The 57,487-nt window shown below is 72.9% G+C and carries 51 protein-coding genes and 1 riboswitch (2 of these 52 only partly in view); of the genes, 34 read left to right on the top strand and 17 right to left on the bottom strand.

The window, feature by feature from the left end; all coding sequences use genetic code 11:
- Positions 1-237 carry the beginning of an MFS transporter gene (locus AB0I49_RS30625; RefSeq protein ID WP_363230381.1) on the bottom strand. It extends 1,224 nt beyond the left edge of the window, so 237 of the gene's 1,461 nt are visible here — the first part of the coding sequence; its start codon is at positions 235-237; its stop codon lies beyond the left edge, outside the window.
- Between the two features lie 351 nt (positions 238-588).
- Between AB0I49_RS30625 and AB0I49_RS30630 the strand changes: the two genes are divergently transcribed.
- The 8 genes from AB0I49_RS30630 to AB0I49_RS30665 all read left to right on the top strand — a co-directional run bounded on the left by AB0I49_RS30630 (position 589) and on the right by AB0I49_RS30665 (position 6,215).
- Entirely contained in the window at positions 589-1,446 is an 858-nt protein-coding gene (locus AB0I49_RS30630; protein ID WP_363230382.1) for a heparin lyase I family protein, read from the top strand.
- 117 nt (positions 1,447-1,563) lie between these two features.
- Positions 1,564-2,139: a TerD family protein gene (locus AB0I49_RS30635; RefSeq protein ID WP_363230383.1), complete on the top strand. Its 576-nt coding sequence runs from the start codon at positions 1,564-1,566 to the stop codon at positions 2,137-2,139.
- A gap of 142 nt (positions 2,140-2,281) precedes the next feature.
- Positions 2,282-2,548: a GlsB/YeaQ/YmgE family stress response membrane protein gene (locus tag AB0I49_RS30640; RefSeq protein ID WP_363230384.1), complete on the top strand. Its 267-nt coding sequence runs from the start codon at positions 2,282-2,284 to the stop codon at positions 2,546-2,548.
- A gap of 120 nt (positions 2,549-2,668) precedes the next feature.
- Entirely contained in the window at positions 2,669-3,238 is a 570-nt protein-coding gene (locus AB0I49_RS30645) for a DoxX family membrane protein (RefSeq protein WP_363230386.1), read from the top strand.
- A gap of 178 nt (positions 3,239-3,416) precedes the next feature.
- Positions 3,417-3,605, top strand: coding sequence for a hypothetical protein (locus AB0I49_RS30650; protein ID WP_363230387.1), 189 nt, complete (start codon positions 3,417-3,419; stop codon positions 3,603-3,605).
- A 106-nt stretch (positions 3,606-3,711) separates the two neighbouring features.
- The gene (locus AB0I49_RS30655; protein WP_363230388.1) at positions 3,712-4,458 is read left to right on the top strand and encodes an SDR family oxidoreductase; all 747 of its coding nucleotides are present in this window, start codon (positions 3,712-3,714) and stop codon (positions 4,456-4,458) included.
- A 63-nt stretch (positions 4,459-4,521) separates the two neighbouring features.
- On the top strand, positions 4,522-5,430 hold the full coding sequence (locus AB0I49_RS30660; protein WP_363230389.1) for an SDR family NAD(P)-dependent oxidoreductase: 909 nt from the start codon (positions 4,522-4,524) through the stop codon (positions 5,428-5,430).
- Between the two features lie 47 nt (positions 5,431-5,477).
- Positions 5,478-6,215, top strand: coding sequence for a TetR/AcrR family transcriptional regulator (locus AB0I49_RS30665; RefSeq protein WP_363230390.1), 738 nt, complete (start codon positions 5,478-5,480; stop codon positions 6,213-6,215).
- Between the two features lie 162 nt (positions 6,216-6,377).
- Here the strand turns inward: AB0I49_RS30665 and AB0I49_RS30670 are convergent, their stop codons facing one another.
- Together AB0I49_RS30670 and AB0I49_RS30675 are read right to left on the bottom strand one after the other, a co-directional pair.
- The gene (locus AB0I49_RS30670) at positions 6,378-6,920 is read right to left on the bottom strand and encodes a cupin domain-containing protein (protein WP_363230391.1); all 543 of its coding nucleotides are present in this window, start codon (positions 6,918-6,920) and stop codon (positions 6,378-6,380) included.
- A 49-nt stretch (positions 6,921-6,969) separates the two neighbouring features.
- Positions 6,970-7,896, bottom strand: coding sequence for an alpha/beta hydrolase (locus tag AB0I49_RS30675; protein ID WP_363230392.1), 927 nt, complete (start codon positions 7,894-7,896; stop codon positions 6,970-6,972).
- Between the two features lie 193 nt (positions 7,897-8,089).
- On the opposite strand from AB0I49_RS30675, the gene AB0I49_RS30680 reads away from it, so the two are divergent.
- Positions 8,090-8,722: a TetR/AcrR family transcriptional regulator gene (locus tag AB0I49_RS30680; protein WP_363230393.1), complete on the top strand. Its 633-nt coding sequence runs from the start codon at positions 8,090-8,092 to the stop codon at positions 8,720-8,722.
- Positions 8,723-8,901: 179 nt separating this feature from the next.
- Here AB0I49_RS30680 and AB0I49_RS30685 read toward each other — a convergent pair whose 3' ends face one another.
- From AB0I49_RS30685 to AB0I49_RS30695, 3 genes are read right to left on the bottom strand one after another with little or no spacing between them, the layout of a single operon-like run.
- A complete protein-coding gene (locus AB0I49_RS30685; protein ID WP_363230394.1) occupies positions 8,902-10,347 on the bottom strand; it encodes a lipase maturation factor family protein in 1,446 nt (481 codons plus the stop codon).
- Positions 10,348-10,389: 42 nt separating this feature from the next.
- Entirely contained in the window at positions 10,390-11,127 is a 738-nt protein-coding gene (gene pepE / locus AB0I49_RS30690; RefSeq protein WP_363230395.1) for a dipeptidase PepE, read from the bottom strand.
- 37 nt (positions 11,128-11,164) lie between these two features.
- On the bottom strand, positions 11,165-11,980 hold the full coding sequence (locus AB0I49_RS30695; protein ID WP_363230396.1) for an IclR family transcriptional regulator: 816 nt from the start codon (positions 11,978-11,980) through the stop codon (positions 11,165-11,167).
- A 133-nt stretch (positions 11,981-12,113) separates the two neighbouring features.
- On the opposite strand from AB0I49_RS30695, the gene AB0I49_RS30700 reads away from it, so the two are divergent.
- The 3 genes from AB0I49_RS30700 to AB0I49_RS30710 are packed head-to-tail and all read left to right on the top strand — an operon-like array spanning position 12,114 to position 15,735.
- Positions 12,114-13,064, top strand: a complete 951-nt coding sequence (locus tag AB0I49_RS30700; protein ID WP_363230397.1) for a DUF1177 domain-containing protein — start codon at positions 12,114-12,116, stop codon at positions 13,062-13,064.
- Entirely contained in the window at positions 13,064-14,428 is a 1,365-nt protein-coding gene (locus tag AB0I49_RS30705) for a cytosine permease (protein WP_363230398.1), read from the top strand. Before AB0I49_RS30700 ends, AB0I49_RS30705 begins: the two co-directional genes overlap by 1 nt.
- Positions 14,425-15,735 carry a M20/M25/M40 family metallo-hydrolase gene (locus AB0I49_RS30710; protein ID WP_363230399.1) on the top strand — a complete coding sequence of 437 codons (1,311 nt, stop codon included), beginning with the start codon at positions 14,425-14,427 and terminating at the stop codon, positions 15,733-15,735. Before AB0I49_RS30705 ends, AB0I49_RS30710 begins: the two co-directional genes overlap by 4 nt.
- 105 nt (positions 15,736-15,840) lie before the next feature.
- Here the strand turns inward: AB0I49_RS30710 and AB0I49_RS30715 are convergent, their stop codons facing one another.
- Complete coding sequence (locus AB0I49_RS30715) at positions 15,841-16,548, bottom strand: FadR/GntR family transcriptional regulator (protein WP_363230400.1); 708 nt, start codon at positions 16,546-16,548, stop codon at positions 15,841-15,843.
- A gap of 188 nt (positions 16,549-16,736) precedes the next feature.
- Here AB0I49_RS30715 and AB0I49_RS30720 point away from each other — a divergent pair, with 188 nt between their 5' ends.
- The 11 genes from AB0I49_RS30720 to AB0I49_RS30770 all read left to right on the top strand — a co-directional run bounded on the left by AB0I49_RS30720 (position 16,737) and on the right by AB0I49_RS30770 (position 28,152).
- Positions 16,737-17,810: a sugar ABC transporter substrate-binding protein gene (locus AB0I49_RS30720; RefSeq protein WP_363230401.1), complete on the top strand. Its 1,074-nt coding sequence runs from the start codon at positions 16,737-16,739 to the stop codon at positions 17,808-17,810.
- Positions 17,807-19,315, top strand: a complete 1,509-nt coding sequence (locus tag AB0I49_RS30725; protein ID WP_363230402.1) for a sugar ABC transporter ATP-binding protein — start codon at positions 17,807-17,809, stop codon at positions 19,313-19,315. Before AB0I49_RS30720 ends, AB0I49_RS30725 begins: the two co-directional genes overlap by 4 nt.
- 79 nt (positions 19,316-19,394) lie before the next feature.
- A complete protein-coding gene (locus AB0I49_RS30730; RefSeq protein ID WP_363230440.1) occupies positions 19,395-20,351 on the top strand; it encodes an ABC transporter permease in 957 nt (318 codons plus the stop codon).
- A gap of 85 nt (positions 20,352-20,436) precedes the next feature.
- Positions 20,437-21,801 (top strand): L-fuconate dehydratase, encoded by a 1,365-nt coding sequence (locus AB0I49_RS30735; RefSeq protein WP_363230403.1) that lies wholly within the window; start codon positions 20,437-20,439, stop codon positions 21,799-21,801.
- Positions 21,798-22,553, top strand: a complete 756-nt coding sequence (locus AB0I49_RS30740) for an SDR family oxidoreductase (protein ID WP_363230404.1) — start codon at positions 21,798-21,800, stop codon at positions 22,551-22,553. Before AB0I49_RS30735 ends, AB0I49_RS30740 begins: the two co-directional genes overlap by 4 nt.
- On the top strand, positions 22,550-23,539 hold the full coding sequence (locus AB0I49_RS30745; RefSeq protein ID WP_363230405.1) for an aldo/keto reductase: 990 nt from the start codon (positions 22,550-22,552) through the stop codon (positions 23,537-23,539). Before AB0I49_RS30740 ends, AB0I49_RS30745 begins: the two co-directional genes overlap by 4 nt.
- 100 nt (positions 23,540-23,639) lie before the next feature.
- Positions 23,640-23,951, top strand: coding sequence for an L-rhamnose mutarotase (locus AB0I49_RS30750; protein ID WP_363230406.1), 312 nt, complete (start codon positions 23,640-23,642; stop codon positions 23,949-23,951).
- Between the two features lie 4 nt (positions 23,952-23,955).
- The gene (locus AB0I49_RS30755) at positions 23,956-24,843 is read left to right on the top strand and encodes an amidohydrolase family protein (RefSeq protein WP_363230407.1); all 888 of its coding nucleotides are present in this window, start codon (positions 23,956-23,958) and stop codon (positions 24,841-24,843) included.
- Positions 24,844-25,194: 351 nt separating this feature from the next.
- Positions 25,195-26,604 carry an SDR family NAD(P)-dependent oxidoreductase gene (locus tag AB0I49_RS30760; RefSeq protein ID WP_363230441.1) on the top strand — a complete coding sequence of 470 codons (1,410 nt, stop codon included), beginning with the start codon at positions 25,195-25,197 and terminating at the stop codon, positions 26,602-26,604.
- A 147-nt stretch (positions 26,605-26,751) separates the two neighbouring features.
- Positions 26,752-27,396 (top strand): helix-turn-helix domain-containing protein, encoded by a 645-nt coding sequence (locus AB0I49_RS30765; RefSeq protein WP_363230408.1) that lies wholly within the window; start codon positions 26,752-26,754, stop codon positions 27,394-27,396.
- 27 nt (positions 27,397-27,423) lie between these two features.
- On the top strand, positions 27,424-28,152 hold the full coding sequence (locus tag AB0I49_RS30770; RefSeq protein WP_363230409.1) for an SRPBCC domain-containing protein: 729 nt from the start codon (positions 27,424-27,426) through the stop codon (positions 28,150-28,152).
- Positions 28,153-28,179: 27 nt separating this feature from the next.
- Here the strand turns inward: AB0I49_RS30770 and AB0I49_RS30775 are convergent, their stop codons facing one another.
- Positions 28,180-29,769, bottom strand: coding sequence for a SulP family inorganic anion transporter (locus tag AB0I49_RS30775; protein ID WP_363230410.1), 1,590 nt, complete (start codon positions 29,767-29,769; stop codon positions 28,180-28,182).
- Between the two features lie 107 nt (positions 29,770-29,876).
- Between AB0I49_RS30775 and AB0I49_RS30780 the strand changes: the two genes are divergently transcribed.
- The gene (locus AB0I49_RS30780) at positions 29,877-30,281 is read left to right on the top strand and encodes a MerR family transcriptional regulator (RefSeq protein ID WP_363230411.1); all 405 of its coding nucleotides are present in this window, start codon (positions 29,877-29,879) and stop codon (positions 30,279-30,281) included.
- A gap of 639 nt (positions 30,282-30,920) precedes the next feature.
- Here AB0I49_RS30780 and alaS read toward each other — a convergent pair.
- Positions 30,921-33,575, bottom strand: a complete 2,655-nt coding sequence (gene alaS, locus AB0I49_RS30785) for an alanine--tRNA ligase (RefSeq protein ID WP_363230412.1) — start codon at positions 33,573-33,575, stop codon at positions 30,921-30,923.
- 29 nt (positions 33,576-33,604) lie between these two features.
- On the bottom strand, positions 33,605-34,720 hold the full coding sequence (tsaD, locus tag AB0I49_RS30790) for a tRNA (adenosine(37)-N6)-threonylcarbamoyltransferase complex transferase subunit TsaD (protein WP_363230413.1): 1,116 nt from the start codon (positions 34,718-34,720) through the stop codon (positions 33,605-33,607).
- Between the two features lie 389 nt (positions 34,721-35,109).
- On the opposite strand from tsaD, the gene cbiE reads away from it, so the two are divergent.
- Both cbiE and cobM read left to right on the top strand, forming a co-directional pair.
- Complete coding sequence (gene cbiE / locus AB0I49_RS30795; RefSeq protein WP_363230442.1) at positions 35,110-36,399, top strand: precorrin-6y C5,15-methyltransferase (decarboxylating) subunit CbiE; 1,290 nt, start codon at positions 35,110-35,112, stop codon at positions 36,397-36,399.
- Positions 36,396-37,181 (top strand): precorrin-4 C(11)-methyltransferase, encoded by a 786-nt coding sequence (gene cobM / locus AB0I49_RS30800; protein WP_363230414.1) that lies wholly within the window; start codon positions 36,396-36,398, stop codon positions 37,179-37,181. The genes cbiE and cobM overlap by 4 nt, the downstream gene beginning before the upstream one ends.
- 88 nt (positions 37,182-37,269) lie before the next feature.
- On the opposite strand, the gene AB0I49_RS30805 is transcribed toward cobM, so the two are convergent.
- Positions 37,270-38,097 carry a helix-turn-helix transcriptional regulator gene (locus AB0I49_RS30805; RefSeq protein ID WP_363230415.1) on the bottom strand — a complete coding sequence of 276 codons (828 nt, stop codon included), beginning with the start codon at positions 38,095-38,097 and terminating at the stop codon, positions 37,270-37,272.
- Between the two features lie 165 nt (positions 38,098-38,262).
- Here AB0I49_RS30805 and AB0I49_RS30810 point away from each other — a divergent pair, with 165 nt between their 5' ends.
- On the top strand, positions 38,263-39,042 hold the full coding sequence (locus tag AB0I49_RS30810; RefSeq protein ID WP_363230416.1) for an alpha/beta hydrolase: 780 nt from the start codon (positions 38,263-38,265) through the stop codon (positions 39,040-39,042).
- 232 nt (positions 39,043-39,274) lie between these two features.
- On the opposite strand, the gene AB0I49_RS30815 is transcribed toward AB0I49_RS30810, so the two are convergent.
- Positions 39,275-40,465, bottom strand: coding sequence for a TetR/AcrR family transcriptional regulator (locus AB0I49_RS30815; RefSeq protein ID WP_363230417.1), 1,191 nt, complete (start codon positions 40,463-40,465; stop codon positions 39,275-39,277).
- A gap of 111 nt (positions 40,466-40,576) precedes the next feature.
- On the opposite strand from AB0I49_RS30815, the gene AB0I49_RS30820 reads away from it, so the two are divergent.
- Positions 40,577-41,788, top strand: a complete 1,212-nt coding sequence (locus AB0I49_RS30820) for a cytochrome P450 (protein ID WP_363230418.1) — start codon at positions 40,577-40,579, stop codon at positions 41,786-41,788.
- 22 nt (positions 41,789-41,810) lie between these two features.
- On the opposite strand, the gene AB0I49_RS30825 is transcribed toward AB0I49_RS30820, so the two are convergent.
- The gene (locus tag AB0I49_RS30825) at positions 41,811-42,764 is read right to left on the bottom strand and encodes a TetR/AcrR family transcriptional regulator C-terminal domain-containing protein (protein WP_363230419.1); all 954 of its coding nucleotides are present in this window, start codon (positions 42,762-42,764) and stop codon (positions 41,811-41,813) included.
- Positions 42,765-42,906: 142 nt separating this feature from the next.
- On the opposite strand from AB0I49_RS30825, the gene AB0I49_RS30830 reads away from it, so the two are divergent.
- Positions 42,907-44,019, top strand: coding sequence for an FAD-dependent monooxygenase (locus AB0I49_RS30830; protein WP_363230420.1), 1,113 nt, complete (start codon positions 42,907-42,909; stop codon positions 44,017-44,019).
- A 27-nt stretch (positions 44,020-44,046) separates the two neighbouring features.
- Here AB0I49_RS30830 and AB0I49_RS30835 read toward each other — a convergent pair whose 3' ends face one another.
- Positions 44,047-45,189 (bottom strand): cobalt-precorrin-5B (C(1))-methyltransferase, encoded by a 1,143-nt coding sequence (locus AB0I49_RS30835; protein ID WP_363230443.1) that lies wholly within the window; start codon positions 45,187-45,189, stop codon positions 44,047-44,049.
- A gap of 77 nt (positions 45,190-45,266) precedes the next feature.
- On the opposite strand from AB0I49_RS30835, the gene AB0I49_RS30840 reads away from it, so the two are divergent.
- Entirely contained in the window at positions 45,267-46,028 is a 762-nt protein-coding gene (locus AB0I49_RS30840) for a cobalt-precorrin-6A reductase (protein WP_363230421.1), read from the top strand.
- A gap of 274 nt (positions 46,029-46,302) precedes the next feature.
- Here the strand turns inward: AB0I49_RS30840 and AB0I49_RS30845 are convergent, their stop codons facing one another.
- From AB0I49_RS30845 to cobG, 3 genes are all read right to left on the bottom strand, one after another.
- Positions 46,303-47,802, bottom strand: coding sequence for a precorrin-2 C(20)-methyltransferase (locus AB0I49_RS30845; protein WP_363230422.1), 1,500 nt, complete (start codon positions 47,800-47,802; stop codon positions 46,303-46,305).
- Positions 47,799-48,437 carry a precorrin-8X methylmutase gene (locus tag AB0I49_RS30850; protein WP_363230423.1) on the bottom strand — a complete coding sequence of 213 codons (639 nt, stop codon included), beginning with the start codon at positions 48,435-48,437 and terminating at the stop codon, positions 47,799-47,801. The genes AB0I49_RS30845 and AB0I49_RS30850 overlap by 4 nt, the downstream gene beginning before the upstream one ends.
- A gap of 92 nt (positions 48,438-48,529) precedes the next feature.
- Entirely contained in the window at positions 48,530-49,855 is a 1,326-nt protein-coding gene (cobG, locus tag AB0I49_RS30855) for a precorrin-3B synthase (RefSeq protein WP_363230424.1), read from the bottom strand.
- Positions 49,856-50,234: 379 nt separating this feature from the next.
- A riboswitch (cobalamin riboswitch) is annotated at positions 50,235-50,371 on the top strand.
- A 165-nt stretch (positions 50,372-50,536) separates the two neighbouring features.
- On the opposite strand from cobG, the gene cobN reads away from it, so the two are divergent.
- The 4 genes from cobN to trpS all read left to right on the top strand — a co-directional run.
- Positions 50,537-54,148, top strand: coding sequence for a cobaltochelatase subunit CobN (gene cobN / locus AB0I49_RS30860; RefSeq protein ID WP_363230425.1), 3,612 nt, complete (start codon positions 50,537-50,539; stop codon positions 54,146-54,148).
- A gap of 75 nt (positions 54,149-54,223) precedes the next feature.
- The gene (locus AB0I49_RS30865; RefSeq protein WP_363230426.1) at positions 54,224-55,498 is read left to right on the top strand and encodes a VWA domain-containing protein; all 1,275 of its coding nucleotides are present in this window, start codon (positions 54,224-54,226) and stop codon (positions 55,496-55,498) included.
- The gene (locus tag AB0I49_RS30870) at positions 55,498-56,340 is read left to right on the top strand and encodes a hypothetical protein (protein ID WP_363230427.1); all 843 of its coding nucleotides are present in this window, start codon (positions 55,498-55,500) and stop codon (positions 56,338-56,340) included. Before AB0I49_RS30865 ends, AB0I49_RS30870 begins: the two co-directional genes overlap by 1 nt.
- A gap of 221 nt (positions 56,341-56,561) precedes the next feature.
- On the top strand, positions 56,562-57,487 hold the 5' portion of the coding sequence (trpS, locus tag AB0I49_RS30875; RefSeq protein ID WP_363230428.1) for a tryptophan--tRNA ligase. 106 nt of this gene lie beyond the right edge of the window; the window shows 926 of its 1,032 coding nt (coding positions 1-926); it begins with the start codon at positions 56,562-56,564; the stop codon falls past the right edge of the window.

Here is a 57,487-nt window from a genome sequence, read left to right on the forward strand (position 1 = left end):
GATGATGGCCAGGGCGGGGGCCGTGGCGGTGAGCACCGACACCTGTGTGCTGCTCAGCGACATCTGCTCGGTCATCGGGGCGAGACCCGCGCTGAGCGCCGCATTGGAGTAGGCGTCGAGGAAGAGGCCCCCGAACACGAGGAACCAGATGAATTGCGCCCGGCCGGTGAGTTTCCCGAGGCCGTCGATCAGCGCTACGACGTCAGCGACGCCATTGACGCTCTGCCGTTGTGCCATGTGCCCGTCCTTCGAAGGACCGGTCGATGGCAGAACAGTGAGCATAGGCACGGCGAAGCCACCGACAGGTGGTCTGCGTCTGTGCCTGCCTAAAGAACTAGGGCGACATTAAGAAGATTGTCTCGGCCGCGTCAAGAGTTTCCGGAGAAAACACCTGGGCGCAATGGTTCTGTGCTGGGACGCTCGTCGTGCGGGCACTGGGCGGGGCCCCTTCGCGGGATGGTTCCTTTACCCAACTCGCCTCAGGTAAGAGCTACTTGACGCCTTCTGGTGAGGACCCTAGCTTTCGCACGTCGAGGGCGCCCTTCTGCTCACCACCTGTCATGGGCACCTCACTCTCAGGAGGTCGTGATGGACGTGCACACCGGGAAGAAGCGAAGGCGGTGGGGCGTCGGGCTGGCCGCCGCCGCGGCCGTAGCGGCGGCCGGAGCCTGGACGGCGGCGGCGAGCGAGGGGCCGGGCGCGGGGGAGGGGCGTGCCGTGCACCCGCGCGCGGCCGCTCCGCTGTGGACGGCGGACCCGGGCCGCGGAGTGAAGTCGTTCGAGGGCATCGAGACCAAGCCCGGCTCGGTGAAGGTCGTGAACGACCCCACGGGCCGGTACGGGAAGTCGTACGAGCTCCACACCTCGGGCAAGAAGGAGGACGCCGACACCCGGGTCCGGGTCGAGACACGCGGGCATCGCACCGCCGACGGGTCGCCGCTGCGCTTCTCCAAGGAGGGCGACGTCTTCTATGTCCACTGGCGCTCGATGTGGGGCCCGCTGCCCGTCGAGCGCGGGAAGTGGGTGGTGCTCTGGCAGCTCAAGGACTACGGACCCGGCGCCGCCACCCCGCCGCTCTCCCTGCGGGCCCGCGGCGACGGCACCGTGGACCTGGAGTACTGCGACCCGAAGCTGAAGACCACGAAGCTGTGGCACACCGCCCTGAAACTCGATGAGTGGAACGACTTCGTGGTCGGCGTCCGGATCTCGAAGAACCCGGCCGAAGGCTGGGTGAAGCTCTGGCACGACGGCACGGCGCAGGAGCTCGCCGGGGGCGGACAGCAGTACGCGGCGGCGACGCTGCGCGGGGACTGGGTGCTGGACAAGTGGGGCGTCTACCGCGCCGACGGGATCACGGGCCCGGCGACCGCCTATCTCAATGGGGCGGCGGTCGGCAGGTCGTACGAGGACGTCACCTCCGCTTCACCGGGACGCGCCCCGAAGTAGTCTCGCGGGGGCGTCCGAAGCCGCCCCGCCGGGTTGGGGAATTGGCCATGTCGTGACCTATGCTTCACCACTTGCGCAATAAATGAAATCTAGCTACGGCGCACTGGGAGGCATTTCGTGGGAGTCACTCTGTCCAAGGGCGGCAACGTCTCGCTCAGCAAGGAGGCGCCCGGCCTGACCGCGGTCATCGTCGGCCTCGGCTGGGACGTCCGCACCACGACCGGCGCCGACTACGACCTCGACGCCTCCGCGCTGCTGTGCGGCGCCGGCGGCAAGGTCCTCAGCGACCAGCACTTCGTGTTCTTCAACAACCTCGCCAGCCCCGACGGCTCGGTGCAGCACAGCGGCGACAACCTCACCGGCGGCGGCGACGGGGACGACGAGCAGATCAAGATCGACCTCTCCGCCGTCCCCGCCGACGTCGAGAAGGTCGTCTTCCCGGTGTCGATCTACGAGGCCGACGAGCGCAACCAGAGCTTCGGCCAGGTGCGCAACGCCTTCATGCGCGTGGTCAACCAGGCAGACGGCAAGGAGATCGCCCGCTACGACCTCACCGAGGACGCCTCCACCGAGACCGCGATGGTCTTCGGCGAGGTCTACCGGCACGGCGGCGAGTGGAAGTTCCGTGCCATCGGCCAGGGATACGCCTCCGGACTCGCGGGCATCGCCTCCGACTTCGGCGTCAACGTCTGACCCTCGCACCGGCTGCCCCGAGCGGTTGCGCGACGCCGTACGTGCATCGCGCAACCATCGGGCTCCGGCAGCGCGTCCTGAGAAGTGCCCCGCGGCACGGAACGCGCCGCGGGGCCCGTACTACGCGAAAGGCAGGGCCCACGTGGGCATCATCGGCTGGATCGTTCTGGGGCTCCTCGCGGGCGCCATCGCCAAGTTCCTCCTTCCGGGACGCGACCCGGGCGGCCTCTTCGGCACCACCGTCATCGGGGTGGCGGGAGCCTTCGTCGGCGGCTGGCTGTCCGCGAAGTTCCTCGACAAGCCGATCTCGAACCAGTTCTTCGACGCCGCCACCTGGGGCGCCGCGATCGGGGGCTCGCTGGTGCTCCTGATCATCTACCGCATCCTGTTCGGGAACTCCCGCCGCTGACGGCGGCCTCCCGCCGCGCCGCGCGTCGCGGCCCGTCACCCGAACGGCGCGGTCCGGGCGGTGACGGGCGGCGGGGGCCCGGAGACTGGCAGAGCCGTCCGCCCCAGGGAAGGACCCGCCATGCCGCTCCCGTACCGCAAGGACCTCGGACTCCTCGCCCTGCGCGCGGGCGCGGGCGGCGTGCTCTTCGCACACGGCGCGCAGAAGCTCTTCGGCTGGTTCGGCGGCCACGGCCTGGAGGCCACGGGCGAGGCCATGGAGGGGATGGGCTTCACCCCCGGCAAGCAGAGCGCGCTGGCCGCCGGACTCGGCGAGGCCGGCGGCGGCACCCTCCTCGCCCTGGGCCTGGCCACCCCCGCGGCCGGTGCGGCGGCGGCCGGCGCGATGGCGGGCGCGGTGGCCGTCCACGCCCCCGCCGGCTTCTTCGTCACCTCCGGCGGCTTCGAATACCCCGCCTTCCTCGGCTACGTCGCCGCCGGCCTCGGCCTCGCCGGCCCCGGCCGCTACTCCCTCGACCACGCCACCGGCCACTGCCTCGACCGCCCATGGGTCGTCGCCGCCGGCTTCACCGCCAGCGCCCTGGCCGCCGCCTGCGTCCTACGCCGCCGAGCGGCAGCCGTACGCGCCTCGGCGAATCTCGAATCCTTCGACGCCCCGGCTACGGACGGCGACGGGCCGGCGGCTTCGTAACGGCCGCCCGGCCGCCGCGTCCGTCGACCCCGTCAGCCTTGTCGAGCGGTGCCGGACAAGTAGCAGCAGCGATCTGCTGACCTTCACGGGTCGCGACGCCGCTCCCATCCGGGCCCGTCGCCGTTCATGTACGACACCGTCTTCCCCGGGCCCGCCCACCGTGCCGGGAGGACCCGTGATGCCCACCGACCCCACCCAACCCGCCCGCGCCGCCGTCAGCCGGCACGACCTGACGGTCGAGGCGGTCCTGGCCGGTCGCTACGCCCTGCTCGTGCCCGCCGGTGAGATCGACGCCGACGCCGCTCCGACCCTGGGACGGGCCCTGGTGCGCTGTCTGGACTGCGGTTGCGCGGGAGATCCGCGCTGATCTGAACCGCGCCGATGGGTAGCGACGCTACTTCATTGATGTTAGCGTTGCTATCGCCGGGTCGGGGAGCCCCTGCCAGGCCCCATCGGACAAGGGGGGTAACACCATGTTCGAGCAGCAGACCACTTCGCGGCGGGCCGCCGTCGTGACCGGCGGGTCCCGGGGCATCGGCCGGGAGAGCGCCGAGCGCCTGGCGGCCGACGGATACGCGGTCGTCGTCAACTACGCGAGCAACAGGGCCGAGGCCGAGGCCACGGTGTCGGCCATCACCGCGACCGGTGGCCGGGCCATCGCCTTTCGCGCCGATGTGGCCGACGAGATCGAGATCGCCGCGCTCTTCGACGCGGCCGAGAAGACCTTCGGCGGCGTCGACTCCGTGGTGCACGCGGCAGGCGTCATGACACTGGCGCCGCTGGCCGAATTCGACCTGGACGCCCTGGACCGTATGCACCGCACCAACATCCGCGGCACCTTCGTCGTCAACCAACAGGCCGCCCGCAGGCTGCGCGACGGCGGATCGATCATCAACTTCTCCAGCTCAGTGATCGCGCTTGCGTTACCCGGATACAGCGCTTACGCCGCCGCCAAAGGCGCCGTCGAGGCGATGACGATGGTCCTCGCCCGTGAGCTGCGCGGCCGCGACATCACCGTCAACGCGGTGGCCCCGGGACCGACCGCGACCCTGCTGTTCCTGGAGGGCAAGGACGAGCAGACCATCGCGGAGATGGCCGGCCGGCCTCCGCTGGAGCGCCTGGGCACCCCGCAGGACATCGCCGAGGTCGTCTCCTTTCTGGCCGGCCCGGCCCGCTGGGTCAACGGCCAGGTCCTGCGTGCCAACGGCGGAATCGCCTGACCCCGCTCCGCACCGCGGTCGACCCCCGGTACCTCGCTGCCCCGTTCACAGAGGAGTCCCGTCATGACCGTCACGAGCCGGACCGTCCTCATCACCGGCGCCGGTTCCGGGTTCGGAGCCCTGGCGGCCCGCGCCCTTGCCAGGGCCGGCCACACCGTCTACGCCGCGATGCGCGACACCACCGGCCGTAACGCGGACCGCGTCGCCCAGGCGAAGGCCTACGGAGCCGAGCACCGGGTCGACCTGCGCACCGTCGAACTCGATGTGCTCTCCCAGGAGTCCGCCGACGCCGCCGTAGCGGCGATACTCGCCGATGCCGGCTCGCTGGACGTGATCGTGCACAACGCCGGCCACCTGGTCACCGGACCCACGGAGGCCTTCACCCCGGAAGAGCTCACCGCCGTGTACGACACCAACGTCCTCGGCACCCAGCGCGTCAACCGCGCGGCCCTGCCGCATCTGCGCGATCAGCGGAGCGGTCTGCTGCTCTGGATCGGCTCCACCTCCACCCGGGGCGGCACCCCGCCCTACCTCGCGCCGTACTTCGCCGCCAAGGCGGCGATGGACTCGCTCGCCGTCTCCTACGCCGCCGAGCTCGCCCGCTTCAACATCGAGACCACCATCGTGGTGCCCGGCTCCTTCACCTCGGGAACCAACCACTTCGCGACCGGCGGTCACCCGGCTGAGCAGACCGTCGTCCCCGCCTACGAGGAGCGCTACGCCGGACTGATGGACCAGATCACGCAGCGCCTGGCCGACCTCGCACCGGCAGACGCCGATGTGTCCCAGGTCGCCGACGCGGTGGTCGACGTCGTCAACGCCCCGCACGGCACCCGGCCCTTCCGGGTCCATGTGGACCCGGCGAACGACGGCGCCGAAGAGGTCAGCCGAGTCGCCGACCGTGTCCGTACCGAATTTCTCTCCCGAATCGGCCTGGCCGACCTCCTCGCCCCGCACCCCGCCGGCCGATGAATCAGCGGCAGGCCAGGGGCACGACGGGCCTTGATAGCGTCAGGCCGGTGAGTACCCGAGCACGCATCCTCGAAGTCGCCGTCGGTCTGGTCGCGCAGTCGCCGGACGGGGACGTCTCGACCCGCGCGGTCTGTGAGGCGGCGCAGGTGGGAGCACCTGCCCTCTACCGGCACTTCGGCGACAAGGAGGGCCTGCTCGCCGCTGTCGTCGACCACGGCTTCGGCGCGTATCTGGCGACGAAACGGCAGCGCAGCCCCACCGCCGACCCCATCGAGGACCTGCGCAACGGCTGGGACAGCCACACCGACTTCGCCCTCCGCAACCGCAACCTCTACCGGCTGATGAACTCCCCGGCGATGCGCACCCCGCCGGACTCGGCCCTGGAGTCGCACCGCATCCTCGAACGCGACCTGGGCCGGGCAGCGGCTCAGGGCAAACTCCGCCTCGCCCCCGAACTCGCCGCCCAGATGGTCATGTCGGCCAATGTCGGGGTGGCCCTGATGCTGGTCTCGCGCCCGGCCACCTTCACCGACCACTCCATCTCACGACGTGTCCGGGACGCCCTGCACACCGCGATCTTCACTCCGGAGGCGATTGCGGGCCTGTCGGACACCGCATCCCGCGGCCCGGCGGACACCACGGACGACGTGCCCGTACCCGCCACCGCGGCCCGGCTGAGGGCGCTGCTGCACCAGTCACCGGACACCGCGCTCAGCCCGGCGGAAGCCGCCCTTCTCGCGCAGTGGCTGGACAAGCTCGCGAACGGCCCTCAGCGGGACCGGTAATCGCACCCGCCTCTTCGGCAGCCCCGGGGCGGGGGCCGCGGTCGTTCGACCGTCGTTCACAGCAGGTGCGTATGCGGGGATCTTCCGGTCTCCTCATGGGCGCCGATCGATCAGCGTACGGAAGTGGGCACGTAGCGCGCGGAGTTCATCGCCTCCCCGGTCTCACAGCAGTTCGGTGCGGTAACGCGGGGCGAGGTCGGCGGCCTTCCTGCCGCGCGCCGCGAGTTCGGCCTCGTCCAGCTTCGGCGGCTGCGAGGTCGCGCTGGGGACCCGATCGGCGACGGCCAGGAAGTACTCGTCCTGGCCGGCGGGGGTGCACATGCAGTGCATGCGTGCCGGGCGGCCGGAGACGTTGCGGAAGAAATGCGGCGCGTTCGCCGGGATGTTCACAGTCTCGCCCGCGTTCACGGTGACTTCCTGCCCGCGGAAGGTGAACCGGATCTGTCCTTCCAGGATCGTGAACATCTCCTCGAAGTCGTGCCGGTGCGGCGGCGGGCCACCGCCCGGCGGGACGCGCATCTCGATGAGGCAGTACCGGCCGTCGGTCTGCTCACCGGACAGCAGGATGGTGTAGATGTCGCCGACGAGCGCCAGATGCCGGAGGCTGCCGTCCTCACTGGGACGAACGACCGTGAGCTGCCGCTGCGGATCATCGCGCGGGACGGGGGATCCGGTCCCGCCGGGCGAATGGGTGGTCTCGGTCATGATTCTCTCCCTACGAGGCGGCGAGCCGCCGGTGGTGTGCGTCGCGATGTCAGCGTGCAACGGTCTCCGATCGCGCTCGGGGGCGGACGGTACCGGTCAGGAAGGGGACGAGGATCTCCAGGAAACTCCCGGGATCTTCTTCCGCGACGAAGTGTCCGCTGCGGGGCACGACGCCGGCGAGCACGCCGGGGACCGCCGGCCGGAGGGCATCGGCGAGCCGGGCGCCGGCTCCCGACTCACCGCCCAGCGCGAGCACCGGCATGGTGAGCCGGCCGCCCTCCTCGTACCAGGTGCGGTTGACCTGCCCGTCGGCGAGCAGGGTCCGGTAGTGCTCGAAGCCGCACCGCAGTGATTCGGCGCCGGAGTAGGAGCGGGTCACCGCGGCGACATCCGCCGTGCCGATCGCGCCAGGCGTGCCCGCGAGGTGGGCGAACCACCAGGTGAAGAAGGCGTGTTCGTGGCCGGAGAACAGCAGTTCCGGCACCTCCGGGGCCATGAACAGGCCGAAGTGCCACCTGCCCCCGGCGGCCACGTCCATGGCCTGCTCCAGACCCAGCCCGGGAACCGCGAGTTCGGCGAGCACGAGCCGCTCCACCACGCCGGGGAACCTCCGTGCGTAGGAGAAGGCGACCATGCCGCCGATGTCGTGCCCGACCAGCCGGACGTCCCGGCTCAGCCGCAAGGATTCGAGCAGCCGGTGCAGGTCGTCCGCTTGCGTGTCCTTCTCGTAGCCGGACCGCGCCCGCGCGGACCGGCCGAGCCCGCGCAGATCGGGCGCCACCACCGTGAAACCGAGCCGGGCCAGCGGTGCGAGCACGTGCCGCCACGCCAGAGCCGTCTGCGGCCAGCCGTGCAGCAGCACGAGGGGAGCACCGTCGCCGCCGGTCAGGTAGCTCAGGGTGGTGCCGTTGACGCGTGCTTCGCGCCGGGTGAATCCCGGTGGGAGCGTGTCGTCCGGGTCGGTGCCGTCTACCACGTCTGTTCGTCCCTTCTCGACCGGCGGCGAACAATCCGCAGCCGTGCACCCGCCGGCACCGCCGGACAGTCGGAGCCGTAGGACCGCCAGAAATCCGGAACATTTCGTCCGCTTAATCGACGCTAGCCCACGCTCACCGGAACTGTCCAGATACACTGAGACGAACGTCGCGTCCCTTCGAGAGAGAGAACCGATGCCCCGCCCTCGCAAAGTCCGCCGCGACGCGGAGGCCAACCGCGATCGGCTCCTCGCGGCCGCTGCCGCGGCGATGCTCCGGGAGGGCCGCAACGTCCCGCTGGCCAGCATCGCGGCCGAAGCCGGCCTCGGCATCGGGACCCTCTACCGCAGCTACCCGGACCGCGACGCCCTGCTGCAGGCCCTGGAGTACCGCGCGTACGGTCTGCTCAACGCCCTTCTGGACGAGATCGAGAACGAGGAAGGCATCAGCGGCCTGGACGCGATCGCACGGTACCTGGAGGGTGCACTCGCCGTCCGTGACCAGATGGTCCTGCCGCTGCACGGCGCACCGCCGCTGGTCAGCCCGGCCGCTGTCGAAGCACGCGAGGCCATCAACCGGCGGCTCGACGGCTTCATCGACGCCGGCTGGTCCGACGGCAGCGTCCGCGCGCCGGTCAACGCCACCGACATCATCATCCACAGCGCGATCACCACGCAGCCCCTGGCGCACGGCCCGAACTGGGACCACATCGCGCGACGCCAGAACGCCCTCTTCCTGAACGGCCTGGCGGCCGGAGGACCGGCAAAGGTGCCGGCCCCCCTTGTCGAACGCACGAGCATCGAGAGCGCCTTCAAGCAACACGCGTGACCCGACTCCGACCGCGGGCGTCCTCCGTTGCTCGCAGGGATCCTTTGTACGCGTCCTTGGCGCACATATGTACCGCTCGGGCGCCGGTCAGGATGGGACGGAAAAGCGATTCGAAGACGCGCCCCTGTACGCGGTGATGGTCAAGGATCTGTAGCCGAGACTCATCGCAGCCGTCGGCATCAGATGCCGGGGCGGGTGCGTGGCTCCTCCCGCGCGGCGAGGCGGGCCGGTGGGAGCAGGTCGCGTTCGTACTCCCGGTGCCAGCACGCTCCTGTCTCGCGGAGCTCCCGCCAGGTCGTGAACCGGTACCGGAACATACGGGCGCGAACGTAACCCGGAGGCCGGTCTGGAAAGGGGTTGTGACGGAGCAGGCGGAGCGTGTCGCGGTCGTTGAGCAGCAGCCGCTCGATGAAGCCGTCGAACCACGAGCGGCCGTACGCCGGGGAGAGGGGCACGAACCAGAGCATCCAATCAAGCCTCAGATGGAAGGGCGCGAACTGGCGCGGCCATCGTTGCGGCTCGCCGGGCTTGCCATAGAACTCGTACTCCCGCCACACCGTCCCCTCCGTGATCTCCGTATCCCGCGTCCCCTCGATCACCACCTCCCGTCGCGTGCGGCTGACGCTGCCGAACGCGCCGTAGGAGTTCACCAGGCGCAGCGGCTCGAAGGAGGTGTTCATGCGCTGACGGCGGGTGAGGAGATTGCGGACGGGGCGGTAACTCAGCGCCAGGACAAGGACGGTGACGGCCAGTACGGCAACCTCGAACCATACCGGGGGAGGGGCGAAGTGGGGCGGTGCGGGGGCCGGGAGGCGGGTGGCGTCGATGGCGCTGGCGGCCAGGAGGATCGTCAGCCAGTTCAGCCAGGCGAAGTTGCCGGATGTCACGAGCCACAGCTGGGTGACGATGACCGCCGCGCCCGCCCAGGTCGCCACCGGCTGCGGTGCGAACAGACCGAAGGGCACGACGAGTTGGGCGATGTGGTTGGCCGCGGTCTCCACCCGGTGCGCGGGGCGCGGCAGCCGGTGGAAGAACCAGCTCAGGGGGCCCGGCATCGGCTGGGTCTCGTGGTGGTAGTCCAGGCAGGTCAGCTTCCGCCAGCAGCGGTCGCCGCGCATCTTGATCAGACCCGCGCCGAACTCGACGCGGAACAGCAGCCAGCGCAGCAGCCAGAGCACCATCACCGGCGGCCCGGTGCGCGCGTTGCCGAGGAAGACGGCCAGGAAACCCGCCTCCAGCAGCAGGGACTCCCAGCCGAACCCGTACCAGACCTGTCCGACGTTGACGATCGACAGATACAGCGCCCACAGCGCCGCCCACATCGCCATCGACGCCCCCAGCGGCACCGCGTCGGCCGCCCCCGCCGCGACGGCCGCCGCCAGCAGCGCCCCCGTCCACGCCCACGCGGCGAAGAACCGGTCCGAATAGCGGAGGTGGAAGACGCTGGGGGACTTCCGGAACGGGACCCGTGCCACGTACTCCGGCACGGGCAGCATCCCCCGCTCGCCGATCAGCGCGCGGAACTGGCCGGCCGCCGCCACGAAGGCGATCAGATAGACGGCGGCCAGCCCCCGCTGGAAGACCAGCCGGGCGAGCCAGTAGTCGGACGAGGCGAACCACTCCATGGCCGTATCCGTACCACTCGCCGCGGACCGGAAGGAACGGGCTCAGGCCGCTCGGCGCGTCGGGGAGTCGAAGGCGGCCTTTGCCGTCAGCAGGAACGAGGCGTCCGAGCCCGCCGCGAGCTCCCGCGGCTCCGCGCCGCGCGCGAACAGCCGGGCCGGGCGCTCGCCGCCGACGGTCGCCCGCTCGCCGGCGACCCGCAGCCACGAGCCCTCGCGCAGCCCCAGCACCGGCACGTCGTTCTCCTCCAGGAACTCCGTCAGCCGCTCCTCGCGCGTCTCGCCCTTGTGCGTGCTCAGCGGGTCGGGGTCCAGGTAGTGCGGGTTGATCTGGAACGGGACCAGGCCGAGCGTCTCGAAGGACGGCGGCTGCACGATGGGCATGTCATTGGTGGTGCGCAGGCTGGGCGCCGCCATGTTCGTGCCCGCGCTCGCCCCCATGTACGGCAGCCCGCCCCGTACGGCCGTACGCAGCGCGTCCCGCAGCCCCGTCCGGTACAGCGCGCTCAGCAGCCGGAAGGAGTTGCCGCCGCCGACGAACACCGCGTCGGCGTCCGCGAGCGCGACGAGCGGGTCGCCGCTCTCGTGCACGCCGCGCACCGTGATGCCGGACGGCTCCAGCGCGCCGCGCACCCGCGCGGTGTACGCGTCGTGGTCCGCCAACGCGTAGGGCACGAAGGCGAGTCGGGCGCCGGAGGGCAGGAAGCTGGTGACGGTGTCCAGGGCGTGCGCCAGGTAACCCTGGCCGTGCTGGGTGGAGTTGGACAGCAGGAGAAGGTCCATGGGTGGTGCTCCTCTTCGAATCGTCTTGGGGGGAGGGTCAGTTCTGCGGGCGGCGCGCCGACCGCTGCGGGGGAGTCGTGAGCCGCTTCTCCAGCGTGTGCGCCGCCCGGCGCAGCGTGTCGAGGCGGTCCTCGGGACCGTCGGGGAAGCGCTCCTCGGCGCCGCCCAGGCTGAGGCTGCCGTACGGTTCCCGGCCCAGGAACAGGGGGACGGCGAGGGTGGCCACCCCCGCGTCGTACTCGCCGACCGTCCAGGCGTGCCCCCGCGCCCGTACCTGCCGGAACTCCTCCTCCAGCCGGCCCGGGTCGGTCTGGGTGCGCTCCGTGAACCGCGCCATCGGGCGGTCGCGGAACAGCCGGTGGCGCTGGTCGTCGGGGAGGAAGGCGTAGAAGGACTTGCTGGTGGCCCCGGCGTGCGCCGGGTACAGCTCGCCGACCAGCGGGTAGTAGCGCAGCGGCCCGGACTCGCCCTCGACGGCCGCGACGCAGCGCATATGGAAGCTGTCCGGCACGCACAGCAGCACCGTGTCGCCGGTCTCGCGGCACAGCTCCTCCAGCACCGGCCGGGCCAGCAGCTCCAGCGTCCCCGACCGCTCCCACAGCCGTCCGAGCCGCAGCACGGCCGGGCCGATCCGGTACCGCCGGGTGGCCGGGTCCGAGACCAGGAAGCCGCGCCCGGCCAGCGTCGCCAGCAGCCGCTGCGCGACCGAGGTGTCCCAGCCGAACTCCTCGGCGACCTCGGTCACCCCCCAGTCCGGGCGGGTCCGCTCGAAGGCGAGCAGGACTAGCAGCGCCCGGTCGACGGTCTGGAGCAGGCCGGGCGGGGTCCGGCGGTCCGCGTGGTGGTCGGTCATCGCCGGGGCACCCCCCTTGGGTATCTCACCATGCAGACCTCGATTGCAGATAACGGGAAACTCTTGCGTTCAACGCTATCCCACCTCAATCTGCTGGGAACACCCCCGCCCGGAACAGTGAAAGAAGCGGCTGATGTTGAAGTATGTGCTGGATGTCGTGGACCTCCTGGACGACCCCGCGGCCTCCGGCAAGCACGTCGTGGACTACCTCGACACCGTCGCCGGCCCCGAAGGCTCGGGCGCGCAGGTCACCACCGTCCAGGGCGAGCGGGGCTCCACCGACTTCGTGCTCGTCCGCATCCCCGGCACCGCCGGCCGCAGCGGCGGCGGCAGCGCCCGCACCCTCGGCGTCGTCGGCCGGCTCGGCGGCGTCGGCGCCCGCCCGGAGGTCACCGGCATGGTCTCCGACGCCGACGGCGCCGCCTCGGCCATCGCCGCCGCCGCCAAACTCCTCGACATGCGGCGCCGCGGCGACACCCTGCCCGGCGACGTGATCGTGGCCACCCACATCTGCCCCAGCGCGCCCACCGAGCCGCACGACCCGGTGCCCTTCATGGGCTCGCCCGTCGACATCGCGACCATGAACCGGCACGAGGTCACGGACGAGATGGACGCGGTCCTGTCCATCGACACCACCAAGGGCAACCGCATCATCAACCACCGGGGCCTCGCGCTGTCGCCCACCGTCAAGGAGGGCTGGGTGCTGCGCGTCGCCGACCAGCTCGGCGAGCTGCTGGCCGTCGTCTCCGGTGAGCCCCTGGTCACATATCCCGTGACGACCCAGGACATCACGCCGTACGGTAATGGTGTACACCACATCAATTCGATTCTGCAGCCCGCCACGGCCACCGCCGCCCCCGTCGTGGGGCTCGCGATCACCTCGGCCGCCGCCGTCCCGGGCTGCGCCACCGGCGCCAGCCACGAGAGCGACATCGCCACCGCCGCCCGGTACGCGATCGAGGTCGCCAAGGCGTACGGCGACGGGCGGCTGGACTTCCACGACGAGGTGGAGTTCGACAACCTCGTGGGCCGCTACGGGTCCCTCGCACACCTCCAGACCCTCGGCAGAGCACAGGAGTCCTGATGGCAGTCACCGAAACGAAGGCGGTGGGCAGCGACGACTACGCGCTGTCCCGCGTCCCGCGCACCGAGCGATTCGGCTTCTGGACCATGCTCCTCCAGTGGCTGGGCCAGTCCGGCTCGCTCTCCCAGTTCACCCTGGGCGCCACCATCGGCGTCGGCATGACCTTCGGCAAGGCGTTCCTCGCCTTCACGCTCGGCGCGGTCATCCTCGAAATCGTGATCTTCGCCATCGGTCTGGCCGGCATGCGCGAGGGCCTGGCCACCCCGCTGCTCACCCGCTGGATCGGCTTCGGCCGCAACGGCTCCGCGCTGGTCAGCCTCGTCATCGCGGTCAGCCTGGTCGGCTGGTTCGGCGTGCAGAACACGATCTTCGGCAACAGCGTCGCCGCCCTGGTCGGCGGCCCGTCCGCGCTGTGGTGCGCGGTCGCCGGCGTCGCCATCACCGCCCTGGTGATCTTCGGCTTCAAATACATGGCGCTGCTCGCGAAGATCGCCACCCCGCTCTTCTTCGCGCTGATCGCCTGGTCCGTCACCACCACGCTCATGCACCACTCGGTCTCCGAGCTGATCAGCGCCCCGCCGCCGGGCGAGCACCTGCCGCTCGCGGTCGCCGCCACCGCCATCGCCGGCGGCTATATGACCGGCGCGATCGTCGCCCCCGAGATGACGCGCTACAACAAGAAGGGCTCGCACGTCTTCGTGCAGAGCGCCTCCTCCATGATCCTCTCCGAGTACATCGTCGGCATGATCGGCGTGCTCCTCGGCCATCTGGTCAAGAGCAGCGACGTCACCCACATCGTGCTCTCCACCTCCGGCGCGGTCGGCGCGATCGTGGTCATCCTCTCCACCGCGAAGATCAACGACTGGAACCTGTACGGCTCCTCGCTCGGCATCGTCAACTTCTTCCAGGTCGTCTTCGGCAAGCGGCTGCACCGCGGCGTCGTCACCGTCGGACTCGGCATCGTCGGCACCGTGCTCTCGGCGATCGGGGTCATGGAGCACTTCACCGAGTTCCTCTCCACGCTCGGCGTCGCGATCCCGCCCATCGGCGGCATCATCGTGGCCGAGTACTGGGTGGTGCGGCGGATGCGCAAGCCCCTGGACGCCACCCGCGACGCCGAGACGCTGCCCGCGTCCGCGCCCACCTGGGTGCCGATGTCCCTGGTGATCTGGGCCGCCGCGTTCTGCGTCGGCAAGTTCGTCACCGCCGGCATCCCCGCGCTGAACTCCCTGCTCACCGCCTTCGTCCTGTACTGCGTACTCGGCGGCCTCGGCTGGATCAAGAGCTACGGCACCTCCACCCTGGACGACGGGGACACCAGCCTTCCCGACGCCCGCGAAGCAACCCCCATGGGAGCGGCATGAACACCACCGACACCCAGCACAGCCCCGCCGAGGAGGAGGTCGTCGACCTCTGCCGGGAGCTCATCCGGTTCGACACCTCCAACCCCACCAGCGACGAGCGCGCCTGCGCCGACTGGGTCCGCGGCAAGCTCGCCGAGGTCGGCATCGACTCCGAGCTGATCGAGAGCGCCCCCGGCCGGGCCAGCGTCATCGCCCGGATCGCGGGCAGCGACCCCGCGCGCGGCGCCCTCCTCGTCCACGGCCACCTCGACGTCGTACCGGCCGACGCCGCCGAGTGGCAGGTGCCGCCGTTCTCCGGCGAGATCCGCGACGGCTACCTGTGGGGGCGCGGCGCGATCGACATGAAGGACACCGTCGCGGTGATGCTCGCCACCGCCCGGCACTTCGCCCGTACGGACACGGTCCCCTCCCGCGACCTGGTGCTGGCCTTCCTCGCGGACGAGGAGGCCGGCGGCAAGTTCGGCGGCCACTGGCTGGTCGAGCACCGGCCCGAGCTGTTCGAGGGCGTCACCGAGGCGATCGGCGAGGGCGGCGGTTTCTCCTTCGCCATCGACGACGACCGCCGCCTCTACCCGATCGAGAACGCGCAGCGCGGCATGGCCTGGATGGAGCTCACCGCGAGCGGCCGGGCCGGGCACGGCTCCTCGCCCAACGACGAGAACGCCGTCACCGACCTCGCCGAGTCCCTCACCCGCATCGGCCGCCACACCTTCCCCATCCGTTTGATCGAGCCGGTCCGTGAGCTGCTCGCCGAGGCCGCCCGCCTCTACGGCGTCGACTTCGACGAGGACGACATCGAGGGCAGCCTCGCCAAGCTCGGCCCGGTCGCCGACTTCATGCAGGTCGTGCTCCGCAACTCGGCCAACCCCACCATGTTCCAGGCCGGCTACCAGACCAATGTGATCCCCGGCAAGGCCACCGCGCGCGTCGACGGCCGCTTCCTGCCCGGCCATGAGCAGGAGCTGATCGACACCATCGACGAGCTGCTGCTGCCCTCGGTGAGCCGGGAGTGGGTCAACCACGACATCGGCATGGAGACCCCCTTCGAGGGGCCCCTGGTCGACGCGATGTGCGCGGCCGTACGCGCCGAGGACCCGGACGGCCACCCCGTGCCGTACTGCAACCCGGGCGGCACGGACGCGAAGGCGTTCAGCAAGCTCGGCATCCGCTGCTTCGGCTTCAAGGGCCTCAAGCTGCCGCATGACCTCGATTACGGCCGTCTCTTCCACGGCGTGGACGAGCGGGTCCCGCTGGAGGGCCTGCGATTCGGAGTCCGCGTCATGTCGCGGCTCTGGCAGACCTGCTGACGACCCGTAATATTCGGTAACACCCCAAGACCGCACGCCCCCGCGCCTACTCCTCCGCGGGGGCGTCGCGCTTGCCCGGGCCCGCCGCCCGGCCCGTGGCAACGCTCAGGCCATCGGGTCCAGTTGGGCGCGCAGCCACTCCTCCACCTCGCCGACGTGCGCCGCCGCGGCCACCCGCGCCGCCTCCGGATCGCGGTCCGCCAGCGCCCGGTGGATACGGGCGTGCTCCTTGCGCGTACGGTCGTACGCGCCCTCCTGCTGGTAGCCGCGCCACACGCGGGCCCGGAAGGTACGGGAGGAGAGGCCCTCCACGATCGCGGCCAGCGAGTCGTTGCCCGCCGCCAGGCAGATCGCCCGGTGGAAGGCCAGGTCCGCGGCGAGGATCTCCTCCGGGTCGTCGGTGGCGTTCATCGCCTGGAGGTGCTCCGCCACGGCGGCTAGCTGCTCGTCGGTTATCCGGGCCGCGGCGAGCGCGGTCGCCGTGGACTCCAGGATGCGCCGCACCGCCATCAGCTCCACCAGCCGCGGGCCGCGGGAGATCTGCGCGACGACCCCGAAGGTCTCCAGCAGGTCGCCGGTCTCCAGCCGGGTGACGTAGATCCCCGAGCCGTGCCGGGCCTGGAGCACGCCGAGGACGGTCAGCGCGCGGATCGCCTCCCGCATCGAGGAGCGGGAGATGCCCAACTGAACCGCCAAGTCGCGCTCGGTGGGCAGCCGCTGCCCGGCCTCCAGCCGGCCGTCCGCGATCATCGCCTTGATCTGCTCGATCGCGCGCTGCGTCACTGTCCCCTTGGGGGGTGTGATGTCCTCCATGGTTCCCCTCCCGGCGTCCGTGTCGCGGCAGTCTACCCACGCAAGTGATCGGACCAATACTCCTTCAAGTCGCGGAAATCGCCGTACGAGGGGTGTTGTGCTGGCCAAGAGGTCTGATAAATATTCGGCGCGGCCGGTCCCGGCAACCGGCCCGCGACCCAGCGCCGTCCTTGGTGAGGAGCCGTCAGATGACCGGTAGGCAGGCGAGGTTGAGCACGCGGGCCGTGCGCGCGATGGCGGCGGCGGCCTGCGCCGCGCTGGCGCTCACGGCATGCGGCAGCACGAAGGACACCGCGTCCGGCGGGGGCGGCAAGGGCGGCGACGGCAAGGTCGGAGTGATCGTGCCGCTGCTGACCTCGCCGTTCTGGCAGTCCTACAACGACTACGTGCCCAAGATGGCCAAGGCCGAGGGCGTCGACGCGCTGGGGACCGTCAACTCCAACAGCGACTCCGCCCAGCAGATCACCGACATCAACAACCAGCTCAACCAGGGCGTGCGCGGCCTCGTCGTCGCCCCCCTCGACAGCGCCGCCATCGCCGCCGGACTCGACCAGGCCGACCGCAAGGGCGTCCCCGTCGTCGCCGTCGACGTCGCCCCGGAGAAGGGCAAGGTCGCCATGGTCGTACGCGCCGACAATGTCGCCTACGGGACGCGGGCCTGCGAATACCTCGGCAAGCAGCAGCCCTCCGGCAAGGTCGTGCAGATCATGGGCGACCTCGCCTCGGTCAACGGCCGGGAGCGCTCCGAGGCGTTCCGCACCTGCATGAAGCAGAAGTACCCCCAGGTCAAGGTGTTGGAGATCCCCGCCAAATGGGAGTCCGACACCGCCGCCTCCAAGCTCGACACCCTGCTCAACGCCAACCCCGACATCAAGGGGATCTATATGCAGGCGGGCGGCGTCTACCTCGCCCCCACCCTCCAGACCCTCAAGAGCAAGGGCATGCTCAAGAAGGCCGGGCAGAGCGGCCACATCACCATCGTCTCCAACGACGGCATCCCGCAGGAGTTCGACGCGATCCGCAAGGGCGAGATCGACGCCACCCTCTCCCAGCCCGCCGACGCCTACGCCAAGTACGGCATGTACTACATCAAGGCCGCCATGGCCGGTAAGACCTTCAAGCCCGGCCCCACCGACCACGGCTCCACGATCGTCGAGCTGCCCAGCGGCGTCCTGGAGGACCAACTGCCCACCCCGCTGGTCACCAAGGCCAACGTGGACGACAAGAAGCTGTGGGGCAACACAGTGAACACGGCGAAATGAGCACCGACACCGCCCCGCGCCCCCTCGTCGAGGCCGCCGGCATCACCAAGCGCTACGGACCCACCGTCGCCCTGCGCGACGGCCGGCTGACCGTACTGCCCGGCGAATCACACGCCCTGGTCGGCCGCAATGGCGCTGGAAAGTCCACCCTCGTATCCATCCTCACCGGACTCCAGCCGCCCGACGAGGGGACCATCGCCTTCGACGGCGAGAGTGCGCCGCCGCTCTCCGACCGCGACGCCTGGCGCGCCAAGGTGGCCTGCGTCTACCAGAAGCCCACCGTCGTGCCCGAACTCACCGTCGCCGAGAACCTCTTCATCAACCGCCAGCCGACCCGACGCTCCGTCATCGACTGGCGCAGGCTCCGCACCGAGGCCGCCGCCCTGCTCGACGCCTGGGACGTCCGCGTGGACCCCGACGCCCGCACCGCCGACCTTAAGGTCGAGGACCGGCAGATGGTCGAGATCGCCCGCGCCCTGTCCTTCGGCGCCCGCTTCATCGTCCTCGACGAACCCACCGCCCAGCTCGACAACCGCGAGATCGAACGGCTCTTCACCCGCATGCGGGCCCTCCAGGCGTCCGGGGTGACCTTCCTGTTCATCTCGCACCACCTCCAAGAGGTCTACGAGGTCTGCCAGACCGTCACCGTGCTCCGCGACGCCCGCTGGATCACCACCGCCCCCGTCGCCGACCTCCCGCGCGCCGCCCTCGTCGAGGCCATGGCCGGGGAGTCCGCACCCGCCGCCCGCAGCACCGCCGCCCGCACCGCCGCCGAGGACGCGCCCGTACGCCTGGCGGTGCGCCGGCTGACCGGCGAGGCGTACGAAGCCGTGGACCTCACCCTCCGCGAGGGCGAGGTCGTCGGGCTCGCGGGCAGCAGCACCAGCGGCAAGATCCAGCTCGCCGAATCCCTCGCCGGACTCCGCAAACCGGCCTCCGGAACAGCCGAACTCGACGGCGTACCGCTGCCGTTCGGCGACGTGCCCGCGACCCTCAAGGCCGGCGTCGGCTGCGTGCCGCGCGACCGCCACGAACAGGGCCTCGTCTACGGCATGACCATCGGCGACAACGCCACCATGAGCGTCCCCGACCGCCTCGGCCGGTACGGCTTCGTCTCCACCGCACGCAAGCGGTCCCTCGCCCAGGCCCTCGTCCGCCGCCTCGACATCCACGCCGAAGGCCCCGACCAGCCGGTCTCCGACCTCTCCGGCGGCAACGCGCAGAAAGTCGTGATGGCCCGCGCCCTGGCCGGCGACCCCCGGCTGCTCATCCTCATCAACCCCACCGCGGGCGTGGACGTCAAGTCCAAGGAATCGCTGCTCGCCCGTGCGGACAGCGCCAGCGAGGACGGCACCGCCGTGCTCGTCGTCTCCGACGAGATCGACGACCTGCGCCGCTGCGACCGGGTCCTGGTGCTCTTCCACGGCCGCGTCGTCGCCGACCTGGCGGCCGGCTGGCACGAACACGAGCTGATCGCCTCGATCGAAGGAGTGGACCGTGGCTGACACCAAGGCCCCGTCGGCCTCGGACACCGGCCGGGACCGCGGCGCCGCCGAACGCGGCCGGACGGCCGGAAAATCCGTACTGCTGCGCAGAGCGCGGGAGTTGGCGCTCGTACCCGCCCTCATCCTGATGCTCGTGCTCGGCGCGCTGCTCAACGACTCGTTCCTCACCGAGCGGAACATCATCTCCATCCTCGGCGCGTCCGCCGCCCTCGCCATGGTGGTCCTCGCCGAATCGCTGGTCCTGATCACCGGCAAGTTCGACCTGTCCCTGGAGTCCGTCGTCGGCATCGCCCCCGCCCTCGGCGCGCTGCTCGTCCTGCCCGCCGCCCAGGCCGGATTCGGCACGCGATGGCCGACCGGCGCGGCGCTCCTCGCCATCGCCGTCGTCGGCGCGGCCATCGGCGCGTTCAACGGCGTCCTCGTCGTCAAGCTCCGCCTCAACGCCTTCATCGTCACCCTCGCCATGCTCATCGTGCTGCGCGGCCTGCTCGTCGGCGCGACCAAGGGCAAGACCCTCTTCGGCATGCCCGACGCCTTCTACACCCTGGCCACCAGCACCTTCGCGACCATCCCGCTCTCCGTCTGGCTGGCCGCCGGCTGCTTCGGCGCCGCCGGCTTCATGCTCAAGTACCACCGCTGGGGCCGCGCCCTGTACGCCATCGGCGGCAACCCCGACGCCGCGGCCGCCGCAGGCATCCGCGTCCAGCGGGTCATGCTCGGCGTCTACATCGTCGCCGGCGTCCTGGCCTCCGTGGGCGGGCTGATGCAGACCGGCTACGTCGGCGCGATCAACGCCAACCAGGGCCAGAACATGATCTTCACGGTCTTCGCGGCCGCGGTCATCGGCGGCATCAGCCTCGACGGCGGCAAGGGCACCATGTTCGGCGCCCTCACCGGCGTACTGCTGCTCGGCGTCGTACAGAACCTGCTGACCCTCGCCCAGGTGCCGTCCTTCTGGATCCAGGCCATCTACGGCGGCATCATCCTCATCGCCCTGATGATCGCCCGCGTGACCACCGGCAGGGCCCAGGACTGAATGCCCGTGTCCTACAGAGGCGACCCCGACTTCGAAGAGCCCGGCCGCCGGCGCCGGGCCTCCGCCCGAGCCTGAGAGGCCCACCGTGTCTTCAACTGTCCCGCGCGTCACCGCGCTCGACACGTACGACATCCGGTTCCCCACCTCGCGGGAGCTCGACGGCTCGGACGCGATGAACCCGGACCCCGACTACTCCGCCGCCTACCTGGTGCTCCGCACCGACGCGGCCGACGGCGCCGAGGGACACGGCTTCACCTTCACCATCGGCCGGGGCAACGACGTGCAGGTCGCCGCGATCGGCGCGCTCCGCGCCCACGTCGTCGGCCGGCCCCTCGCCGAACTGTGCGCCGACCCCGGCTCCCTCAGCCGCGACCTGACCGGCGACAGCCAACTCCGCTGGCTGGGGCCCGAGAAGGGGGTGATGCACATGGCCATCGGCGCCGTCGTCAACGCCGCCTGGGACCTCGCCGCCAAACGCGCCGGCCGCCCGCTGTGGAGACTGCTCGCCGACGCCGAACCCGAATGGCTCGTCTCCCAGATCGACTTCCGCTACATCGCCGACGCGCTCACCCCCGAGGAAGCCCTCGGCCTCCTGCGGCGCGGCCGGGACGGCGCCGCCGAACGGATCCAGCGGCTCCTCGCCCGCGGCTACCCCGGCTACACCACCTCGCCCGGCTGGCTCGGCTACGGCGACGAGAAGCTCACCCGCCTCGCCCGGCAAGCCGTCGCCGACGGTTTCACCCAGATCAAGCTCAAGGTCGGCGCGGACCTCGACGACGACATCCGGCGGATGCGCACCGCGCGCGCCGCCGTCGGCCCCGGCATCCGCATCGCCATCGACGCCAACCAGCGCTGGAACGTCCACGAGGCCATCGACTGGACCAACGCCCTCGCGGAGTTCGACCCCTACTGGATCGAGGAGCCCACCAGCCCCGACGACGTGCTCGGCCACGCCGCCGTCCGCCGAGCCGTCGCCCCCGTGAAGGTCGCCACCGGCGAGCACGTACAGAACCGGATCGTCTTCAAGCAGCTGCTCCAGGCCGACGCGCTCGACGTCGTCCAGATCGACGCGGCCCGCGTCGGCGGCGTCAACGAGAACCTCGCCATCCTGCTGCTCGCCGCCAAATACGGCGTCCCCGTCTGCCCGCACGCGGGCGGCGTCGGACTGTGCGAGCTCGTGCAGCACCTGTCGATGTTCGACTACGTGGCGCTCTCCGGCACGACCGACGACCGCGCCATCGAGTACGTCGGCCACCTCCACGAGCACTTCACGCAGCCCGTACGCATCCGCGACGGGCACTACGAAGCGCCGCTCGCCCCCGGCTTCTCGGCCGCCATGCGGCCCGAGTCCATCGCCGAATACACCTACCCGGACGGCGACTTCTGGGTCGCCGACCGCGCCGCCCGAGGGCCGAACGGCACAGACGGATCAGAAGGAGCAGCGGCATGACGGGACTTCAGGGACTCAACGCCCTTGTCACCGGCGGAGGTTCGGGTATCGGGCTGGCAACGGCCCGGCTGCTCGCGGAGCGCGGCGCCAGCGTCGCGGTGCTCGACCTCGACCCCGAAGCGGCCGGGAAGCCGCTGCTGGGCTACGCGGCCGACGTCGGCGACGACGCGTCCGTACGCGCGGCGGTCCAGGCGGCCACCGCCGACCTCGGCGGCCTCGACATCCTGGTCAACAACGCCGGCATCGGCGCCGCCGGCACCGTCGCCGACAACGGCGACGAGGAATGGCGCCGCGTCCTCGACGTCAATGTCATGGGCGTCGTCCGCACCAGCCGGGCCGCCCTTCCCCACCTGCGGCGCTCCGCGCACGCCGCGATCGTCAACACCTGCTCCATCGCCGCCACCGCCGGACTCCCGCAACGCGCCCTGTACTCGGCGAGCAAGGGCGCCGTCCTCTCGCTGACCCTCGCCATGGCCGCCGACCACGTCCGCGAGGGCATCCGGGTCAACTGCGTCAACCCCGGCACCGCCGACACCCCCTGGGTCGGCCGGCTGCTCGACGCGGCCGACGACCCCGAGGCCGAACGGGCCGCGCTGAACGCCCGTCAGCCGATGGGCCGTCTGGTGACGGCCGGTGAAGTGGCCGCCGCCATAGCCTACTTGGCGAGCCCTGCCGCCGCCTCCGTCACCGGCACGGCCCTCGCCGTCGACGGCGGAATGCAAGGCCTGCGACTGCGCCCGGCCGAGCGGTGAGGACCATACGGCTCGGCCGCGGCACGGTCCCCGTCACCGAACTGTCCTTCGGCGCCGCCGGCATCGGCAACCTCTACACCCCCGTGAGCGACGCCGACGCCAGGGCGGCCGTGGACGCGGCCTGGAACGCGGGCCTGCGCTACTTCGACACCGCGCCGCACTACGGCCTCGGCCTCTCCGAACGCCGCCTCGGCGCCGCCCTGCGCGAGAGGCCGCGCGCCGAGTACACCGTGTCCACCAAGGTCGGACGGCTGCTGGAGGCGGACCCCGCGGCGGTCGGCGAGGACACCGCGGGCGGCTTCGCCGTGCCCGCCACCCACCGCCGGATCTGGGACTTCAGCGCGGACGGCGTGCTGCGCGGCATCGAGGCGAGCCTCGCCCGGCTCGGCCTGGACCGCGTCGACGTCGTCTACCTGCACGACCCCGACGACCACCTGGAACAGGCCCTCGACCACGGTTACCCGGCCCTGGAACGGCTCCGCGCCGAAGGCGTCGTCGGCGCGATCGGCGCGGGCATGAACCACGCCGCGCCGCTCGCCCGCTTCCTGCGCGACACCGACGTCGACGCCGTGCTGCTCGCCGGCCGCTACACCCTCCTCGACCAGAGCGGCCTGACGGAACTCCTCCCCGAGGCGGCGGCGCGCGGCAAGAGCGTGGTCGTCGGCGGGGTCTTCAACTCCGGGCTGCTCGCCGACCCGCGCCCCGGCGCCCGGTACGACTACGAGCGAGCGCCCCGGCCCGTGCTGGAACGGGCGCTGGCCGCGCGGAGGGTGGCCGAGCGGCACGGCATACCGCTGCGGGCGGCGGCCCTGCACTTCCCGTTCGGCCACCCGGCCGTCGCGAGCGTCCTGGTCGGCGCCCGCTCGGCGAGCGAGGTCCGCGACGGCGCGGAACTGCTGCGGCGGCCGGTGCCCGCGGAGTTCTGGGCCGAACTGCGGGGGAGCGGGCTGCTGCCGGAGAGGGCGCCGGTGCCGACGGGACGCTGAACGCCCCGCGCCGAGCCCGCCGCCCCGCGCCCGTACCGCCCCGTACATACGCCCGTACGCCCGTACCGTTTCTTCGACCGACCCAGGAGCTGGAACTGCCATGAGGATCGCCCTGCACACCACGGTCCGCCCCGAGCGGATCGAGGAGTACGAGGCGGCGCACCGCGACGTGCCCGCCGAACTGGTCGCCGCCATCCGGGCCGCCGGAGCCGCCTCGTGGACCATCTGGCGCAGCGGCACCGACCTCTTCCACCTCATCGAGTGCCCCGACTATCCGCGGATGCTCGCGGAGCTGGAGAAACTGCCGGTCAACGTCGCCTGGCAGACGCGGATGGGCGAACTGCTGGAGAGCGCCCACGACTACTCGCCGGACGGAGCCGCCGCCGGGCTGCCCGTCGTATGGGAACTGTGACGCCGTGACGACAGAGCGCACGGACCGGAGCGCCGCGCCCCCGACCGGGATCGTGGACGCCCACCACCACGTCTGGGACCTGGCCGTACGGGACCAGGACTGGATCACCGTGCCCCGGATGGCACCGCTGCGGAGGAACTTCGCCCCGGCCGACCTCCGCGCGGAGGCGGTGGCCGCCGGGGTCACCGCGAGCGTGGTCGTCCAGACGGTCACGGTGGCCGAGGAGACGCCTGAGCTGCTCGCGCTCGCCGCGGAGGACGAGCTGATCGCCGGGGTCGTCGGCTGGACCGATCTCACCGCACCCGGCGTCGCCGACGCCCTCGCCGCCCTGCGCGAGCTGCCCGGCGGCGAGCGGCTGGCGGCCGTCCGCCACCAGGTCCAGGGCGAGGCGGACCCGGAATGGCTGCTCCGCCCCGACGTGCGGCGCGGGCTGGCGGCGGTCGCCGCGGCCGGTCTCGCGTACGACCTCGTCGTCCTCGACCACCAGCTGCCCGCCGCCCGCGCCGCCGCCGCGGCCCTGCCACAGCTCACCTTCGTCCTCGACCACCTGGGCAAACCGCCCATCGCCGCCGGGGAGCTCCGGCCCTGGTCGGACGCCGTACGCGCGCTCGCCGCGCTGCCCAACACCGTCTGCAAGCTCTCCGGCCTGGTCACCGAGGCCGACTGGGCGACCTGGACGGTGGACGGCCTGCGCCCGTACGCCGACACCGTGCTCGACGCCTTCGGCCCCGACCGGCTGATGTTCGGCTCCGACTGGCCGGTCTGCCGCCTCGCCGCCTCGTACGCCGAGGTCCTGGCCGCCGCGCGCGAGCTGACGGGCGGCCTCGACCCGGCCGAGCGGGCGGCGGTCTTCGCGGGGACGGCGGTACGGACGTACGGCCTGGGCCGGTGAGGCTGGGCCGCAGCCGGGCCGAAAACGTCAAGTAAAGTTCTGCTGAGAGTTGAACAGAGCTGAGGCTCGAATCAGAGCAGACGGACAGAGTGGGAAACGGCACCGGCGATGACGGTCACTGAAGAGAACAGGGCCGGTCAGGCGGCCGAGCACCCGGCAGGGGCGGGACAGCCCGCGATCCCCGCCCAGGGCGGCGAACCGACGCCGGGAGGCCGCACGGAGGCCGGCGCGCCGGGCGCGGAGGCCCCCGGCGCCGACATCAACGCCCCCGGCATCGACGCGGACACTTCGGGCATCGGCGCGGACGCCCCCGGTATCGACACCAACGCCCCCGGCATCGACGCGGAGCGTATGGCCGTCTGTCTGAGCGTTCTGGCGGAGCTCGACGAACTGCCCGTGGACCACCCCGACGCCATCGCCATCCGCCGCGCCACCTCCGGCATCTACCGCACGGTCAAGCAGCGCCGCCGCCAGGAGCGCCGGGCCGCGAAGACCGCCAACGACAAGGCCGTCACCGAGGCCACGGCCACCGGCGCCGCCGACCGCATCGACGACGAGACGCGCGGCATACCGCTCGCCGCCACCTCCTCCGCCGAGATCGTCGGCATCCTGGAGCGCCCGCGCTCCTGTTACATCTGCAAGACGCGCTATGTCGAGGTGGACGCCTTCTACCACCAGCTGTGCCGCGACTGCGCCGCGCAGAACCGGGCGCGCCGCGACGCCCGCGCCGACCTGACCGGGCGGCGCGCGCTGCTCACCGGCGGCCGGGCCAAGATCGGCATGTACATCGCGCTGCGGCTGCTGCGCGACGGCGCGCACACCACGATCACCACGCGGTTCCCGAACGACGCCATCCGGCGGTTCAAGGCGATGGAGGACAGCGGCGACTGGCTGCACCGCCTCAAGATCGTCGGCATCGATCTGCGCGACCCCGCGCAGGTCGTGGCGCTCGCCGACTCCGTGAGCGCGGACGGCCCGCTGGACATCCTGATCAACAACGCCGCGCAGACCGTACGGCGCTCCCCGCAGGCGTACCGCGAGCTGATCAACGCCGAGGCGGGCCCGCTGCCGGCGGGGGAGCTGCCGCGGTCCGTCGTCTTCGGGGCGTTCGGCAGCGGCGCGCAGCCCGAGCTGCCGGGCCCGGCCATCGCCGGCCACGACGCGCTGACCCCGCAGACCCTCACCGATCTGGCGCTGACCAGCGGCTCGGCGTCGCTCGCGCGGGTCGAGGCGGGGACCGCGATCGACGCGGGCGGGCTCGTACCGGACCTCGACGCGACGAACAGCTGGATCCAGCGGGTGAACGAGGTCGACCCGGTGGAGCTGCTCGAAGTGCAGCTGTGCAATGTGACGGCGCCGTTCGTGCTGGTGAGCCGGTTGCGCCCGGCGATGGCCGCGGCCGCGGCGCGCCGCAAGTACGTGGTGAACGTCTCCGCGATGGAGGGGCAGTTCAGCCGCGGCTACAAGGGCGCGGGCCACCCGCACACCAACATGGCCAAGGCCGCCCTGAACATGCTCACCCGCACCAGCGCCCAGGAGATGCTGGAGTCCGACGGCATCCTGATGACCGCCGTCGACACGGGCTGGATCACCGACGAGCGCCCGCACCCGGACAAGGTGCGGCTGGCGGCGGACGGTTTCCACGCCCCGCTGGACCTCGTCGACGGCGCGGCGCGGGTCTACGACCCGATCGTCCGCGGCGAGCAGGGCGAGGACCTGTACGGCTGCTTCCTCAAGGACTACGCGCCCGCCGCCTGGTGAGCGGCGGCCCTGCCGGGCGTACACACAACAGCGAGGGGCGGAGCCCACGACACCGGTCGAGTGTCGTGGGCTCCGCCCTTTTCCATCGGGTCTGCCGACAGGCAAAAGAGTCTGGACAAAAATAATTGTCGGTGAGAGGGTGGGGCCATGTTGGACGTGACAGTGATCGAGGACCCCGCCGCCGCCGAGATCTCGCTCGACCCGATACGGGCCCGGCTCCTCGCCGAGCTGGTCGAACCCGCCTCGGCCGCCATGCTGGCCGCGAAGGTGGGCCTGGCCCGGCAGAAGGTGAACTACCACCTCAAGGCGCTGGAGCGGCACGGTCTGATCGAGCTGTTCGGGGAGCGCAGGAAGGGCAGCGTCACGGAGCGGCTCATGCGGGCCACCGCCGCCTCGTACGTGATCTCCCCGCTCGCCCTCGCCGAGGTGCAGCCCGACCCCGCACGCTTCCGCGACCAGTTCTCCGCCCGCTGGCTGCTCGCCGTCGCCGCGCGCCTGGTGCGCGACGCGGGCGCGCTGATCACTGGGGCGGCGAAGTCCCGTAAGCGGCTCGCGACGTTCGCCCTGGACGGAGAGGTGCGGTTCGCCTCCGCCGCCGACCGGGCCGCGTTCGTCGAGGAACTGACGCGGGGCGTCAGCGCCCTGGTCGGCAAGTACCACAGCGAGTCGGCCGAAGGCGGGCGGGAGCACCGCCTCGTCATCGCCGTGCATCCGGCCGTCAAGGCGGAGGCCGCCGGGCCGCGGCCGACGCGCGAACCAACGGAAGCTCCATCAACAGCAGTCGAGAAGTGACCGACGCGAACCGCAGGAGACATCGCCATGGGTAAGGAATTCGAGATCGTCCGGGAGTTCGAGGTCCCGTCACCGCCCGAGGAGGTCTGGGAGGCGATCACCACCGGTACGGGCGGCTGGCTCTGGCCGATGGAGTACGAGCCGCGTACGGGCGGCGCCGCGCCCTTCGGCGGCACCGTCACCGCCTGGGACCCGCCGCACCGGCTGACCGCCCGGAGCGAGGGCGAGGTCGAGGGCGCGGAGAACCAGACGCTCAACCAGCTCGACCACGTCATCGAACCCCGCGAGAACGGTTCCTGGGTGCGCTACGTGCACAGCGGCATCTTCGTGGACGACTGGGACAACCAGTACGACGGCGCCAACCAGCACACCGATTTCTACCTGCACACCCTCCGGCAGTACCTGGCGCACTTCCCGGGACGTCGTGCCGCGTACGCCGCCGTCGACGGGCCGGCTGTCTCCAGCGCGCCGGGTTCCTTCGAGGCGGTGCGCCGGGGCCTGGGCCTGGCCGACGACGTGCCCGAGGGCGCGCGGGTCCGGGTGGAGCCGGCCGGGCTCGCACCGCTGGACGCCGTGGTCGACTACCGCGCCGCGCACTTCATCGGCCTGCGCACGGACGACGCCATGGTCCGTTTCTTCGGACGGGACGCTTTCGGGGCCCCGGTGGGCGTCGCCGTGCACGAGTTCGCCTCCGGCGCGGACCAGAAGGAGACCGAGCGGGCTTGGGGGGAGTGGCTCACGGGCCTGTTCGCCTGAGCGTGCGGCCCCTGCGGGGCGTACTGGTCAGTGGCCGGCGAGTTCGCCGCTGAGCTGTTCGTGGATACGGGCGCCGGCCTCGTTCAGGCCGGTGAACTCGACGCTCTTGCCGCGCTGCGCGTACTTGGCGGCGACGGCGTCCAGCGCGGACACGGAAGAGGCGTCCCAGATATGAGCGCCCGTCAGGTCGATGACGACCGAGTCCGGGTCGCCCGCGTAGTCGAACCGATCGACCACGTCGTTGGCCGACGCGAAGAAGAGCTCGCCGGTCACCGCGTACACGACCCGCCCGCCGTCGGGGTCGGCGACCGAGGTGACGCCGGTGGAGTGGGCGACCCGCTTGGCGAAGACCGCCATGGCGGCGAGCGTGCCCACGACGACGCCGATCGCGAGATTGTGCGTGGCGACCACGCAGGCGACCGTCACGACCATGACGGCGATCTCGCCGGCCGGCAGCCGCTTCAGGGTCTTCGGCGCGATGGAGTGCCAGTCGAAGGTGGCGACCGACACCATGACCATGACGGCCACCAGCGCGGCCATCGGGATGTCGGACACGATCGGCCCGAACACGATGCACAGGACCATGAGGAAGGCCCCGGCGAGGAAGGTGGACAGGCGGGTACGGGCGCCGGAGACCCGTACGTTGATCATCGTCTGGCCGATCATGGCGCAGCCGCCCATGCCGCCGAAGAAGCCCGTGACGATGTTGGCGACGCCCTGGCCGACGGACTCGCGGGTCTTGTCGGAACGGGTGTCGGTGATGTCGTCGACCAGCTTGGCCGTCATCAGCGACTCCATCAGCCCGACCAGCGCCATGGCGAGGGCGTAGGGGGCGATCGTCGTCAACGTGTCGAGGGTGAAGGGCACGTCGGGCAGGCCGGGCGCCGGCAGCGAGGAGGGCAGCGCGCCCTTGTCGCCGACCGTGGGCACGGCGATCCCCGCGGCCAGAGTAATGGCGGTGAGGATGGCGATGGAGACCAGCGGGGCCGGTACCGCCTTGGTGATCCGCGGGAAGAGCACCATCAGGGCCAGCCCGCCGATGACGAGCGGATAGACCGGCCACGGTACGTCCCGCAGCTCAGGCACCTGGGCCAGGAAGATCAGCACGGCCAGCGCGTTGACGAAGCCGACCATCACCGGGCGGGGCACGAACCGCATCAGCTTGGCGACGCCGAGCGCGCCGAGGACGATCTGGAGCACACCGGCGAGGATCACGGTCGCCACCAGGTAGCCGAACCCGTGCTCCCGGTTGACCGGGGCGATGACAAGGGCGACGGCGCCGGTCGCGGCGGAGATCATCGCCGGCCGGCCGCCGACGACGGAGATGGTGACGGCCATCGTGAACGAGGCGAACAGGCCGATGCTCGGATCGACCCCCGCGATGACGGAGAAGGAGATCGCCTCGGGGATCAGCGCCAGCGCCACCACCAGGCCGGCCAGCACCTCGGTGCGCAGGACCTTCGGCGACAGCCGGTACGTACGGGCGCCGCGCAGCCACGCGGTCGGGGACGGGACGGAAAGAGGCAAGGGGGAACCTGTCAGGGCGCGAAGGGTGCTGGGGATGGTGCCGGGCCGCCGGTCGGCGGGGGTGCCGTGCATCATGGACACGCGCGTCACACGGCGGCCCTCGGGCACCGGGAACTCTACCCTAACGTAAGGGTAGAGATCGGCGGGGGCGGCGTACGGCCGTGACGGCACCGGAACGAGAGGGCCAGGGGTAGGGCGTGGACGGCAAGCACATGCAGATCGGCGAGGTCGCCGAGCGGACCGAGCTGTCGCTCCGTACGATCCGGCACTACGAGGAGAGCGGGCTCGTCGTCCCCTCGGCCCGCTCCCAGGGCGGCTTCCGCCTCTACACCGAGGCCGATGTGGCTCGCCTCATGGTCATCCGCCGAATGAAGCCGCTCGGCTTCTCCCTGGAGGAAATGCGGGACCTGCTGTCCGCCACGGATCGCCTCGACTCCGGCGAGGACGTGACCGAGAGCGAGCGGGCCACGCTCCTGGAACGAGTGAGCGGCTTCGAACAGGCCGCCGGTGAGCGCGTCGCCAAGCTGCGTACGCAGTTGGCGCGAGCCGAGGAATTCGCCGCCACGCTGCGCGAGCGGCTCGCGCGAATGGCGGGCGGCTGACCACCGGGCCGCTTTGCGCAGTTCCCCGCGCCCCTACGGGCAGGGTCGCGCTGTGGTCGACCGGCTGCGGGTTGTGGTTGGTTGCTCGCGCAGTTCCTCGCGCCCCTGTCGGGCGGACTGAGCTCCGGTCGGTTGGCTGTCGGCCGTCGGTGGCTGATCGCGCAGTTCCCCGCGCCCCTGATGTGCGTGCTCGCGCTGCGGTGGTCGGCTGCCCGTCGTCGGTGGTTGCCCGCGCAGTTCCCCGCGCCCCTACGGGCGCGGTTTTGCTGCGGGTTGCAGGCGGCTGGTCGCACAGAGCATCGACGCGAGGCTACAACCCCACCGACGACCTGCGGCCGACCAACTGCAGCAGGGCCCACGCGCCTAAGGGGCGCGGGGAACTGCGCGCTCAGCCGCGGGCGGCCCGCAGGTGATCGACCGCGGCAGGGCCTACGGACCTTAGGGGCGCGGGGAACTGCGCGAGCGACCCTCCACGACCCGCAGGTGGTCAACTGGCGTGAGCGCCGTGGACCTCAGGGGCGCGGGGAACTGCGCGCTCAGCCACAGGTGGCCCGCAGGCGATCGACCGCGGCAGGGCCTACGGACCTTAGGGGCGCGGGGAACTGCGCGAGCAGTCGCCGCCCCGCGCGCAGCGGTTTGTCAGGGGCCGGTCAGCAGGCCCGGCAGGCCGTCCATGGCGGCACCCAGACGGTCCGACGGCAGGCCGCCCCCCTGGGCGGTCTCGTCGTTGCCGCCGCCGCGCCCGTCCAGGAGGCCCTTGACGAGAGCGGCGGCGGACAAGCCCGCGGCGCGGCCGGCCGCGTTCACGGCTACGACCACCACCGCCTTGCCGCCCGCCGTCGCCCCGACGGCGGCCACGCCGGGGCGCTCGCCCGGCAGTCGGTCGCGTACGGCCTGGGCCAAGGTACGGGCGTCGCCGCCGTCGCCGTCCGTGGTGGCGGTGACCATGAGCGTGCCGTGGACATCCCGAGCGGCGGCCGCCAACTCGGCGGCGCGGCCCAGCGCGGCCCGGCGGTGCAGGTCCTCGGCGCGCTGGTCGGCGGCCTTCAGCCGGTCGAGCAGCGAGGCGACCCGGTCGGGAAGCTGGGCGCGCGGGGCCTGGAGCTGCTCGGCGAGGCGGGCCACCAGGTCCCGTTCGCGGGCCAGGTAGCCGAAGCCCTCGACGCCCACGGCGGCCTCCAGGCGGCGCATCCCCGCGCCGACCGAGGACTCGCCGGTCAGCGCGATCAGCCCGACCTGCGAGGCGTGCTCGACATGCGTGCCGCCGCACAGTTCGCGCGACCACGCGCCGCCGATCTCGACGACCCGCACCCGCTCCCCGTACGTCTCGCCGAAGAGGGCGAGCGCCCCGAGCTCCTTGGCCTCGGGCAGGCTCATCCACTTCACGTCCACCGGCAGATCGCGCCGCAGCGCGCGATTGGCGGCCTCCTCCACCTCGCTGCGGGCGCTCGGGCCGAGCGCGCCGCGCCAGGGGAAGTCGAGCCGCAGCGATCCGGGCCGGTTGTACGAACCGGCTTGCAGCGCGGTCGGGCCGAGCACCTGGCGGAGCGCCGCGTGTAGCACGTGCGTACCGGAGTGCGCCTGCCGGGCGCCGAGCCGCCACTCCGGGTCGACGGCGGCCCGTACGGCGTCGCCGGTCGCCAACTCGCCCGCCGTGACCCGGATCTGATGGGCCACCAGCCCCGGCAGCGGCCGCTGCACGTCCAGCACCTCGGCCTCTGCCGACGCCCCGGTCAACAGCCCCGCGTCGCTCTCCTGACCGCCCGACTCCGCGTAGAACGGGGTGCGGTCCAGGACGACGGTGGCGATCTCGCCGGTGCGTACGACCGGCAGCGGGCCGTCCGCGCCCAGCACGGCCAGGACGCGGGAGTCCGTCTGCAGGGTCTCCCAGGCGCGCCAGTCGGTGGGGCCGTTCGCGTCGAGGACGGTGCGGAACGCCGAAGTGTCCGCGCTGACACCGGACTTGCGGGCCCGCGCGTCGGCACGGGCGCGCTCGCGCTGCTCGGTCATCAGCGCCGTGAACCCCTCGCGGTCCACCTCGACGCCCTGCTCCTCGGCCATCTCCAGCGTCAGTTCGACGGGGAAGCCGTAGGTGTCGTGCAGCAGGAACGCCTGCGCGCCCGGCAGCGAACGCCCGCCCGACTCCTTGACCTTGGCGACCGCCGCGTCCAGCACCGTCGTGCCCTGACGCAGCGTCGAACGGAACGCGTCCTCCTCCGCGTACGCCTGCTGGGCGATGCGGTCGAACTCCTCGGCGACCTCCGGGTAGCTCGGCGCCATGCAGTCGCGGGCCACCGGCAGCAGCTCCGGCAGCGCCGGGTCCTGGTAGCCCAGCAGCCGCACCGAGCGCACGGCCCGGCGCAGGATGCGCCGCAGCACGTACCCGCGGCCCTCGTTGCCGGGGGCCGTCCCGTCGCCGAGCAGCATCAGGGCGGTGCGCACATGGTCGGCGACGACCCGCAGCCGTACGTCCGCCTGCGCGTCGGCGCCGTAGCGGGAGCCGGTCAGCTCGGCCGCGCGGTCCAGCACGGGACGGGTCTCGTCGATCTCGTACAGGTTGTCGACGCCCTGGAGGAGGGTCGCCATCCGCTCCAGGCCCATGCCGGTGTCGATGTTGCGGCGGGGGAGTTCGCCGAGGATCGGGTAGCCGGACTTGCCGGCGCCCTCGCCGCGCTCGTACTGCATGAAGACGAGGTTCCAGAACTCCATGTACCGGTCCTCGTCCACGGCCGGCCCGCCCGCGCGCCCGAGCTCCGGGCCGCGGTCGTAGTACATCTCCGAGCAGGGGCCGCACGGGCCGGGCACGCCCATGGACCAGAAGTTGTCCTCGTCGCCGCGCTCGACGATCCGCTCCGGCGGCAGCCCCGCCACGCGCCGCCAGATCTCGGCGGCCTCCGCGTCGGAGTGGTGCACCGTCGCCCAGATGCGGTCCGGGTCGAGCCCGTAACCCCCCTCCGCCACCGGGGTGGTGGACAGCGCCCAGGCGAAGCCGATGGCCTCTTCCTTGAAGTAGTCGCCGAACGAGAAGTTGCCGTTCATCTGGAAGAAGGAGCCGTGCCGGGTGGTGCGGCCGACCTCCTCGATGTCCAGGGTCCGCACGCACTTCTGCACGCTCGTCGCCCGCGGCCACGGCGGCTGCGCCTCGCCCGCCAGATACGGCTTGAAGGGAACCATGCCCGCGTTGACGAAGAGCAGCGTCGGGTCCGGGGTGGGCAGCGGCGCGCTCGGGACCACGGTGTGACCCCGCTCGGCGAAGAAGTCGAGGAAGCGGCTGCGGATGTCGGCGGTACGCAAGTCGGGCTCCGAGGGGCTCGGGAGGGTGGTCAGGCGGCGCTGGTCGTACGGGCGGCACGTGCCGCCTTCGCCGCCTTCGCGGTCTTGGCCGTGCTGCTCACGGGGTGCAGCGCCGCGTACTCCAGCGGCGCCGACGGGTCGATGGACACGTCGAGCGGCGCGGGCTCGGCGCCCGCGCGCACCAGCAGGTCGCCGACCGCCGCGATCATCGCGCCGTTGTCGGTGCACAGCCGCAGCGGCGGCACCCGCAGGGTGATCCCGGCGGCCTCGCACCGCTGCTGGGCCAGTTCCCGTACGCGCGAGTTGGCGGCGACGCCGCCGACCACCACGAGGGTGTCCACGCCGTGGTCCCGGCAGGCGGCGACGGCCTTCTTGGTCAGCACGTCCGCGACCGCCTCCTGGAGCGAGGCCGCGCCGTCCTCGACGGGCAGCGGCTGTCCGCTCGCCCGGTGCTGCTCCGCCCAGCGGGCTGCCGCGGTCTTGAGACCGGAGAAGGAGAAGGCGTACTTGTCGTCGCGCGGCCCGGTCAGCGGGCGCGGGAAGGCGACGGCGCGCGGGTCGCCCGTACGGGCCGCCCGGTCGACGGCCGGCCCGCCCGGGTACGGCAGCCCGAAGACGCGCGCGACCTTGTCGAAGCACTCGCCGGCCGCGTCGTCGAGCGTGTCGCCGAGGTGGACGATCGGATCGCGGGCCAGGTCCCGTACGAGCAGCAGCGAGGTGTGGCCGCCGGAGACGATCAGCACCATGCAGGGGTCGGGCAGCGGGCCGTGCTCCAGGGTGTCGGCCGCCACATGGCCCGCGAGGTGGTGCACGCCGTACAGCGGGACCCCCAGCGAGTAGGCGAAGCCCTTGGCGGCGGCGACGCCGACCTGGAGCGCGCCGGACAGGCCGGGGCCGGTGGTGACGGCCACGGCGTCGATGTCGGCCATCTTCAGCCCCGCGTCGGCGAGGGCGGCCCGTACGACCGGGGCGGCCGCGTGCACATGGGCGCGCGCCGCGATCTCCGGGACGACGCCGCCGAACCGCGCGTGCTCGTCCATACTGGACGCGACGGCGTGGCCCAGCAGCACACCGTCCTGGACCAGACCGGCTCCGGTCTCGTCGCAGGACGACTCGATTCCCAGCACCACCGGTGAACGGCTCACGCCACTGCCTCCTGCCATTGATCTGTACCTGCGAATTGTACGCAACCGGAACTCTGGCCGGTCCCGGCCGCGACCAGCACGCCGCAGGTCAGTAGAGTTCCGTTGCCGCTCGTGCCGCCTGCGGTGGCACATGCTCTGACCTGCCCGTTCTCATACCTGTCCGTGGTCACTGCCGCACTCTGCGCAGTGCCGAGACCCTCCGTCGTCCCGAGCCGTCGTCAGCCTGCTCCGGCTGTCTCCGGCCATTGTCCCGCTGTTCCGCCGCGGCCCCGCACCATCGGGCCGCCGTCCGCCGCTTCCGCCGATCTCCGAGGTACGCCCCCGTGACCCCCGTTCCGCCACCGCCGCCCGAGACGACACCCGGCGCGGTATCCGCGACGGCGGCCCCCGTGACGGTCGTGGGCATCGGCGCCGACGGCTGGCCGGGGCTCGCCCCGGCCTCCCGGGACACCCTGCGCGCGGCCGACGTGCTCATCGGCGGCCCCCGCCAGCTCGACCTGCTGCCGCCCGGCGAGTGCGCGGGGGAGCGGGTGGCCTGGCCCTCGCCGCTGCGGCCCGCGGTGCCGGGGCTCATCGAGCGCTTCGCCGGGCGGCAGGTCTCCGTGCTGGCCAGCGGCGACCCCATGTTCTTCGGCATCGGCCGCACCCTGACCGAGGTGCTGGGCCCCGAGCGGCTGCGGGTGCTGCCGCACCCGTCCTCCATCTCGTACGCGTGCGCCCGGCTCGGCTGGGCGGTGGAGGACACCGAGGTGATCAGCCTGGTCGGGCGGCCCGCCGCGGCGCTCTCGGCGGCGGCGTACCCCGGCCGCCGGCTGCTCGTGCTCAGCGCCGGATCCGGCACTCCGGCCGACGTCGCCGCGCTGCTGTGCGAGCGGGGCTTCGGCCCGAGCCGGCTGCGCGTCTTGGCGCGGCTCGGCGGCGCGGACGAACACGTCACGGAGGGCGTCGCGGAGGACTGGCCGCACCCGCCGGGCGACGCGCTCAACGTCGTCGCGGTGGACTGCCGCGCGTCGAAGGACGCCGTACGCCTTGCGCTCACCCCCGGCCTCCCGGATCATTCGTACGAGCACGACGGCCAGTTGACGAAGCGTCATGTGCGGGCCGCGACCTTCGCCGCGCTGGCCCCCGCACCCGGCGAGCTGCTGTGGGACGTCGGCGGCGGGGCCGGCTCCATCGGCATCGAGTGGATGCGGGCGCACCGCAGCTGTCGGGCCGTCAGCATCGAGCGGGACCCGGTACGGGCCCGGCGCATCGAACACAACGCGAGCGCGCTCGGCGTGCCCGGTCTGCGCGTCGTCACCGGCCCCGCGCCGGACTCGCTCGCCGGACTGCCCACGCCCGACGCCGTGTTCATCGGCGGCGGGCTGACCGCGCCGGGCGTCCTCGACGCCTGCTGGGACGCGCTGCGGCCCGGCGGCCGGATCGTCGCCAACACGGTCACCCTGGAGTCCGAGGCGCTGCTCGCCGACTGGCACCGGCGCCGGGGCGGCGAGCTGGTCCGCATCGCCGTCGCGCACGCCGTGCCGGTGGGCGGGTTCACGGGGTGGCGGCAGGCCATGCCCGTCACACAATGGGCGGCGGTCAAGGCGGAACCGCCCGCCCCGGCTGTCGCGGGCGCCGACGCCGCCGATGCCGACGCCGAGAGTGCCGATAGTGCCGATCGAGGGGAAGAACGATGACGGTGTACTTCATCGGCGCCGGTCCCGGCGCCGCCGACCTGATCACGGTCCGCGGGGCGCGGACCCTGGCCCGCTGCCGGGTCTGCCTGTACGCGGGCAGCCTCGTCCCCCGCGAACTGCTCGCCGACTGCCCCTCCGACGCCCGGCTCATCGACACCGCGCAGCTCAACCTCGACCAGATCGTCGACCAGATCGTACGGGCGCACGAGGCGGGCGAGGACGTGGCGCGGCTGCACTCCGGCGACCCGTCGGTCTTCAGCGCCGTCGCCGAACAGATGCGGCGCCTCGACGCGGCCGGCATCCCGTACGAGGTGGTGCCCGGCGTCCCCGCCTTCGCCGCGGCCGCCGCCGCGCTGAACCGCGAGCTGACCGTGCCGACCGTCGGCCAGACCGTCGTCCTCACCCGCATCGCCCAGCAGGCCACCCCCATGCCGGACGGCGAGGACCTCGCCACCCTCGGCCGCAGCCGCGCCCTCCTCGTCCTGCACCTCGGGGCCCGCTACGTCGACCGCATCGTGGACCAACTGCTGCCGCACTACGGCGCCGACTGCCCGGCCGCCGTCGTCGCCATGGCCAGCCGCCCCGACGAACTCGTCCTGCGCGGCACCCTCGCCGACATCGCCGACCAGGTGAAGGCCGCGGGCGTGGTCCGCACCGCCGTCATCCTCGTCGGCCGCACCCTGGGCGCCGAACAGTTCCGCGACAGCCACCTCTACTCGGCGGACCGGGACCGGCCGCACGGGTCTTGCGAGGCGACGGCGTCCGGCGGGGCGGAGGGCTGAGGCCGCCGCGTCGGCTCCACGACGGCCCTATCGGGCCGAGTCCGGGCCGGGGGCCGCTCGGGGAAGTGCGACGACCGGCGCAGGCGATTCACTCGACGGTCGCCGCGGCCTGCCAGGCGCCTGGGCGCAGACCGGTCGCGTTCCGGAAGAACACCGAGAAGTTGGCCGCGTCGGGGAAGCCGAGCACACGCGCGCAGTCGGTCGCGCTGAGTCGGTCGTGCGCGAGGAGCCGCTTGGCCTCCAAGACGATCCGCTCGACGATGAACGCTTTCGCCGTGCGGCCGGTGGCCCGCTGAACCGCTCTGGAGAGGGTGCGCGGCGCGTATCCCAGTGATTGGGCGTAGAAGCCGGCGTCATGATGCTCCCGGAAGTGCGCTTCGACGCCGGCCCGGAACAGCAGGAACGTCGGGTTCGCGGACTGTGCCGCCTCTCGCGGCGGCCGGAGTCGGGCGATGAGCGCGGAGAGCAGGATCTCGGGCAGCTCCGGCGACCGGCCTCCGGGCGGGGCGGACGCTTCGAGGAGGAGGTGATTCCGCGCGGCGTCGACGAACGGCCACTCGGCCTCGGGGACGCTCCACCGCGCGACCGGCTCGGGGGACGCGACGAGCTTCCGGGTGGCGCGGGTGACCGGCGCGGTCGGGACGAACAGAACGATGTGCCCCGTAACGCCCGCGATGTCATCCCATCGGTGCACCGCGCCAGGGGGGACCCACACCGCGGAACGCTCCCGGAGCGGGTGCTCCAGGAAGTCCACCGTGACCCGCCCGTGCCCGGCGTCGACTACGCCGAGCACGTGGAAGTCGGCTCGTTGCGTGCCGCCGTCGTTCAGCTCGCGCAGGCGCTCGAACGTCATCGTCTCGACCGTGACGCCGCCGTCGCCGACGGGCTGGTAGGTCATCTGGCGGATCGCGGTCATGTGTCCAGTTTCCACCATCGGTTGACCGGTCGAACCGATGCGCCGCGAGAGTCGCGGAGATTCAATGGTGAAGCGGAAAGGCCGCGGGGTACGCCGAAGGCCGCCGCCCATAGCGAAGAACACCGCACGAAGAACACCGCACGAAGAACACTGATCGAGGACGTCATGACGCACACGATGCGGCAGTCGCCGCTGCCCACTTACGACCATCGGCAGGGAACCGGACCGACCCTGGTGCTCCTGCACTACTGGGGCGGCTCGGCCCGCACCTGGGACCCTGTCGTCGACCGCCTCGCCGGGCGCGACGTACTCACCCTCGACTTCCGCGGGTGGGGCCGCTCGCGGGGCCTGCCCGGCCCGTACACGCTCCGCCGGTTCGCGGACGACACGCTTGCCGTGCTCGCCGACGCGGGCGTCACCGACTACGTCCTCGTCGGGCATTCCATGGGCGGCAAGGTCGCGCAGCTGATCGCGGCGGCCCGGCCCACCGGCCTCCGCGGGGCCGTCCTCGTCGGCCCCGGCCCGGCGAGGCCCGCCGCGGCGATCACCCCCGAGTACCGGGAAGCCCTATCCCATGCCTACGACTCCGACGAGTCCGTGGCCGGCGCCCGGGACAACGTCCTCACCGCGACCGAACTGCCCGAAGCCGTCACGTCGCGGATCGTGATCGATTCGCGTGCCTGTGCCGACGCCGCCCGCACGGAGTGGCCGCTGCGCGGCATCGCGGAGGACATCACCGAGCACACCCGCCTGATCGGCGTCCCCGTCCTCGTCGTCGCCGGGGAGAACGACCAGGTCGAGCCGGTCGACGTGCTCCGCGACAACCTGATCCCCTATCTCCCCGGAGCCGGCTTCACGGTGATCCCCGATACGGGGCACCTGATCCCGCTGGAAGCCCCGGCCGACCTCGTCGACGCGATCATCGGCTTCGCGCCCGCTTCCTGACCGGGGCGGTGCCGCGAGTGGGCGGGCCGGGCCTCCCCTGTGACCCGGGCGCGCCGGCGACCCCTCCGGCCCCTGCGCCCGTTCACGGGCCGCCGGTCGCCCGGCGGCCCGGGGCGTGGGGCCGTCACCAGGCAATGAGGCGAGGCCCGCACCGACCGCTCGGTGCGGGCCTCGCCGGATGTCACGCGCCTATGTCCGCGTACGGCTCCGGTCGGCCCTGGCCGCTCGGTGGTCAGGCGCCGTCCCTGCCGATCGCTCGGCGGCTTCCGGGCTCCGCCCCGCGCTCCGGCGGGTGTCGGCCGTCCGCCCCGGGCCCGTTCGACGCCCGTTGCGACCCCGCCGACGCCGTTGCGTGGCACGCGCCGCGGCCGTCGGCGCGGGCGACGACGCGACCCGCCGCGACGCGGACGGCGGCCTCGGTTCCGTCGCTGACGGCGGGCACGCCGGCCGCCGCGGCGAGGACGCCCCGCTCGTCGTGTACGAGCCGCAGGCGCGGCCACGCCGACTCCGGGAAGGCCTGGCGCAGGCCGCGGGCGAGCTCGGTGACGGTCAGCCGGGCGAGCGGGCCCAGTTCGTCGGGGTCGCCCGTGACCAGGGCGGCGGTGACCTGGTCGCCCGGGCGTGCGGCCCGTACGGCCTCCTCGACGGCTTCGAGGCGGTGCAGCCCCAGCACGGCCACCACGCCGTCGCCCGAGAGGTCCACCGGCTCGCCGCGCAGCGCGTCCACCGCGGGCGGCGGGGACCAGGGCGCGTCGGCGGGGCGGGCCTGCGGGGCGTAGGGGAGGTGGGGCGGCGGCCAGGCGTCGGCCAGGTCGAGGGCGGCCAGGTGCTCGCAGGCGCCGACGATGTTGAAGGGGTCGACGAAGCCGGGAGCGGCGGCGGCCAGCCGGCTCGCGCCGTGCAGCGTCGTGAGCACGCTCTCCGCCAGGCGGACCTGGCGGCCGGCTGACGGGCGAACCTGCTCCAGGGCCAGGCCGAGCAGGATCGCGTCGACCTTCATGAGTTGCGCGAACGGCAGTTGAATCCGTTCGTCCGCGAGGACCGTCGGCATCAGGTCCAGGCCGATTCGGGCCGCCCCGTCCCGCTCGTCGGCCGCCAGGGGGAGCGGGGCCAGCCAAGCGCGCGCGAACGCGCCCAGCGCCGTGCGGGCGGTGCGGCCCGGCTCCGGGTGCGGCGGCGCGGGCGCGGCGTCGGCGAGAGCGGCCAGTACGGAGAAGTACAGGGCCCTCTTGCCGGGGAAGTTGGAGTACACCGCGCCTCGGGTGAGTCCGGCGCGCTCGGCGATCGAGTCGATCTTGGCATCGCGGAAACCGCGCACCGTGAACTCCTCCCCGGCGGCGGCCAGCACCTTGGCGCGGTTCTGCTCCTGGAGCTGTGCTCTGCTCAGCCGAACCATCGTGTGCTCGTCCTCCTCGCCCGGCATCCATCCATCGCCGTTGCTTCGCGTCCTCGTGCAAGATACCGTCACCATTCAGATGACGAGAGCATGTGGTTTAGTCATCTGAAATCTGACTCCGAACGCCCGGGAGGGCTCATGACGGTCGCCGACCAGGACACCAGCGGCAACCCCGAGATCGACCTCACCGACCCCGAAGTGCTGCGCGACCCCTTCACCGCCTACGGACGGGCCCGCGAGCGCTCCCCGCTGGCGCGACTGCGAGCCCCCGGCATCGGGACGATGTGGGCCGTCACCCGGTACGAGGCCGCCAAAGCGCTGCTGGCCGACCCCCGCTTCGAGATCAACGCCCGCAGTTTCCTCCGGCCCGACGTCCCCGAACACTGCCTCGCCTACATGCGGACCATGTCCGAGCTGGACGGCCCGGAACACTCCCGGCAGCGCCGGCTGGTCTCGCCCGCGTTCACCGTGCGCCGCGCCGCCGAGTTCCGGCCGCGGATCGAGCCGATCGTCGAGCGGCTGCTCGACAGCCTGCCCGAGCACGCCGAGAACGGCTCCGTAGACCTGCTGCGGCACTTCACCCGGCCGCTCCCGATCGACGTCATCTGCGAATCCGTCGGCATCCCCGGACCCGACCGGCCGCGCTGGCGCGCCTACGGCGCCACCATCGCGGCGGGCTCGGGCCAGGGCTTCGGCGAGGCCGTGCCCGGCATCATGGAAGGGGCCAAGGCGGCGATAGCGCGCCGCCACGCCGATCCCGGCGACGATCTGCTCTCGGACCTCATCCGCGTCCAGGCCGAGGACGGCGACCGGCTCAGCGAGACCGAACTCGTCACCATGGTCTGGCACTTGGTCCTCGCGGGGCAGACGCCCGCCAACCTCATCGCCAACGCCGTGGCCGTCCTGCTCGCCCACCCCGAACAGCTCGCCGCAGTCCGCGCCGACCCCGCGCTCATGCCGCGCGCCGTCGAAGAGCTGACGCGCTGGTGCGGCCCGACGCTGCTGTCGATTCCCCGTTACCCGCGCGAGGACGTCGACCTGTTCGGCACGCCGGTGCGCAAGGGCGAGCCGGTCACCGCCGTCATCGCCGCCGTCAACCGCGACCCGCGCGCCTTCGCCGACCCCGACCGGCTCGACCTCGCCCGCCCCGCCGGCCCCGCGGGCCACCTGGGCTTCGCCCACGGGCCGCACTTCTGCCTCGGCGCGTCCCTGGCGCGCGTACAGACCGAAGTGGCCCTGACCGCCCTGCTGCGCCGCTTCCCGAACCTCGCCCTGGCCGGACCGTCGGCCGCTCAGCGCGCCATGGACCCGGGCACCTGGCGGCTGGCCGAGCTGCGCGTGACGCTCTGACCAGCTGCCCGTAGAAACCCTCTCATCCGCCGGCGCCCTCGACGAGCGGCGTCAGGCCGTCGAGCATCGACGTGAGGCCGAGTTCGAACAGCTTGTCCAAGTGCAGGTCGTAGCCGTTCTCGTCGAGGTCCCCCATGACCCGGCTGAACGTGGGGTAGTCACCGGACGCGAGCACCGACGCGAGGACGGGCGCCTGGGTGTCCAGCCACTGCTCGTCCGTCAGGCCCGTGGCGCTCGCGGCCTGGGCCTCGCGCTCCAAGTGGACGGCGACGCCCTGCACATGGCTGTAGAGGAGGATGTTCACGTCGTACATGGCGGTCGGCGTCAGGCCGAGGCCGTCCAGAGCGCTCAGGACCCACTCGGAATAGGCGATCAGATTGGGCGACACCTGAGGGCGGGTGAGCGGGCCGATCTGCGCCAGCCAGGGGTGCGCGCGGTGCAGCGTCCACAGCGCCCGGGCCCCCGCCTCCAGCCGCGCCCGCCAGTGGGCGGGGGCGTCGGCGGGGTAGACCATCTCGCCGAGGGCGGCGTCGGTCATCAGTCGTACGAGGTCGTCCCGGCCGTTCACATAGCGGTACGGCGACATGGCGGCCGTGCCGAGGCGCGCCGCGACGCCCCGCATGGACAGGGCGGCGAGCCCCTCCTCGTCGGCGATCTCCATGGCGGTGCGCACGATGCGCTCACGCGTCAGCTCGTGCTCGGAACCGTCCGCCGCGCGGGGCCGCCGGTCCGGGGCCGTACGGCGGTCCGCCGAGGCGACCACGGTGCCGACCCGCGCCTGGGCCCGCACCGCCCCTTCCTGCCCCAGGGTCGTCAGCGCCTTCGTGGCGGTGGCCAGCGCGACGTTCCACTCGCGGGCGATCTGCCGCGTCGACGGCACCCGGTCGCCTGGGGCCAGTTCGCCCTCGGCGATGCGCCGACGCAGCTCGGCGACGATGCGCAGATACGGCGGGATGTCTTTCCTGGACACGGCCATGGCGTGCTCCCTCCTCCCTGTCCTAGTACAGAAATTAGCAGAACACGGAGCTGTACGCTCCGATTCCCGCAGTCCAATCCGGCTTGCCGAGGCTGCGCGTACGGCGTAAATTCACATGCGTACACCGTACGAAGGGGTTCATGTGAAGACCGTGCTCATATCCGGCGCCAGCGTCGCCGGACTCACCCTCGCCCACTGGCTGCGCCGCCACGGCTACGCCCCCACCGTCGTCGAACGCGCCCCCGCCCTGCGCCCGGGCGGCCAGGCGCTCGACGTGCGCGGCGTCGCGCTCGGCGTCCTCGAAAGGATGGGCATCCTGCCCGAAGCGCGGGCCCTGCGCACCCGGATGCGCGGCATGACGATGCTCGACGGCGACGGCAACGAACAGTGGAGCTCCACCGAGATGGCGCTCAGCAGCGGCCGACTGGACAGCGACGACATCGAACTGCTCCGCGACGATCTCACCCAACTCCTGTACGGGCAGGCGCGGGACGGCGTCGAGTACCTCTTCGGCGACCACATCACAGCCCTCGACGAGGACGCGCACGGCGTCCACGCCACCTTCGAACACGGCCCGCGCCGCAGCTTCGACCTCGTCGTGGGAGCCGACGGCCTGCACTCCGCGGTGCGCCGCCTGGCCTTCGGCCCGGAGCGGGACTTCGTCCACCACCTCGGCTCCCACGTGGCCGTCTTCGCCACCGAGAACTTCCTGGAACTCGACAACTGGCAGACCTGGCTCACGGACGGCACCGCCACCTACTGCCTCTACCCGGCGCGCGACAACTCCGAGATGAGGGTCACGCTCGGCTTCATGGCGCCGGAGCCCGTCGACTACGACTACCGCGACACCGAAGCGCAGAAGGCGCTCGTCGCCGAGCGGATGTCACACCTGGGCGGGGACGCCCCGAGGCTGCTCAAGGCGATGTGGGACGCCCCGAACTTCTACTTCGACGCGATGGCCCAGACCCGCATGGACCACTGGACGAAGGGCCGGGCCGCGCTGGTCGGGGACGCCGGATACTGCCCGTCGCCCCTCTCCGGGCAGGGCAGCAGCCTGGCCCTCGTCGGCGCCTACGCGCTGGCCGACGAACTCGGCCGGGCCGACGGCGACCACGCCGCCGCGTTCGCCCGCTACGAGGAGCGGCTGCGCCCGTACGTCGAGCTCAACCAGGCGCTCGCCACCGAGAACCCCGACGGGCCGCCTGCCGAGGAATCGGCGGAGCGTGCCAAGAACGCGTTCTCCCTGGACGCCTGATCTCTCGGCCCCGACTCCCTCGCGTGGTCATTCCTCGCGCGGCCCCCGCGCCCCGGCGCGCCCCACGATCGTGCCCGCGCGGTCGATGCAGATGACGTCGACCGCCACGGGCGCGCCGCGCAGCACACCGAGCGCCTCGTCGCGGGCCGTCCGCGCGACGAGATCGCCCAGCGGCACGCCGCCCGCCGCGCACAACTGCATCGCCTCCAGACCGGTGTTGGCCCCCGCCACCGCCACGGCCAGCTCCTCGTCCGCGCCGCCGCCGCGGGCGAGCTCCGCCAAGAAGGACTTGTCCACCTGGGAACGGGACGAGTGCAGGTCCAAGTGGCCCGCGGCGAGCTTCGAGAGCTTGGCGAAGCCGCCCGCGATGGTCAGCCGGTCCACCGGGTGGCGGCGCACGTACTTCAGCACCGCGCCCGCGAAGTCGCCCATGTCCAGCAGCGCGTCCTCGGGCAGCCCGTGCACGGCCACCGCGACCTTCTCGGACGTCGAGCCCGTACAGCCCGCGACGTGCGTACGGCCCGCCGCGCGCGCCACGTCCACGCCGCGCCGGATGGAGTCGATCCACGCCGAGCAGGAGTACGGCACCACGATGCCCGTCGTGCCCAGGATGGACAGGCCGCCGAGGATGCCCAGACGACCGTTCCACGTGGAACGGGCGATCTCCTCGCCGTGGTCCACGGACAGTTCGATCTCCACGTCGCCGCTGCCGCCGTACCGGGCCGCGACCGCCGCGACGTGCTCCCGCATCAGCTGCCGGGGCACCGGGTTGACCGCCGGCTCGCCCACCTCCAGCGGCAGCCCCGGCCGGGTGACCGTGCCCACGCCCGGGCCCGCCCGGAAGACCACCCCCGAGCCCGGCGGCAGGGCCCGCACCGTCGCGCGGACCAGCGCGCCGTGCGTGACGTCCGGGTCGTCCCCGGCGTCCTTGACGATCCCCGCCATCGCGCGCCCGTCGCCCAACTCCTCGGCGGCCAGCGCGAACGCGGGCGTCTGCCCCTTCGGCAGCGTGATCGTCACCGGGTCCGGGAACTCGCCGGTCAGCAACGCCGTGTACGCGGCCGTGGCCCCGGCCGTCGCACATGCCCCCGTCGTCCAGCCGGACCGCAACCCGGTGTGCTGCAACTGCGCGCCGCGCCCGCCGGTAACGTTCGCCTTCGCCTCAGCCACGGTGTGCTCCGGCCCCGCGGTCAGCAGCGCGGCCCGGACGCCGCCGGGCGCGGCAGGCACGACCGGAAGGGGACCCCATGATCACGCCGCCCACGCCACGCCACGTACTGATCCTCGGCGGCACCGCCGAGGGCCGCCGGCTCGCCGCCGAACTCGACGCCGACCCCGCGCTACGCGTCACCAGCTCCCTCGCGGGCCGCGTCGCCCAGCCGCGGCTGCCCGCCGGAGAGGTGCGGATCGGGGGGTTCGGGGGGCCCGACGGGCTCGCCCGGTGGCTGCGCGAGCAGCAGGCGGACGCGGTCATCGACGCCACCCATCCTTTCGCCGGCACGATCAGTTTCAACGCGGCACAGGCGGCCGCCGAGGTCCATGTTCCCCTGCTCGCGCTCCGCCGGCCCGGCTGGGTCGCTGGTCAGGGCGACGACTGGCACTCCGCCGGGTCGCTGGAGGCGGCGGCCGACCTGCTGCCCGCGCTGGGCGAGCGGGTCTTCCTCACCACGGGCCGGATGGGGCTCGGGGCCTTCGCCCACCTGACCCGCCTGTGGTTCCTCGTACGGTCCGTCGACGCCCCCGAGCCGCCGATGCCGCCGCGCATGGAGGTGCTGCTCGACCGCGGCCCGTTCACCGTCGAGGGCGAGGCCGAGCTGCTGCGCCGCCACCGCGTCGACGTCCTCGTGACGAAGGACAGCGGCGCGTCGGCCACCGCCGCGAAGCTGGTCGCCGCGCGCGAGGCGGGGGTCCCGGTCGTCGTCGTGCGCCGCCCGCCCGTACCGGACGGCCTCCCGGTCGTGGGGACGGTGGGGGAGGCGGTGGAGTGGGTGCGCGGGGTGCTCGGGTGACGATGGGGGCGTAGCCCCGACCCGGTCCGGGCGCGCGCCCTGGCAAGCCCGGGGCCCCGCAGCCCGGGCTCGCCGGCCCGTCGCCCCGGGCCCTTCGCGGCCCGGCCCGGCCGCCTGCGACCGACGTCGGCCGGCGTCGCGGGCACCTGGGCCGAGCCCGTACGAGCCGGCGTACCGGCAGGCCCGTACGGGCGTCCGTACTGGGCACGAAGCCCGAGGCCGTGCCCGGACGCCCGGAGGCGACGGCCGGGACCGCCGCCCGCGGCGCTCGGCCTCACCCCTCCGGATACCGCCTCGGCGTCCACACGATCTGCCGTCCGTCGCCCCGCCGGACCGTCCGCGTCTGGGACGAGCCGACCAGCAGGATCGTCCGCATGTCGACCTCTTCCGGCTCCAGGTCGGCGAGGCGCACGATCCGTACGCTCTCCTCCGGGCCGCCCACGTCGCGGCCGAGAACCACCGGAGTGTCGGGGGAGCGGTGCTCCAGCAGCAGCTCGCGGGCCTTGCCGACCTGCCAGACGCGGCTGCGCGAACCGGGGTTGTACAGGGCGAGCACCAGATCGGCGGCGGCCGCCGCGCGGAGCCGCTCCGCGATGACCTCCCACGGCTTGAGCCGGTCGGAGAGCGACACCACCGCGTAGTCGTGGCCCAGCGGCGCGCCCGCGCGCGAGGCCGCCGCGTGCGCCGCCGTCATCCCCGGCAGCACCCGCACCGGCACATCCCGGTACGGGCCCTCGGAGGCGACCTCCAGCACCGCCGTCGCCATCGCGAAGACGCCGGGGTCGCCGGAGGAGACGACGGCGACCCGCCGCCCCTGCCGGGCGAGGTCGAGGGCGAAGTCGGCGCGCTCGGACTCCACCTTGTTGTCCGAGGGGTGCCGCCGCTGCCCCGGCCGTACGGGCACCCGGTCCAGGTACGTGGTGTAGCCGACCAGATCGTCGGCGGCCGCCAGCTCGCCGCGGGCCTCCGGCGTCAGCCACAGCGGCCCGGCCGGACCGAGGCCCACGACCACGACCTCGCCCTCGTGCGCGGCGGGCGCCGCATCGATCCTGCTGGGCAGCACGGCCACCGCGAAGTACGGCACCGACTCCGGGTCCACGTCCGCCAGCCGGCCCGTACGCTCCCCGCTCATCGTCGCCCGCTCCACGTACCGCGCCTCCGGGAGCCGGCCCGAGCGCTCCAGCGCGCCCCGCACCGCGGGGAACGTCCGCCCCAGCTTCATCACCACCGCGGAGTCCGTCGAGGCGAGGCGCGCCGCCAGCTCCTCCTCGGGCAGCGTGCCCGGCAGGATGGTCAGCACCTCCTCGCCTTCCACCAGCGGCTCGCCGAGCCGGGCGGCGGCCGCGCTGACGGAGGTGACGCCGGGGACGACCTCGGTCGGATAGCGGTCGGCGAGCCGCTTGTGCATGTGCATGTACGAGCCGTAGAAGAGCGGGTCGCCCTCGGCGAGCACGGCGACGGTGCGCCCCGCGTCCAGGTGTGCGGCCAGCCGGGCCGCCGCCTTCTCGTAGAACTCCTCCATCGCGCCCCGGTAGCCGCCCGGATGGTCGGTCCCCTCCGTGGTGACCGGGTAGACCAGCGGCTCCTCGATGTGGTCGGCGCGCAGATGGCGCTCGGCGATCGAGCGCGCGATGGAGCGGCCGTGCCGGGCGCTGTGGTACGCGACGACGTCGGCCGCGCCGATGACCTCCACGGCCCGTACGGTCATCAGCGACGGGTCGCCGGGGCCGAGCCCGACCCCGTAGAGCCGGCCGGTGGTCTGCTGCTCGCTCACTCTTCCTCGCTCGCTATCGCGTTGATCGCCGCCGCCGCCATGGCGCTGCCGCCGCGCCGCCCGCGCACCACCAGGTGCTCCAGGCCCGACGGGTGGGCGGCCAGCGCGTCCTTGGACTCGGCGGCGCCGATGAAGCCGACCGGTATGCCGATGACGGCCGCCGGGCGCGGCGCCCCGTCTTCCACCATTTCCAGCAGCCGGAACAGCGCGGTCGGCGCGTTCCCCACGGCCACCACCGCGCCGTCGAGCCTCTCGCGCCACAGCTCCAGGGCGGCGGCGCTGCGCGTGGTGCCCAGCCGCTTCGCCAGGTCCGGCACGGACGGGTCGGCGAGGGTGCAGATCACGTCGTTGTCCGCGGGGAGCCGCTTGCGGGTGACGCCGCTGGCGACCATGTTGGCGTCGCACAGGATGGGCGCCCCGGCGCGCAGCGCCTCGCGGGCGCGGGCGACGACGCCGGGGGAGTAGCCGAGATCACGGACGAGATCGGTCATCCCGCAGGCGTGGATCATCCGCACCGCGACCTGGGCGACGTCCGGCGGCAGAGCGCCGAGGTCCGCCTCCGCGCGGATGGTGGCAAAGGACTGGCGGTAGATGGCCGCCCCGTCCTTCTCGTAGTCGAACACTGTTCCTCGCATGCTGGGATCCTGGGGATCACTTACTGGGTGTGCTGGGGTTGCTGGGTCTGGGTGTGTGGTGGGGGGCCGGGGCGGCGTTTGCTGGGCGGTGACTACGCGCGGCGCGCCGCCGCCACCGCGTCGGCCAGCGGCCGCCCCGGCGCGACGGGTTCGGCCGGTCCGTCGGAGCCGATCGGCACGCCGTCCGGTACGGGCTGTACGGCGATCCGGTAGCCGTCGCCCGTCGCCAGGACGTCGACCCAGTCGCCGCCGGGGTGACCGCAGCGCCGTTCGCAGCCGGACCAGTACACGGGGAGCCCGCCGCCGCTCCGTCCGGAGAGGGCCGCCGCCGCGTCGGCCCGTACGTCCGCGAGGGACTTGGCGCAGCCGGGCCGGCCCGCGCAGGCCCCCGCTCCGTGCCAGGGCGATGCCTCGCTGGTGACGAAGCCGGCGTCCGCCAGCGCCGCCAGCCGCGCCGGGGCGGCGGCGGCCCCCAGGCCGGGGAGGACGATGCCGCGCCAGGGCGTCACCCGCAGTTCGCCGTTTCCGTCGCGGGTCGCCGTCTCGATGAGCAGCTCCCACTGGGCGACGGTCATCCGCCCGAGCGGGGCCGCCACCGAGAGGGCGTACGCGCCGTGCGGGCCGGGGACGAGGCCGGGGGCGGGCGGTGCGCCGAGCGGTGGCGCGGTCCGGGGGAGGGGCGTGCTGCCGATGCCGGCGTCGGCGAGGCGCGCGGCCAGGGCGTCGGCGCGCGGGCGTTGGTCCTGGGGGAGGTCGGCGACGCGCCAGGCGTCGGTGCCGCTGCCGTCGCGGGCGCTCAGGAATCCACGGGCCGCGAGTACGGCGGCGCGGGGGGCGTCTTCGGCGGCGAGGCCGAGCGCCGGTCCCGCCGTGCCGTAGCCGAGCGTCGCACGACCGCCCTGACCTGCGATCAATGTCACATCGGGGGCGAGCGCGGCCACGTCGCCGCGGCCGTCGTCGAGGCCGAAGAGGAAGCGGCCCGAGAGCCGGGCCGCGTCCGGGTCCGCGCACAGCAGCGCGTCCAGTTCGCGGGCCCAGCCCTGTACGTCCGCGTGCCCGGCCTCGTCGAGCCCGGCGAGGGGGGACGCCGCGATGTTGCGTACGCGCTCGTGCCGGTCGGAGGGGAGCAGGCCGGCCATGCGCAGCCGGACCGCGAGCGCCGCCCCGCGGTCGGGGGCGAGCCCGCGCACCTGGACGTTGCCGCGCGAGGTGAGGTCGAGACAGCCATCGCCCAGTTCCACCGCCAGGTGGGCCAGCGCCGTTGCCTGACGTGCCGTCAGGAGTCCGGCAGGGATGCGGATACGGGCCAGGGCGCCGTCCGCGGCGGGGTGCAGGCGCAGCGCGCCGGGGCATGCGTCGTCGCCGTGCCGGGCGGTGGGCCGGGCCCCGGGCGGGGTGGGTGCGGGGGCGAAGGGCATGGCCGCGAGCATACCGAGACGTTCCACTCGGGTGGGTGCCGGTGTTTCCCGCGGGGCACCGCCCCGCACCCTCGTCCTCAAACGCCGGACGGGCTGGATGGGGTTGCTGTGCGTCCCCGGGTGTCGGGCGGGATGGGGGGTGGGCCTTGTCCTCAAGCGCCGGACGGGCTGGATTGGGTTGCTGTGCGTCCTCGGGCGTCGGGCCGGATGGGGGCGCGGGCCTCGTCCTCAAGCGCCGGACGGCCTGGATCGGGCGGCCGTGCGTCCTCAAGCTCCCCCGGCTCCTGCTGGGAGGTGCCCTCGGCGGGCCGGCATGAGAGGCCGGTCGGCCTCAGTGGCGCCGCAGCTCGGAGGGTATAGCGCTTACTATGCTCACCGGCGGATCATTTCGGTCCGCCGGACGCCAGAGACGGCGCCAGGGGAGGAAGCCGGTGAGACTCCGGCACGGTCCCGCCACTGTGAGCCAGGCAGCGATGCCGGGCGAGTCAGGAACTCCCGCCGTCCTCCCACCGCCCGGGGCGCGGACCCCGAGGAAGGCTGCCGACGCATGCGCATGTTCCGGCTCCGCGCGCCCCGGACGTACCCGCTGTCCGCCCGCCGCTCTGCCGCGGGCTCCCGTACCCCCAGCCGCCGGGCCCCCTCGGCCACCCGGCCCGGAACGACTACGCGAGGCGAGTTCCAGTGATCCTGCTGCTGTCGACGTCCGACACCGACCTGCTCAGCGCGCGCGCCGCCGACGGGCCCGTGCCCTACCGGCTCGCCAACCCGGCCCGCCTCGACCTGAGCGAGCTGCCCGGCCTCCTCGACGGCGTCCAGCTCGTCGTCGTACGGCTGCTCGGCGGCGTACGCGCCTGGCAGGAGGGGCTCGACACCCTCCTCGCCGGGGACCGGCCTGTGGTGGTCCTCACCGGCGAACAGGCCCCCGACGCCCAGCTGATGGAGGCGTCCACCGTCCCCGTCGGCATCGCCGCCGAGGCGCACGCCTACCTCGCCCACGGCGGGCCCGCCAACCTGGAGCAGCTCGCGCGCTTCCTCTCCGACACCGTGCTGCTCACCGGCCACGGCTTCGAGGCGCCCGCGCCCGCCCCCACCTGGGGCCCGCTGGAGCGCACCCCCCGCCCCGACGCGAGCGGCCCGCGGATCGCCGTGCTCTACTACCGCGCCCACCACATGTCCGGCAACACCGCGTTCGTCGAGGCCCTGTGCCAGGCCGTCGAGGACGCGGGCGGCACGCCCATGCCGCTCTTCGTCGCGTCCCTGCGCGCGCCCGAGCCCGAGCTGGTGGAGGCGCTCGGCGCGGCCGACGCCGTCATCACCACCGTCCTCGCGGCCGGCGGCACCAAGCCCGCCGAGGCGTCCGCCGGCGGCGACGACGAGTCGTGGGACGCGGGCGCGCTCGCCGCCCTCGACGTGCCGATCCTCCAGGCCCTGTGCCTGACCGGACCGCGCACCGCCTGGGAGGAGAACGACGAGGGACTCTCCCCGCTGGACGCCGCCACCCAGGTCGCCGTCCCCGAGTTCGACGGCCGCCTGATCACCGTCCCGTTCTCCTTCAAGGAGGTCGACGAGGACGGCCTGCCCGCCTACGTCGCCGACCCCGAGCGCGCCGCCCGCGTCGCCGGCATCGCCGTGCGCCACGCCCGCCTGCGCCACATCCCGGCCGCCGAGAAGCGCCTCGCGCTCGTCCTCTCCGCCTACCCCACCAAGCACTCCCGCATCGGCAACGCCGTCGGCCTCGACACCCCCGCCAGCGCCGTCGCCCTGCTGCGCCGCCTGAAGGCCGACGGCTACGACTTCGGCGCCGAGCCCGTACCCGGCCTCGACTCCGGCGTCGGCGACGAGCTGATCTACGCCCTCATCGAGGCGGGCGGCCACGACCAGGAGTGGCTCACCGAGGAGCAGCTGGCGCGCAACCCGGTCCGCATCCCCGCCGCCGACTACAAGCGCTGGTACGAGCGGCTCCCCGCCGAACTGCGCGAGGCCGTCGAGGGCCAGTGGGGACCGCCGCCCGGTGAGATGTTCGTGGACCGGAGCCAGAATCCGGACGGCGACATCGTGCTGGCCGCCCTGCGCCGCGGCAACCTCCTCATCCTCATCCAGCCGCCGCGCGGCTTCGGCGAGAACCCCATCGCCATCTACCACGACCCCGACCTGCCGCCCTCGCACCACTACCTCGCCGCCTACCGCTGGATCGCCGCCGACCGGGCCGACGGCGGCTTCGGCGCCGACGCCATGGTGCACCTCGGCAAGCACGGCAACCTGGAGTGGCTGCCCGGCAAGAACGCGGGCCTGTCCGCCGCCTGCGGCCCCGACGCCGCCCTCGGCGACCTGCCGCTCATCTACCCCTTCCTGGTCAACGACCCCGGCGAGGGCACCCAGGCCAAGCGCCGCGCCCACGCCACCCTCGTCGACCACCTCGTGCCGCCGATGGCCCGCGCCGAGTCCTACGGCGACATCGCGCGCCTGGAGCAGCTCCTCGACGAGTACGCCTCCATCGCCGCCATGGACCCGGCCAAGCTGCCCGCCATCCGCGCCCAGATCTGGACGCTGATCCAGGCCGCCAAGCTCGACCACGACCTCGGCCTCGAAGCCCGCCCGGACGACGACGGCTTCGACGACTTCCTGCTGCACGTCGACGGCTGGCTGTGCGAGGTCAAGGACGCCCAGATCCGCGACGGCCTGCACGTCCTCGGCGCCGCGCCCACCGGCCCCGAGCGCGTCAACCTCGTCCTCGCGATCCTGCGCGCCCGGCAGATCTGGGGCGGCACAGCCGCCCTGCCGGGCCTGCGCGAGGCCCTCGGCCTCGACGAGTCCGCCGCCACCCGCACCGGCGCCGACGAGGCCGAGGACCGGGCCCGTGCGCTCGTCCAGGCCATGGAGGACGCGGCCTGGGACCCGGCCGCCGCCGAGAAGGCCGCCCTGGAGCTGCCCGAGGCGCAGCGCGAAGGCGTCCGCGCCATCCTGGAGTTCGCCGCCCGCGAGGTCGTGCCGCGGCTCGCCGCCACCACCGACGAGCTCGACCACGCCGTGCACGGCCTCAACGGCGGCTTCGTGCCCGCCGGGCCGTCCGGCTCCCCGCTGCGCGGCCTGGTCAACGTCCTGCCGACCGGCCGCAACTTCTACTCCGTCGACCCCAAGGCCGTGCCCAGCCGCCTCGCCTGGGAGACCGGACAGGCGCTCGCCGACTCGCTCCTGGAGCGCTACCGCACCGACAACGGCGAGTGGCCCAAGTCGGTGGGCCTCTCCCTGTGGGGCACGAGCGCGATGCGCACCTCCGGCGACGACATCGCCGAGGCGCTGGCGCTGATGGGCATCCGGCCCGTGTGGGACGACGCCTCGCGGCGAGTAACGGGACTTGAACCCGTGACTCTTGAACAGCTCGGCCGCCCGCGCATCGATGTCACCCTGCGCATCAGCGGCTTCTTCCGCGACGCCTTCCCGCACGTCATCGGGCTCCTCGACGACGCCGTGCGGCTCGCCGCCGGCCTGGAGGAGAGCGACGAGCAGAACTACGTACGGGCCCACGCCCAGGCCGACCTCGCCGTGCACGGCGACGAACGCCGGGCCACCACCCGCATCTTCGGCTCCCGGCCCGGCACGTACGGCGCGGGGCTGCTCCAGCTCATTGACAGCCGCGACTGGCGCACCGACGCCGACCTCGCCGAGGTCTACACCGTCTGGGGCGGCTACGCGTACGGCCGCGAGCTGGAGGGCCGCCCGGCCCGCGAGGAGATGGAGAGCGCCTACAAGCGCATCGCGGTCGCCGCCAAGAACACCGACACCCGCGAACACGACATCGCCGACTCGGACGACTACTTCCAGTACCACGGCGGCATGGTCGCGACCGTACGGGCCCTCAAGGGCACCGCGCCCGCCGCGTACATCGGCGACTCCACCCGGCCCGAGACGGTCCGCACCCGCACCCTGGTCGAGGAGACCTCGCGCGTCTTCCGCGCCCGCGTCGTCAACCCCCGCTGGATCGAGGCGATGCGCCGCCACGGCTACAAGGGCGCCTTCGAACTCGCCGCCACCGTCGACTACCTCTTCGGCTACGACGCCACCACCGGCGTCGTCCCCGACTGGATGTACGACAAGCTCGCCCAGACCTACGTCCTCGACCCCGAGAACCGCGCCTTCCTCCAGGAGGCCAACCCCTGGGCCCTGCACGGCATCGCGGAGCGGCTGCTGGAGGCCGAGAGCCGCGGCATGTGGGCCGAGCCGGACACCGAGACCCTCGACGCGCTGCGCCAGGCGTTCCTGGAGACCGAGGGCAACTTGGAGGGCGACGACTGACCCCTCGTCGCGAGGGTGACGGGCCCTCACATTGCAAATTGGGCCCATGGCCCGGTGATCACTAAGATCCGCTGAATGATCATCACAAGACGGCTGGTGGCGGGCGCCTTCGCGGCGCTCGCCACCCTGGCCGCCGGCGCACCCCCGGCCCTCGCCGCGGACGAAGCGGCGGAGAAGGCCCCCAAGGTAGAACTCGTCCTCGACGTCAGCGGCTCGATGAACGCGCGTGACATCGACGGGCAGTCGCGCATGGACGCGGCCAAGCAGGCGTTCGGGGAGGTGATCGACGCGACGCCGGAGGTGGTCCAGCTCGGCATCCGCACCCTCGGCTCCGAATACCCCGGCGAGGACAAGGTGATCGGCTGTAAGGACAGCAAGCAGCTGTACCCCGTCGGACAGGTGGACCGGACCACGGCCAAGGCGTCCGTCGCCAACCTGAAGCCGACCGGCTGGACGCCCATCGGCTACGCCCTGCGCGCGGCCGACAAGGACCTCGGCAACGACGGCGGCACCCGGCGCATCGTCCTCATCACCGACGGCGAGGACTCCTGCGGCAAGCCCGACCCCTGCGACGTGGCCCGCGAACTCGCCGCCAAGGGCACGCACTTGACGGTCGACACGCTCGGCCTCGCCCACGACGACAAGACGCGCAGGCAGCTCAGCTGCATCGCCGAGGCGACCGGCGGCACCTACACCTCGGTCCAGCACACCGACCAGCTCTCCGGCCGGATCAAGCAGCTCGTCAAGCGCACCGCCGACCCGGTCGAGGCGCCGCCGAAGGCGGTGCAGGGCGCCACCGACCAGTGCACCAACGCGCCGGTGCTGGGCGCCGGGATCTTCACCGACCGCGAGAAGTTCGCCGAACACCGCTGGTACCGCGTGAAGGTGAACCCCGGTCAGGAACTGCGCGCCGCGGTGAGCGTCAGCGCCGACCGTGCCGTCAACCCCGACTACGGGGTGCGGCTGCGCGCCGTCAGCGACAAGGGTCAGGAGCTCGTACGCGGCAGCGATGCGGGCAGCGGACGCACCGACGTCCTCTCCTCCGGCCTGCGCTACCCGGTCGCCGAACAGGACAAGAAGTCCGACGGCAGCCAGCCGGACCCCAAGACCGTCTGCCTTGAGGTCGCCAACTCCTTCTCCGCGCCCGACTCCGTCAAGCGCGAGCCGGGACTCCCCGTCGAGCTGGCCGTCGACCTCGTCAAGGCGCCCGACAACGCCTCGGACGTGGCCGCCTTCGGTCTCGGCCGCGGCTGGGTGCTGCTCGCCGCCCTCGGCGGCGTCGGCCTCCTCGCGGGGCTGATCTGGGGCTGGCTGGCCCGCTGGCGCGTCGCGGTCTGGAGGGCGAACTGATGCGTACGACACGTGTGCTGGGCGCGGCGCTGCTCGCCGCCTCGGCCCTGCTGTTCGCCCCGGCAGCCTCCGCGGCGGCCGACGACGCGACGCCCACCCCGACCGCGAGCGCGAGCGGCGACGGCTCCTCCGAGTCCGCCGCGCCGACGGAGGCCGGCACGGGCTTCCGTACCGCCACGGCCATCAAGCAGGGCCAGAAGGCGAGCGCCACCGCCTCCACCGGCGACTACCTCTACTGGCAGTTCCCGGCCGGGGCCGGCCAGCGGGCGACCGCCAAGGCGACCGTGACCCTCCCGGAGGCGAGCCTGCGGCACGGCGCGGCCACCTGGCAGATGGACGTCTTCGACGGCCTGCGCCGCCGCCAGGCGTGCGCCTCCGGCGAGCCGACGAAGCGGGCGTCCGAGACGGACACCAAGATCACCCTCACCTGCACCCTGCGGCCCGTACGGCAGTGGGCCGAGCGCTGGTCGAACGATCCGCTGCCCGGCGCGTACTACCTGCGGCTGACCGTCGTGGACGTGCCGGACAAGGACATGGGCCTCGCGGCCCGCGCCGAGGTCGAGGCGACGGCCGAGAGCGCCGGCGGCTCGTACGACGGCGGCGGCGAGCTGGGCGCGCCGCTGCACGCCCAGTCGGTCGCCGAGCCGGAGGACGGCTGGACGGGCGGCTGGTTCTCGGACCGCTGGGCGTGGACCCTGGGCGGCGGCGTCCTCGCGGCGCTCCTCGGCGTCGGCGGCTACACGCTGACCCGGCACCCCCGCAACCGCTGGGGAGCGCGGCCGCCCGCCGCGCGGCAGCCGGGGCAGGGGTATCCGGGCGACGGGTACGGCGACGTGCGCTAGCACGCCGCACGGGCGGCGGGCCCTTCGGCCCGTCGCCCGCCCCCGCGCCGGGACGCTATGATTGCTGTATGCACTTTTCTCCGTGTCAGAGCTGGTGGCCGTCCTAGCGGGACGGCTTCCGATCAGACACGACCACGGGCCGTCCGCAAGGGCGGCCCTCGTGCGTTCTCCGACCCGTCGGCCGCCGCCGTCCGGCTCCCGACCCCGCGAGGAGAACCCCGATGTCCACCACAGCCCTCGACGCCGACGTGCGCCGCGCCCCCGGCGACTACCGCGTACTGACCGGCGACCGGCCCACCGGCCCGCTCCACCTCGGCCACTACTTCGGCACCCTGCACAACCGGGTACGGCTCCAGAACCTCGGCGTCGAGATGTTCGTCCTGGTCGCCGACTACCAGGTGCTCACCGACCGGGACGTCGCCGACCGCCTCGGCGACCACGTCGAGGGCCTCGTCCTGGACTATCTCGCCGCCGGCATCGACCCCGAACGGGCCACCGTCTTCGCGCACAGCGCGGTCCCCGCCCTCAACCAGCTGCTGCTGCCGTTCCTGAGCCTGGTCACCGTCGCCGAACTGAGCCGCAACCCCACCGTCAAGGACGAGATCGCGCACTCCCGGCAGTCCGCCGTGAGCGGGCTCATGTTCACCTACCCCGTCCACCAGGCCGCCGACATCCTCTTCTGCAAGGGCAACCTCGTCCCCGTCGGCAAGGACCAGCTGCCGCACCTCGAAGTCACCCGCACCGTCGCCCGCCGCTTCAACGACCGCTACGCGCACGGCGGCCCCGAGATCTTCCCGCAGCCCCAGGCGCTGCTGTCCGCCGCGCCGCACCTGCTGGGCACCGACGGCGGCAAGATGAGCAAGAGCCGCGGCAACGCCATCGCGCTCGGCGCCACCGAGGACGAGACAGCGCGCCTCGTCAAGCGCGCGAAGACCGACGCCGAGCGGCACATCGGCTACGACCCCGAGACCCGGCCGGAGGTCTCCGGCCTCGTCCTCCTCGCCGCGCTCTGCCAGGAACGCGACCCGCACCAGGTCGCCGAGGACATCGGCGCGGGCGGCGCCGCCGCGCTGAAGAAGGTCGTCACCGAGTCCGTCAACGAGTACCTGCGCCCGATGCGAGCCCGCCGGGCCGCGTACGCGCGGGA

The organism is Streptomyces sp. NPDC050617, assembly GCF_040654795.1.
In the GTDB taxonomy this organism is placed as follows: Bacteria; Actinomycetota; Actinomycetes; order Streptomycetales; family Streptomycetaceae; genus Streptomyces.

Coding starts and splice junctions, on each gene's coding strand:
- cobG (WP_363230424.1), bottom strand. CDS start 49,855: ATGCCCTTCGCCCCCGCACCCACCCCGCCCGGGGCCCGGCCCACCGCC.
- AB0I49_RS30680 (WP_363230393.1), top strand. CDS start 8,090: ATGCCCCGCCCTCGCAAAGTCCGCCGCGACGCGGAGGCCAACCGCGAT.
- AB0I49_RS30645 (WP_363230386.1), top strand. CDS start 2,669: ATGCCGCTCCCGTACCGCAAGGACCTCGGACTCCTCGCCCTGCGCGCG.
- AB0I49_RS30715 (WP_363230400.1), bottom strand. CDS start 16,548: ATGGAGGACATCACACCCCCCAAGGGGACAGTGACGCAGCGCGCGATC.
- AB0I49_RS30720 (WP_363230401.1), top strand. CDS start 16,737: ATGACCGGTAGGCAGGCGAGGTTGAGCACGCGGGCCGTGCGCGCGATG.
- AB0I49_RS30630 (WP_363230382.1), top strand. CDS start 589: ATGGACGTGCACACCGGGAAGAAGCGAAGGCGGTGGGGCGTCGGGCTG.
- AB0I49_RS30765 (WP_363230408.1), top strand. CDS start 26,752: ATGTTGGACGTGACAGTGATCGAGGACCCCGCCGCCGCCGAGATCTCG.
- AB0I49_RS30815 (WP_363230417.1), bottom strand. CDS start 40,465: ATGCCGGGCGAGGAGGACGAGCACACGATGGTTCGGCTGAGCAGAGCA.
- AB0I49_RS30740 (WP_363230404.1), top strand. CDS start 21,798: ATGACGGGACTTCAGGGACTCAACGCCCTTGTCACCGGCGGAGGTTCG.
- AB0I49_RS30710 (WP_363230399.1), top strand. CDS start 14,425: ATGAACACCACCGACACCCAGCACAGCCCCGCCGAGGAGGAGGTCGTC.
- AB0I49_RS30805 (WP_363230415.1), bottom strand. CDS start 38,097: ATGACCGCGATCCGCCAGATGACCTACCAGCCCGTCGGCGACGGCGGC.
- AB0I49_RS30685 (WP_363230394.1), bottom strand. CDS start 10,347: ATGGAGTGGTTCGCCTCGTCCGACTACTGGCTCGCCCGGCTGGTCTTC.
- AB0I49_RS30820 (WP_363230418.1), top strand. CDS start 40,577: ATGACGGTCGCCGACCAGGACACCAGCGGCAACCCCGAGATCGACCTC.
- AB0I49_RS30825 (WP_363230419.1), bottom strand. CDS start 42,764: ATGGCCGTGTCCAGGAAAGACATCCCGCCGTATCTGCGCATCGTCGCC.
- AB0I49_RS30750 (WP_363230406.1), top strand. CDS start 23,640: ATGAGGATCGCCCTGCACACCACGGTCCGCCCCGAGCGGATCGAGGAG.
- AB0I49_RS30700 (WP_363230397.1), top strand. CDS start 12,114: ATGTTGAAGTATGTGCTGGATGTCGTGGACCTCCTGGACGACCCCGCG.
- pepE (WP_363230395.1), bottom strand. CDS start 11,127: ATGGACCTTCTCCTGCTGTCCAACTCCACCCAGCACGGCCAGGGTTAC.
- AB0I49_RS30705 (WP_363230398.1), top strand. CDS start 13,064: ATGGCAGTCACCGAAACGAAGGCGGTGGGCAGCGACGACTACGCGCTG.
- AB0I49_RS30810 (WP_363230416.1), top strand. CDS start 38,263: ATGACGCACACGATGCGGCAGTCGCCGCTGCCCACTTACGACCATCGG.
- cobM (WP_363230414.1), top strand. CDS start 36,396: ATGACGGTGTACTTCATCGGCGCCGGTCCCGGCGCCGCCGACCTGATC.
- AB0I49_RS30870 (WP_363230427.1), top strand. CDS start 55,498: ATGCGTACGACACGTGTGCTGGGCGCGGCGCTGCTCGCCGCCTCGGCC.
- AB0I49_RS30725 (WP_363230402.1), top strand. CDS start 17,807: ATGAGCACCGACACCGCCCCGCGCCCCCTCGTCGAGGCCGCCGGCATC.
- AB0I49_RS30760 (WP_363230441.1), top strand. CDS start 25,195: ATGGCCGTCTGTCTGAGCGTTCTGGCGGAGCTCGACGAACTGCCCGTG.
- AB0I49_RS30865 (WP_363230426.1), top strand. CDS start 54,224: ATGATCATCACAAGACGGCTGGTGGCGGGCGCCTTCGCGGCGCTCGCC.
- AB0I49_RS30850 (WP_363230423.1), bottom strand. CDS start 48,437: ATGCGAGGAACAGTGTTCGACTACGAGAAGGACGGGGCGGCCATCTAC.
- AB0I49_RS30650 (WP_363230387.1), top strand. CDS start 3,417: ATGCCCACCGACCCCACCCAACCCGCCCGCGCCGCCGTCAGCCGGCAC.
- AB0I49_RS30655 (WP_363230388.1), top strand. CDS start 3,712: ATGTTCGAGCAGCAGACCACTTCGCGGCGGGCCGCCGTCGTGACCGGC.
- AB0I49_RS30840 (WP_363230421.1), top strand. CDS start 45,267: ATGATCACGCCGCCCACGCCACGCCACGTACTGATCCTCGGCGGCACC.
- AB0I49_RS30660 (WP_363230389.1), top strand. CDS start 4,522: ATGACCGTCACGAGCCGGACCGTCCTCATCACCGGCGCCGGTTCCGGG.
- AB0I49_RS30670 (WP_363230391.1), bottom strand. CDS start 6,920: ATGACCGAGACCACCCATTCGCCCGGCGGGACCGGATCCCCCGTCCCG.
- AB0I49_RS30695 (WP_363230396.1), bottom strand. CDS start 11,980: ATGACCGACCACCACGCGGACCGCCGGACCCCGCCCGGCCTGCTCCAG.
- AB0I49_RS30770 (WP_363230409.1), top strand. CDS start 27,424: ATGGGTAAGGAATTCGAGATCGTCCGGGAGTTCGAGGTCCCGTCACCG.